The sequence below is a fragment of the Nocardioides secundeburneus genome (genome assembly GCF_039939255.1).
GTDB lineage: Bacteria > Actinomycetota > Actinomycetes > Propionibacteriales > Nocardioidaceae > Nocardioides.
This window is the reverse complement of the sequence record NZ_JBDUUE010000007.1, coordinates 1-56,965: the sequence shown is the minus strand read 5'-3', so window position 1 is coordinate 56,965 and position 56,965 is coordinate 1. Positions and strand designations below refer to the sequence as shown.

At 73.4% G+C, this 56,965-nt stretch carries 49 protein-coding genes, 2 tRNA genes and 1 pseudogene (1 of these 52 cut by a window edge); 19 read left to right on the top strand and 33 right to left on the bottom strand.

Going from position 1 to position 56,965, the window contains the following annotated elements; translation table 11 throughout:
- From ABFT23_RS19065 to folC, 16 genes are all read right to left on the bottom strand, one after another.
- Positions 1–1,021, bottom strand: the 5' portion of a protein-coding gene (locus ABFT23_RS19065) for a class I SAM-dependent methyltransferase (protein ID WP_347898070.1). The gene continues 233 nt to the left of window position 1, outside the view; the window shows 1,021 of its 1,254 coding nt (coding positions 1–1,021); the start codon lies at positions 1,019–1,021; its stop codon lies off the left edge, out of view.
- Positions 1,018–2,043, bottom strand: coding sequence for an NAD-dependent epimerase/dehydratase family protein (locus ABFT23_RS19060; protein WP_347898068.1), 1,026 nt, complete (start codon positions 2,041–2,043; stop codon positions 1,018–1,020). Before ABFT23_RS19060 ends, ABFT23_RS19065 begins: the two co-directional genes overlap by 4 nt.
- 87 nt (positions 2,044–2,130) lie before the next feature.
- Positions 2,131–2,991, bottom strand: a complete 861-nt coding sequence (locus ABFT23_RS19055) for a hypothetical protein (protein ID WP_347898066.1) — start codon at positions 2,989–2,991, stop codon at positions 2,131–2,133.
- A gap of 11 nt (positions 2,992–3,002) precedes the next feature.
- Entirely contained in the window at positions 3,003–4,712 is a 1,710-nt protein-coding gene (locus tag ABFT23_RS19050) for a copper resistance protein CopC (RefSeq protein ID WP_347898065.1), read from the bottom strand.
- Positions 4,709–5,509 (bottom strand): YcnI family protein, encoded by an 801-nt coding sequence (locus ABFT23_RS19045; protein ID WP_347898063.1) that lies wholly within the window; start codon positions 5,507–5,509, stop codon positions 4,709–4,711. Before ABFT23_RS19045 ends, ABFT23_RS19050 begins: the two co-directional genes overlap by 4 nt.
- Positions 5,510–5,574: 65 nt before the next feature.
- Complete coding sequence (locus ABFT23_RS19040) at positions 5,575–6,147, bottom strand: hypothetical protein (RefSeq protein ID WP_347898061.1); 573 nt, start codon at positions 6,145–6,147, stop codon at positions 5,575–5,577.
- A 64-nt stretch (positions 6,148–6,211) separates the two neighbouring features.
- Positions 6,212–7,411, bottom strand: a complete 1,200-nt coding sequence (gene rodA / locus ABFT23_RS19035) for a rod shape-determining protein RodA (RefSeq protein ID WP_347898059.1) — start codon at positions 7,409–7,411, stop codon at positions 6,212–6,214.
- Between the two features lie 4 nt (positions 7,412–7,415).
- The gene (gene mrdA / locus ABFT23_RS19030) at positions 7,416–9,563 is read right to left on the bottom strand and encodes a penicillin-binding protein 2 (protein ID WP_347898057.1); all 2,148 of its coding nucleotides are present in this window, start codon (positions 9,561–9,563) and stop codon (positions 7,416–7,418) included.
- Positions 9,560–10,078 (bottom strand): rod shape-determining protein MreD, encoded by a 519-nt coding sequence (gene mreD, locus ABFT23_RS19025; RefSeq protein WP_347898055.1) that lies wholly within the window; start codon positions 10,076–10,078, stop codon positions 9,560–9,562. Before mreD ends, mrdA begins: the two co-directional genes overlap by 4 nt.
- Entirely contained in the window at positions 10,075–10,986 is a 912-nt protein-coding gene (gene mreC / locus ABFT23_RS19020; protein WP_347898053.1) for a rod shape-determining protein MreC, read from the bottom strand. Before mreC ends, mreD begins: the two co-directional genes overlap by 4 nt.
- Positions 10,983–12,011 (bottom strand): rod shape-determining protein, encoded by a 1,029-nt coding sequence (locus tag ABFT23_RS19015; RefSeq protein WP_347898051.1) that lies wholly within the window; start codon positions 12,009–12,011, stop codon positions 10,983–10,985. Before ABFT23_RS19015 ends, mreC begins: the two co-directional genes overlap by 4 nt.
- A 188-nt stretch (positions 12,012–12,199) precedes the next feature.
- Positions 12,200–12,610: a nucleoside-diphosphate kinase gene (gene ndk, locus ABFT23_RS19010; protein WP_347898049.1), complete on the bottom strand. Its 411-nt coding sequence runs from the start codon at positions 12,608–12,610 to the stop codon at positions 12,200–12,202.
- Between the two features lie 22 nt (positions 12,611–12,632).
- On the bottom strand, positions 12,633–12,824 hold the full coding sequence (locus ABFT23_RS19005) for a hypothetical protein (protein ID WP_347898047.1): 192 nt from the start codon (positions 12,822–12,824) through the stop codon (positions 12,633–12,635).
- Positions 12,825–12,841: 17 nt separating this feature from the next.
- Positions 12,842–13,522 carry a pyridoxamine 5'-phosphate oxidase family protein gene (locus tag ABFT23_RS19000; RefSeq protein ID WP_347898044.1) on the bottom strand — a complete coding sequence of 227 codons (681 nt, stop codon included), beginning with the start codon at positions 13,520–13,522 and terminating at the stop codon, positions 12,842–12,844.
- A gap of 30 nt (positions 13,523–13,552) precedes the next feature.
- Complete coding sequence (locus ABFT23_RS18995) at positions 13,553–13,945, bottom strand: DUF4233 domain-containing protein (protein WP_347898041.1); 393 nt, start codon at positions 13,943–13,945, stop codon at positions 13,553–13,555.
- Complete coding sequence (gene folC, locus ABFT23_RS18990; protein ID WP_347898039.1) at positions 13,942–15,357, bottom strand: bifunctional tetrahydrofolate synthase/dihydrofolate synthase; 1,416 nt, start codon at positions 15,355–15,357, stop codon at positions 13,942–13,944. Before folC ends, ABFT23_RS18995 begins: the two co-directional genes overlap by 4 nt.
- Before the next feature lie 68 nt (positions 15,358–15,425).
- Here folC and ABFT23_RS18985 point away from each other — a divergent pair, with 68 nt between their 5' ends.
- The 8 genes from ABFT23_RS18985 to ABFT23_RS18950 all read left to right on the top strand — a co-directional run bounded on the left by ABFT23_RS18985 (position 15,426) and on the right by ABFT23_RS18950 (position 23,880).
- Positions 15,426–16,541 (top strand): NAD(P)-dependent alcohol dehydrogenase, encoded by a 1,116-nt coding sequence (locus ABFT23_RS18985; RefSeq protein ID WP_347898037.1) that lies wholly within the window; start codon positions 15,426–15,428, stop codon positions 16,539–16,541.
- 72 nt (positions 16,542–16,613) lie between these two features.
- Positions 16,614–17,153 carry a SigE family RNA polymerase sigma factor gene (locus ABFT23_RS18980; protein WP_347898035.1) on the top strand — a complete coding sequence of 180 codons (540 nt, stop codon included), beginning with the start codon at positions 16,614–16,616 and terminating at the stop codon, positions 17,151–17,153.
- A complete protein-coding gene (locus ABFT23_RS18975; RefSeq protein WP_347898033.1) occupies positions 17,150–18,232 on the top strand; it encodes a hypothetical protein in 1,083 nt (360 codons plus the stop codon). Before ABFT23_RS18980 ends, ABFT23_RS18975 begins: the two co-directional genes overlap by 4 nt.
- A 94-nt stretch (positions 18,233–18,326) precedes the next feature.
- Positions 18,327–20,936 carry a valine--tRNA ligase gene (gene valS, locus ABFT23_RS18970; protein ID WP_347898031.1) on the top strand — a complete coding sequence of 870 codons (2,610 nt, stop codon included), beginning with the start codon at positions 18,327–18,329 and terminating at the stop codon, positions 20,934–20,936.
- Positions 20,937–21,054: 118 nt separating this feature from the next.
- Complete coding sequence (locus tag ABFT23_RS18965) at positions 21,055–21,420, top strand: hypothetical protein (protein WP_347898029.1); 366 nt, start codon at positions 21,055–21,057, stop codon at positions 21,418–21,420.
- Positions 21,420–22,445, top strand: a complete 1,026-nt coding sequence (locus ABFT23_RS18960) for a hypothetical protein (protein WP_347898027.1) — start codon at positions 21,420–21,422, stop codon at positions 22,443–22,445. The genes ABFT23_RS18965 and ABFT23_RS18960 overlap by 1 nt, the downstream gene beginning before the upstream one ends.
- Entirely contained in the window at positions 22,442–22,933 is a 492-nt protein-coding gene (locus ABFT23_RS18955; RefSeq protein ID WP_347898025.1) for a hypothetical protein, read from the top strand. Before ABFT23_RS18960 ends, ABFT23_RS18955 begins: the two co-directional genes overlap by 4 nt.
- The gene (locus tag ABFT23_RS18950; RefSeq protein WP_347898023.1) at positions 22,930–23,880 is read left to right on the top strand and encodes a hypothetical protein; all 951 of its coding nucleotides are present in this window, start codon (positions 22,930–22,932) and stop codon (positions 23,878–23,880) included. The genes ABFT23_RS18955 and ABFT23_RS18950 overlap by 4 nt, the downstream gene beginning before the upstream one ends.
- Before the next feature lie 15 nt (positions 23,881–23,895).
- On the opposite strand, the gene clpX is transcribed toward ABFT23_RS18950, so the two are convergent.
- The 5 genes from clpX to ABFT23_RS18925 form a co-directional block, all read right to left on the bottom strand.
- Positions 23,896–25,191: an ATP-dependent Clp protease ATP-binding subunit ClpX gene (clpX, locus tag ABFT23_RS18945; RefSeq protein ID WP_347898021.1), complete on the bottom strand. Its 1,296-nt coding sequence runs from the start codon at positions 25,189–25,191 to the stop codon at positions 23,896–23,898.
- Positions 25,192–25,312: 121 nt separating this feature from the next.
- Positions 25,313–25,918, bottom strand: a complete 606-nt coding sequence (locus ABFT23_RS18940) for an ATP-dependent Clp protease proteolytic subunit (RefSeq protein ID WP_347898019.1) — start codon at positions 25,916–25,918, stop codon at positions 25,313–25,315.
- A 13-nt stretch (positions 25,919–25,931) separates the two neighbouring features.
- Positions 25,932–26,537 carry an ATP-dependent Clp protease proteolytic subunit gene (locus tag ABFT23_RS18935; RefSeq protein ID WP_347898638.1) on the bottom strand — a complete coding sequence of 202 codons (606 nt, stop codon included), beginning with the start codon at positions 26,535–26,537 and terminating at the stop codon, positions 25,932–25,934.
- Positions 26,538–26,638: 101 nt separating this feature from the next.
- Positions 26,639–27,136 carry an SRPBCC family protein gene (locus ABFT23_RS18930; RefSeq protein ID WP_347898017.1) on the bottom strand — a complete coding sequence of 166 codons (498 nt, stop codon included), beginning with the start codon at positions 27,134–27,136 and terminating at the stop codon, positions 26,639–26,641.
- Positions 27,133–28,305: an esterase/lipase family protein gene (locus ABFT23_RS18925; RefSeq protein WP_347898016.1), complete on the bottom strand. Its 1,173-nt coding sequence runs from the start codon at positions 28,303–28,305 to the stop codon at positions 27,133–27,135. The genes ABFT23_RS18930 and ABFT23_RS18925 overlap by 4 nt, the downstream gene beginning before the upstream one ends.
- Before the next feature lie 166 nt (positions 28,306–28,471).
- On the opposite strand from ABFT23_RS18925, the gene ABFT23_RS18920 reads away from it, so the two are divergent.
- From ABFT23_RS18920 to ABFT23_RS18880, 9 genes are all read left to right on the top strand, one after another.
- Positions 28,472–29,323, top strand: coding sequence for a hypothetical protein (locus ABFT23_RS18920; RefSeq protein ID WP_347898014.1), 852 nt, complete (start codon positions 28,472–28,474; stop codon positions 29,321–29,323).
- Positions 29,324–29,393: 70 nt separating this feature from the next.
- Positions 29,394–29,663 carry a hypothetical protein gene (locus tag ABFT23_RS18915; protein WP_347898012.1) on the top strand — a complete coding sequence of 90 codons (270 nt, stop codon included), beginning with the start codon at positions 29,394–29,396 and terminating at the stop codon, positions 29,661–29,663.
- A gap of 229 nt (positions 29,664–29,892) precedes the next feature.
- Complete coding sequence (locus ABFT23_RS18910; RefSeq protein ID WP_347898010.1) at positions 29,893–31,662, top strand: peptidoglycan-binding domain-containing protein; 1,770 nt, start codon at positions 29,893–29,895, stop codon at positions 31,660–31,662.
- Between the two features lie 59 nt (positions 31,663–31,721).
- A complete protein-coding gene (locus ABFT23_RS18905) occupies positions 31,722–31,985 on the top strand; it encodes a hypothetical protein (protein WP_347898008.1) in 264 nt (87 codons plus the stop codon).
- A gap of 147 nt (positions 31,986–32,132) precedes the next feature.
- Positions 32,133–36,398, top strand: a complete 4,266-nt coding sequence (locus ABFT23_RS18900) for an FtsK/SpoIIIE domain-containing protein (RefSeq protein WP_347898006.1) — start codon at positions 32,133–32,135, stop codon at positions 36,396–36,398.
- 48 nt (positions 36,399–36,446) lie between these two features.
- Positions 36,447–39,095, top strand: coding sequence for a hypothetical protein (locus ABFT23_RS18895; protein WP_347898004.1), 2,649 nt, complete (start codon positions 36,447–36,449; stop codon positions 39,093–39,095).
- 72 nt (positions 39,096–39,167) lie between these two features.
- Entirely contained in the window at positions 39,168–40,157 is a 990-nt protein-coding gene (locus tag ABFT23_RS18890; RefSeq protein ID WP_347898002.1) for an AAA family ATPase, read from the top strand.
- A 14-nt stretch (positions 40,158–40,171) separates the two neighbouring features.
- Positions 40,172–41,338: a DUF58 domain-containing protein gene (locus ABFT23_RS18885; protein ID WP_347898000.1), complete on the top strand. Its 1,167-nt coding sequence runs from the start codon at positions 40,172–40,174 to the stop codon at positions 41,336–41,338.
- Positions 41,335–43,500 (top strand): transglutaminase family protein, encoded by a 2,166-nt coding sequence (locus tag ABFT23_RS18880; protein WP_347897998.1) that lies wholly within the window; start codon positions 41,335–41,337, stop codon positions 43,498–43,500. Before ABFT23_RS18885 ends, ABFT23_RS18880 begins: the two co-directional genes overlap by 4 nt.
- Here ABFT23_RS18880 and ABFT23_RS18875 read toward each other — a convergent pair.
- From ABFT23_RS18875 to ABFT23_RS18840, 8 genes are all read right to left on the bottom strand, one after another.
- On the bottom strand, positions 43,478–45,229 hold the full coding sequence (locus tag ABFT23_RS18875; protein WP_347897996.1) for a serine/threonine-protein kinase: 1,752 nt from the start codon (positions 45,227–45,229) through the stop codon (positions 43,478–43,480). The genes ABFT23_RS18880 and ABFT23_RS18875 overlap by 23 nt on opposite strands.
- Positions 45,230–45,239: 10 nt before the next feature.
- Complete coding sequence (locus ABFT23_RS18870) at positions 45,240–48,101, bottom strand: ATP-binding protein (protein ID WP_347897994.1); 2,862 nt, start codon at positions 48,099–48,101, stop codon at positions 45,240–45,242.
- 3 nt (positions 48,102–48,104) lie between these two features.
- On the bottom strand, positions 48,105–49,544 hold the full coding sequence (tig, locus tag ABFT23_RS18865) for a trigger factor (RefSeq protein WP_347897992.1): 1,440 nt from the start codon (positions 49,542–49,544) through the stop codon (positions 48,105–48,107).
- A gap of 27 nt (positions 49,545–49,571) precedes the next feature.
- Positions 49,572–49,644: transfer RNA gene (locus ABFT23_RS18860), tRNA-Pro, on the bottom strand.
- A gap of 45 nt (positions 49,645–49,689) precedes the next feature.
- A tRNA-Gly gene (locus ABFT23_RS18855) sits at positions 49,690–49,763 on the bottom strand.
- Positions 49,764–49,839: 76 nt separating this feature from the next.
- Positions 49,840–50,949 (bottom strand): PP2C family protein-serine/threonine phosphatase, encoded by a 1,110-nt coding sequence (locus tag ABFT23_RS18850; RefSeq protein ID WP_347897990.1) that lies wholly within the window; start codon positions 50,947–50,949, stop codon positions 49,840–49,842.
- 51 nt (positions 50,950–51,000) lie between these two features.
- Positions 51,001–51,852, bottom strand: coding sequence for an Fpg/Nei family DNA glycosylase (locus tag ABFT23_RS18845; RefSeq protein WP_347897988.1), 852 nt, complete (start codon positions 51,850–51,852; stop codon positions 51,001–51,003).
- Positions 51,845–52,357 (bottom strand): ribose-5-phosphate isomerase, encoded by a 513-nt coding sequence (locus ABFT23_RS18840; RefSeq protein ID WP_347897986.1) that lies wholly within the window; start codon positions 52,355–52,357, stop codon positions 51,845–51,847. Before ABFT23_RS18840 ends, ABFT23_RS18845 begins: the two co-directional genes overlap by 8 nt.
- Before the next feature lie 57 nt (positions 52,358–52,414).
- Here ABFT23_RS18840 and ABFT23_RS18835 point away from each other — a divergent pair, with 57 nt between their 5' ends.
- Positions 52,415–53,707 (top strand): hypothetical protein, encoded by a 1,293-nt coding sequence (locus ABFT23_RS18835; protein ID WP_347897984.1) that lies wholly within the window; start codon positions 52,415–52,417, stop codon positions 53,705–53,707.
- A gap of 11 nt (positions 53,708–53,718) precedes the next feature.
- On the opposite strand, the gene ABFT23_RS18830 is transcribed toward ABFT23_RS18835, so the two are convergent.
- Entirely contained in the window at positions 53,719–54,582 is an 864-nt protein-coding gene (locus ABFT23_RS18830) for an alpha/beta hydrolase (protein WP_347897982.1), read from the bottom strand.
- A gap of 2 nt (positions 54,583–54,584) precedes the next feature.
- Positions 54,585–55,154, bottom strand: a complete 570-nt coding sequence (locus ABFT23_RS18825) for an LURP-one-related/scramblase family protein (protein ID WP_347897980.1) — start codon at positions 55,152–55,154, stop codon at positions 54,585–54,587.
- Between the two features lie 48 nt (positions 55,155–55,202).
- Here ABFT23_RS18825 and ABFT23_RS18820 point away from each other — a divergent pair, with 48 nt between their 5' ends.
- Positions 55,203–55,499, top strand: a complete 297-nt coding sequence (locus tag ABFT23_RS18820) for a putative quinol monooxygenase (protein WP_347897978.1) — start codon at positions 55,203–55,205, stop codon at positions 55,497–55,499.
- A gap of 35 nt (positions 55,500–55,534) precedes the next feature.
- Here ABFT23_RS18820 and ABFT23_RS18815 read toward each other — a convergent pair whose 3' ends face one another.
- Both ABFT23_RS18815 and ABFT23_RS22610 read right to left on the bottom strand, forming a co-directional pair.
- On the bottom strand, positions 55,535–56,776 hold the full coding sequence (locus ABFT23_RS18815) for an HNH endonuclease signature motif containing protein (protein ID WP_347897976.1): 1,242 nt from the start codon (positions 56,774–56,776) through the stop codon (positions 55,535–55,537).
- Between the two features lie 74 nt (positions 56,777–56,850).
- Positions 56,851–56,965: pseudogene (locus tag ABFT23_RS22610) on the bottom strand (IS30 family transposase); the annotation flags it as partial.

Genomic DNA, 56,965 nt, shown 5'->3' with positions numbered 1-56,965 from the left:
GCAGGTCGGGCCGGATGCCGCAGTAGTTGAGCAGCGTGTTGCCCTTGCCCGGGGCGCCGTAGCCCACGACCGACCGGCCGTCGCGGGCGGCGTCGAGGAGGAAGCGGACGAGGTCGTCGCGCACCTTCGAGACCCGCTGCGCGAAGCCGGCGTAGCCGGCGACGGTGTCGAGGCCGGCGGCGGCCTCCTGGGCCAGCACCTCCGCGACCCGCGCCGACGGCGTCGCCCCGACCGACGACGGCCGCGCCCACACCCGCAGCGAGCCGCCGTGCGTGGGCACGAGCTCGACGTCGACGACGTCGAGACCGGCGGTGGCCAGCGCCGTCTGCGCGGTCTGGAGCGTGTAGTACTGGAAGTGCTCGTGGTAGATGGTGTCGAACTGGCAGTGCTCGACCAGCGTGAGCAGGTGCTGCACCTCGATCACCACCCAGCCGGTGTCGGAGACGAGCGTGCGCAGCGCCTCGGTGAAGCCGAGCAGGTCGGGGATGTGGGCGTAGACGTTGTTGGCCACGACGACGTCGGCCGGCCCGTGCTCGGCGCGGACGGCGGTCGCGGTGCCCGGGTCGAGGAACGCCGTCAGGGTGTCGATGCCCTTCTCGCGCGCGACCTCACCGACGTTGGCCGACGGCTCGATGCCCAGCGCCCGGACGCCCCGGGCGACCACGTGCTGCAGCAGGTAGCCGTCGTTGCTGGCGACCTCGACGACGAACGACGGCGCGGCCCGCTCGACGACGGCGTCGACGTAGCGCCGGGCGTGCTCGACCCACGAGGAGGAGAAGGAGGAGAAGTAGGCGTACTCGGTGAACGTCTCGTCGGGGTCGATGAGCGGAGGCAGCTGCACCAGCAGGCACGCCTCGCACACCCGCGCGTGCAGCGGGTAGGTCGTCTCGGGCAGGTCGAGCGCCTCGGCGGTGAGGAACAGCTCGCACGGCGGCGAGGCGCCGAGGTCGACGAACGTCGTCAGGCTCTGCGCGCCGCACAGCCGGCACGTGGTGGCCGAGCCCAGCCGGGGTCGGCTCATGCCCGCACCCGCATCTGCTGGTCGAGCTCGCCGCGGTCCTGGCGGTCGCGCAGCCACGCGAGGCGGGTGAAGGTGCGCTCGAACGCCTCGGAGGTCAGGCCGAGACGCCGGTAGGCCCCGACCAGCTCGGCGGCCCCGTCGGCGATCGACCAGGCCGCCCGCCAGTCGGGGAGCGCCGCGGTGACCTTGGCGAAGTCGACGCGGTACGAGCGCGGGTCGCCGCCGGCCTCACCGGTGATCTCGACGGTGGCCGACGGCACGGCCTCGGCGACGGCCTCGGCGACCTGCGAGACGCGCACGTTGTTGGCGTCGGAGCCGATGTTGAACGCCTGCGCGTGGACGGCGTCGCGCGGCGCCTCGAGCGCGGCGAGGAACGCCGTGGCGATGTCGGCGGCGTGCACCAGCGGGCGCCACGGGGTGCCGTCGGACATCACCAGGATGCGGTCGCTGAGCACGGCGTGGGCCGTGAGGTTGTTGAGCACGATGTCGCTGCGCAGGCGCGGGGAGAAGCCGAACGCCGTCGCGTTGCGCAGCATCACCGGGGTGAAGTCGTCGTCGGCCAGGTCGACCAGGTCGTCCTCGACCCGCACCTTCGACTCGGCGTACGGCGTCACCGGGCGCATCGGGGCGTCCTCGCCGAGCACGTCGTCGGTGCCGGAGGCGCCGTAGACCGAGCACGTCGAGGCGTACAGGAACCGGCGCACGCCGGCCTCGCGGGCCAGGCGGGCCAGGCGTGACGCGGCGTGGTGGTTGATGTCGTAGGTCAGCTCGGGCGCGAGCGAGCCGAGCGGGTCGTTCGACAGGGCCGCGAGGTGCACCACGGCGTCGAAGCCGGCGAGGTCGGCCTCGGTGACGTCGCGCAGGTCGACCGCGAGGGTCGGCGGGTCGTCGGGTCGCGGGCCGAGCACGGCGTCGGAGAACAGGCCGGAGTCGAGGCCCGTGACCTCGTGACCCGCGCCGGTGAGCACCGGGGTCATGACGGTGCCCAGGTAGCCCTGGTGGCCGGTGAGCAGGACGCGCACGTGGGGAACTCCTGTCGCGGAGGGGAGGCGGCCATCACCCTAGTGGGACCGGCGGCTCCCCCGGGCGGTCTTCCGGCGATCTGTGCGTCAGGCCACGGTGGTCTGCAGCGGCACCGTGTGCACGAACCCGTCGACGCGCACCTGCACGAAGAACCGGTAGGTGCCGGGGGTGCCGAGCGCGGTGTGGAAGGTGAGCTCGCTGCCGGCGTCGGTGACCGTCGGCGCACCGAGCGGGTGGGCGTGCACGAAGGCGCCGGTCGCGGTGTCGAAGCCGGTGACGTGGGCGTAGGAGCCGAGGTAGGTGCCGAGGTTGAGCACGCCGCCCGCACCGTCGGAGACGGTGAAGTCGAACTGGGTGTCCTCCCCCGCCGGCAGGGTCTCGGGCGCCTCGATGGTCACGAGACCGTCGGTCGCGACGCGGCTCGGGGCCTCGGGCACCGCCGGCGCCTCGCCGGCCAGCAGCGCGCGCTGACCGAGGATGACGTGGTCGCCGTCGGGGTTGCGCTCCTCGTCGACCGGCAGGAACTCCGCGATCACCCGGTACTGGCCCGGGTCGGTGAGGTCGACGCGCGCCGTCCACGTGCCGTCGGGGCCGAGCGTGGGGTGCAGGTGGCGGAAGTCGGCGAGGTCGTCGCGCACGACGTAGAGGTGCAGCAGCTTGGTCTGCTCCTCGGCGTAGTCGACGACCGGTTCGCCGCTGGAGTCGACGATGCGGAAGCTCAGGTCGGCCGGGGCGCGCGCGACCGTCGGGAACCGCAGGTCGGTGAGGCGGTAGCCGCCGGCGTCGGCCGTGGTGCCGTCGCCGACGAACGTCGTGTGCGAGTGCGGCGTGCCGTCGCCGGGGGCGAGCACGGTGCGGCCGTCGTCGACCGGCGGCGGGTCGTCGCTGCAGGCCGCGAGCGACGTCGTCAGGACGGCGGCGACGACGAGCATGGTCAGGCGCTTCACGGGACCTCGCCTCATGGGATCTGGAACGTCATCGTGGTGACGGGGTTGTCGAACTCGGAGGCGCGCAGGCTGACCTGCACCTCCCAGGTGCCGCTGGCCGGGATGACGGTCTCGACCCGGAACGTGCCGGCGCCCGCGGGGACGACGGGTTGCTCGCCGAGGTCGACGGAGTCGTCGGCGGCCGCGATCGAGACCACCGGCTCGGCGAAGGCGTCGAGCGGCTCGCCGGCCTGGTCCTGCACCTGCACGAGCACCGTGTTGGGGCCCGTCGTCTGCGGCGACAGCGTCGCCAGCACCTTGGCCGGCTCGCCGGCGGGCCCGGCGTCGTCGACGAGCACGCCGACCTCGACGCGCGACGCCTCGGGCGCCCGGTCGACGGCCGCCTCGCGCGGCGACTGGTTGGTCAGGAAGCCGGTCACGCCGAGCAGGAAGACGAGCAGCGCGCCCTCGGCCCGGACGGCGCCCCGCACGCCGAGCACGGCGCGGCGCTGCTCGTCGTGGCCGGTCTCGGCGTCGGTGGCGCTCGGCAGCAGCCGGAACCGGTTGTAGCCGGCCACGAGCACGACGACGCCGGCGATCGCGACCTTGACCAGCAGCAGCCGGCCGTAGGTGGTCTCGAACAGCGGGGCCCACCCGCCGAGGATGCGCCAGCCCATGAGCGTGCCGGTGACCGCGAGCAGGCCCACCGTCGCGGCCGCGACGGCGCTGAACCGGGTGAGCACGAGCGCGGCGTCGCGCGAGCGGCCGCTGAGGGAGCCCAGCACGAGCACGAGCCCGACCAGGCCGCCGAGCCACGTGGCGCCGGCGGCGAGGTGCACGACGTCGGTGACGACCATCAGCCAGACGGGGTCGATCGCGCGGCTGTGACCGACCGAGGCCGGGGCGAGGGCGGCCAGGGCCGCGGCCCCGACCGGCACCCACCAGGCCAGGCCGGACCGCCGGAGCGCGACGAGCGCGACGAGGAGCCCGACGGCCTGGAGGGCGAGCACCACGAGGTCGTCGGCGACGATGGCGGGGTCGACCGCCGCCGACTCGCCGAGCTGGGTGACCGAGAGCCCCTGCTGGTAGGCGCCGCTGAGCGGCACGAGGGCGACCGCGGTGACGAGGGCGACGCCGGACGACGCCCACGCGACGCGCAGCAGCCGGCCGCGGACGGCGTCGTCGACGCGCACGCCGCGCGTCGTCCAGGCGAGGAAGAGCACGAGCCCGGCCGCGACCAGCAGGCCGACGTAGTTGAGGGCCATGGCGATGCTGAGCGCGCGGCGGACGTCGGTGGGGTCGGTGTCGGGCACCTGGGGTGCGGCAACCTCGGCGCTCGGGGCGCCGATGGCGAACGTGAGGGAGCCGGCGATCGGGTGGCCGTCGGCGGAGATGGCGCGCCACACGACGACGTAGCTGCCGTCGTCGAGGCTGTCGGGCAGGTCGGTGGTGATCACCTTGTCGCGCGAGGTCGACCCGGCCTCGACCGGCTCGCCGGCGGCGTCGAAGACCTGCACGGCGTCGGGTGGCAGCGAGACGCCCTCGTCGAAGGTGAACGTGACGACGTCGGGCGTCTCGGGCAGCACCGACCCCTCGGCGGGGTCCGTGCTCACCAAGGTGGCGTGGGCCGAGGCCGGCGCGGCCGCGCCCGTCACCGTGAGGACGGCGACGAGCGCGGCCAGCAGCAGGCCGGCGGCCCAGCGGACGGTGCCGCGGGTGGTGCTGCGGGTGGTTCGGGTCACGCGGTCTTGCGGCTGCGCGCGAGCGCTGCGGCGCCGACCAGGATGCCGATCACGCCGGCGGCGAGGCCGGCGATGGCGAGGCCGTTCGAGCTGTCGTCGCCGTCGGAGGCAGCGGCCTCCTGCTCGGCGTCGGCCGGCGCCTCCTCGGCGCTCTCGCCGTCGCCCGAGACCGGCGCCGCCTCGGCGTCGTCGTCGGTGGCCGCGTCGGAGCCGCCGTGGCCGTCGCCCTCGGCGCTGGTGACCACGAACGAGGGGGCCGGGCTCTCGAGGTCGTCGGCCGACTGGCCCTCCTGCGGGATCTCGGTCCAGGCGGTCTCGCCCTGCTCGCAGGTCTGGACGGTCGGGAAGTTCATGGTCTCGCCCTCGACGTCCTCGGGGATCTGGACCTGGACCTCGAAGGCGTCGCGGTAGCCGTCGGGCAGCGCGGTCTTGGCCGTGTAGGTCACGGTGCCGACGCGCTCGGTGAGCTCGTTGCCGTGGCTGTCGGTGACGGGCGGGTTCAGCTGCTCCATCTGCTTGGTCACGTCGTAGAAGGGCTGCCGCGTCGGGGTGGCGGCGTTGATGCCCTCGGGGATCTGGATGGTGACCTTGGTGGTGGGCGAGCCCTCGCAGCCGTGGCCGTTGCTGAAGGTCAGCACCGTGTAGGAGCCGGCGGCGGTGGTGGAGGGCGTGACGGTGACGTGCGCGCTGGCCGGGCCGGCGATCGAGAGGACGACGAGGCCGGCGGCGCCGGCGGTGGCGGCCAGACGGGTGGCCAGACGGTTGGCGGGGCGCGCGAGGGTGGGTCGGGTGGACATGCGTGGGTTCCGTTCGTGAAGGGTGTGGTCGGGCAGGAGCGCCCGACGGGTCCGTGAACGGAGGGTCAGGCGAGGACGAGCGCGGCCGGTGGCCCGCGCCGGGGGGCGACCGTGACGACCGGCGTCGCCGACGGGTGCGACGTGGTGACGGGTGCGGGAGCGATCCGCCGCGACGGCAACGGCGGCAGCGGCGTGCGCGACCACGAGACGAGCACCTCGGCCGCCCGGGCCCGCAGCTCCCACAGGAGCGCGGTGACGAGCCCGCCGGCCAGGTGGACGGCGAGCATGCGGGCGTCGAGCACGCCGTGGGCGAGGGTCTCGTGGCCGGCCATCGAGGCGGCATCCATCGTGTGGCCGGGAGCGCCGTCGGTGCTCATGGTGAGCGCGGTGAGCCAGGCGTGCAGCAGCACCTGCGTCGCCATGAGGGCCGGGACGGCGAGCACGGGTCGCACGCGTCCGTGGAGGACGAGCAGCCCGGCGCCGAAGACGGCGGCGGCCATGACGACGAGCCAGGCCGGCGCCGGCAGCGCGCCGCCGGCCCACAGGTGGCCGAGCGCGAGCACCGCGGTGACCTCGACGGTGGCGACCGCCGCGCGCAGGGCGACGCCCCGGCGAGGAAGGACCCGGACCGTCAGCACCCCGACATCGTGCCAGCAACCCCCTCGGGTGGACCAACTCGTTCGGGATCCGGGCGGGTCGGGGTCAGGCTCGTACGAGCACCCGACGCGACGGCTGCAGGCGCGCGGACGGCGCCTCGGCGGAGCGTCGGGAGATGTTGAGCAGCAGCCCGACGGCGAGCATGGAGGCGAACATCGAGCTGCCGCCGTACGACACGAACGGCAGCGGGACGCCGGTCACGGGCATGATGCCCAGGCACATCCCGATGTTCTGGAAGGCCTGGAAACCGAACCAGCAGGCGATGCCGGCCGCGGCGACGCGGCCGAACACGTCGTCGGCGCGGACGGCGATCGCCAGCGCACGCCACAGCACGACCCCGAGCAGCGCGATGAGGACGCTGGCCCCGACGAGGCCGAGCTCCTCACCGGCGACGGTGAACACGAAGTCGGTGTGCTGCTCCGGCACGAAGCCGGAGCGGGTCTGCGAGCCGTCGAAGAGACCCTGGCCGAACAGGCCGCCGTTGCCGACGGCGATGCGGGCCTGCTCGACGTTGTAGCCGGCACCGCGCGGGTCGAGGGTCGGGTCGGTGAATGCGAGGAACCGGTCGACCTGGTAGTCCTCGAGCAGCCCGGCGGCGACGGCCGCGACGGCCCCCGTCACGCCGGCGAGGCCGAGCAGCACCAGCCAGCGCCGGGCGGCGCCGGTGGCGGCGAGCACGCCCATCACGGTGGCCGTGAGCACGAGCATCGTGCCGAGGTCGGGCTGGGCGAGGATGAGCACGGCCGGCACGCCGGCGATGAGCAGCATCAGGGCGACGTCCGCCCCGGTGGCGCCGCGGGCGCCGCGCAGCCGGCGCGACTCGGAACGCTCGGCGACCACGAGCGCCATGCCGATGACGACGGCAAGCTTGGCGAACTCCGACGGCTGGATCGACAGCGAGCCGAGCATCAGCCACGACCGCGACCCGTTGACGACGGTGCCCATGGTGAGCACCAGCACGAGCCCGCCGATCGAGGCGAGGTAGACCAGCGGCGCGACGATGCGCACCCACCGGTGGTCGGTGACCACGACCACCGCCAGGAGCGCCAGGCCGATGGCGATGTTGACGACCTGCTTCTGCAGGAACGCCCGCGGGTCGCCGCCGGTGAGGTCGTCGCGGGTCGACGTCGCCGACCAGACGAGCAGGGTGCCGATCACGCTGAGCGCGACGACAGCGCCCACGAGCAGGCGGTCGACGCCGGGCAGGCGCACGAGCGTGGACGACGAGGGGCCGGTGGGTGCCATGGGCTCAGTCCTCGCGCTCGGCCGGGGGCAGGATCGAGCCGTCGTCGCGGAACGACGGCAGCCGGTCGGGCAGCTGCGTGCCGGGGATGGCGGCGGTGTCGGGCACCACCTGCTCCCCCTGGACGCCGTACAGCGCCTCCCAGATCTTGCGGATGCCCGGGCCGGAGGCGCCGGAGCCGGTGCCGGCCTGGCTGACCATCATCACGACCACGTAGTCGTCGGAGTAGGAGGCGACCCACGACGTCGACTGCTTGCCGTAGACCTCGGCCGAGCCGGTCTTCGAGCGGATCGGCACCTCGTCCTGCGGGAAGCCGCCCATGCGCCAGGCCATCGTGCCGGTGCGGGTGACGCCCTGGAGGGCCTCGTCGATGTAGCCGTAGACGGCGTCGGGCAGCTTGACCCGGCCGACCTCCTCCGGCGGGATGCGGCGCACCACGGTGCCGTCGGCCGCGACGACGGCGCGGGCCACGCGCGGGGCGTAGAGCGTGCCGCCGTTGGCGATGGCGGCGTAGCCGCGGGCCAGCTGCAGGGGCGTGACGATGGTGTCGCCCTGGCCGATGGAGAAGTTCACCGCGTCGGTGACCTTGTACTTCCAGCCCTCGACGCAGAACTCGCTGGCGAACTTGTAGACGAAGTCGGAGATGCCCTCGTTGGCCGGGTCGTCCTGCGGCTTGTCGGCGATGCCGCAGTAGTAGTCCTTCATCGAGTCGTAGTAGGCCTTCTTCCAGCGGCGGTCGGCGATGCGGCCGGGCGACTCGCCGGGGATGTCGATGCCGGTCTCCTGGCCGAAGCCGAACCTCTTCGCCTCCTCGACGAGCGGGTCCTTGGCCCGCACGTCGTCGGCGTCGGAGCCGTACTGCTGCCAGTAGTCGAAGCCGATGCGGTAGAAGAACGTGTTGCACGAGACCTCGAGGGCCTGGGCGAAGCTGAGCGAGCCGTAGGCGGCCGACTCGTGGTTGCCGAAGGCGCGGTTGCCGACCTGGAAGGACGACGAGCAGGGCAGCCGGGTGTCCTCGGAGTAGCCGTTGGTGAGCGCGGCCGCGGTCATGAACGGCTTCCACGTCGAGCCGGGGGCGAACTGGCCCTGCGTGGCGCGGCCGAGCAGCGGCGTCCCGGCGTCCTCGCTGTAGAGCGCCGAGAGCTGCTTCTTGCTGATGCCGCCCACCCACACCGACGGGTCGTAGGTCGGCTGGCTGGCCATGGCGACGACGCGGCCGGTGTCGGCCTCGAGGACGACGGCGGCGCCCGAGTCGGCCTCGAAGTTGCGGTTGGTGACGGGGTCGCGGGTGGCCCGGGCGGTCGTGATCGCCTCGTGCAGCTGCTGCTCGACGACGCTCTGGACCTTGGCGTCGATCGAGGTGACGAGCGTGTCGCCCGGCTGGGCGAGCACCTCGTCCTCGTCGTCGATCGGCTGGCCCATCGAGTCGACCCGCACCTGCTGGTAGCCGGGCATGCCGCGCAGCCACTGGTCGTACTCCTGCTCGATGCCGGCGCGGCCGACGGTCGAGGCACCGTTGACCGACCGGTCGCCGCCCTTCTCGGCGGCGTCGAGCTCGCCCTCGGTGATCGGGCTGAGGTAGCCGAGCAGGTGGGCGGCGTTGATGCCGAACGGCTGCGGGTAGGCACGCACGCTCTGCTGGTCGACGACGACGCCCGGGAAGTCCTCGGGCTGCTCCTGCAGGCGCTGGGCCTGGGCCTGGGTGAGGTCCTGGGCGACCGGCACGGGCTGGTAGGGCGAGCCGTTCCAGCACACGCCGGGCTCGGAGCCCTCGTCGCCGCAGGTGAGCAGCTTCTTCTCGATGCGACGTGGCTTGAGGTCGATGACCTTGCCGACCCGCCTGAGCAGCGTGGTGCGGTCGGCCGGGTCGAGCTTGGCGAGCGTGGTGCGGTCGAGCGAGACCACCCACGACAGACGGTTGGCGACGAGCGGGCGGCCCTGGTCGTCGACGATCAGCCCGCGCGTCGGCTGGACGACGATCTCGCGCACCGACTGCGCGGCGGCCCGGTTCTGGTAGGTGTCGCCGGTGACCACCTGCAGGTAGTACAGGCGCACGAACAGCGTGGCGAACAGCGAGAACACCAGGGCCTGGATGACGATCAGCCGCAGCCGGCTGCGCGCGGGTGCCGGGCCGAGCCGGTCGAGCAGCGTCATCGGACGGCCGCCCCCTCGGGCTCGAGGCGGGCGAGCACCCGGGTGACCACGGGGATCACGAACGGGGCGAGCACGAGGTCCCACACGACCCCGGCGAGCACGACCTCGAGAAGCTCGGGCACGCTCGCCGCGCGGTCGGCGAGCAGGAGGCCGCTGAGGGCGAAGACGGAGGAGCCGAGGAACGAGCAGGCGGCAACGGCGGCGAGCCCCCCGGGCACGCCCACCGGGCCGTCCTGGCGCACCCGGCCGGCCACGTAGCCGACCGCCATCAGGGCCAGCGCCCAGCGCCCGGCCACGTGGTCGGACGGCGGTGCGAGGTCGACCAGCAGGCCGGCACCGAAGCCCAGCACGAGCCCGAAGTGCGCCCCGCGGGCGAGCCCGCCCGCGACGACGACGAGCAGCACGACGCCCGGGCCGACCCCGCGCCAGGCGAGGTGCGGGAAGACCGTGGTCTGCAGCACGAGGGCGAGCCCGACGGCCAGGGCGCAGAAGAGGATGCGAGCCGGGTTGTTCATCGGAAGGTCCCGTCTGCCTCGACGACGGCGCGGTCGCTGCGCGTGCCCGAGGGCACGACGACGCCGACGGTGTCGAGCGAGGCGAAGTCGACGTAGGGGTCGATGACGGCGCGCTGCGAGGTGTCGCGCAGGCTCGAGAACACCGAGACGACCTCGCCGACGGGCACGCCGGCGACGTAGGGGCTGGTGCCCTGCCGGCTGCCCCAGGTGAGCACCGTGGCGCCCTTGCGCGGCACGACCGTCTGGTCGACGAGCTCGAGGTCGAGGCGGCCGGCGTCGCCGAGCACGCCGTTGCCCCGGAGGAAGCCGAGCTCCATGCCCTGCGCCATGCGGGCGCCGACGGTGGAGTCGGGGTCGATGACGAGCAGCACGGTGGCGGTGGTCTCGGTGACGCGGAGCACGCGCCCGACCAGGCCGTCGTTGTTGAGCACCGTCAGGTCGGCGGCGATGCCGGCGTCGGACCCCGCGTCGATGGTGACCGTGCTGGAGAACGACTGGGAGCCGCCGATGCCGATCACCCGGGCCGGCACGATCGCCTGGCCGAGGTCCTCCGCCGCCGAGGTCAGGCCCTCGAGCTGGGCGAGGCGCTGGGCGTCGTACGGCGCCGTGCGCACCTGCGTGCGGAGCTCGGCGTTCTCGGCCTCGAGCGCCGCGAGGTCGCCGCGCAGCCGGTCGTTGTCCTCGAACCGCTCGCCGAGGCGGACGACGGGCCGCACCGCCGCGTCGGCGGCCGACTGCGCCGGTCCGACGACCTCGCCGACGGCGCGGCGGGCGGGATCGAGGGCGCCCCCGCTGTCGAGCACCATGAGCGAGGCGCAGGCCAGCACGAGGGCGACGACGAGCGAGCGCGGCGGACGGCCCGGGTCGGTGTCGCCGGGCGCCTGGCCGTAGCGGCGGGTGAGCCTCACCGGCGTCCCCGCTCGGCGACGAGCACGGCCTGGAGGGCCTCGAACTCCTCGACGCACCGGCCGGCCCCGAGGGCCACCGAGACGAGGGGGTTGTCGGCGACGTGCACCGGCATGCCGGTCTCGTGGCGGATGCGCTCGTCGAGACCGCGCAGGAGCGCGCCGCCGCCCGTGAGCACGATGCCGCGGTCCATGATGTCGCCGGCCAGCTCGGGCGGCGTCTGGTCGAGGGTGACGCGGACGGCGTCGACGATCGCGTGCAGCGGCTCCTCGAGGGCCTGGCGGATCTGGGCCGCGCTCACCTCGACGGTGCGGGGCAGGCCGCTGACGAGGTCGCGGCCGCGCACCTCGGCGACGGGCTCGTCGGTGGAGGGGAAGGCCGAGCCGAGGGTCATCTTGACCTCCTCGGCGGTGCGCTCGCCCAGCATCAGGGAGTGCTCCTTCTTCATCCAGCTCACGATGGCGGCGTCGAGCTCGTCGCCGGCGGTGCGGATGGACAGGCTGGTGACGATGCCGCCGAGCGAGATGACCGCGACCTCGGTGGTGCCGCCGCCGACGTCGACGACCATGTTGCCGGTGGCCTGGTGCACGGGCAGGCCGGCGCCGATGGCGGCGGCCATCGGCTCCTCGACGATGTAGACCCGTCGGGCGCCGGCCTGGTAGCCGGCCTCCTTGACCGCGCGCTGCTCGACGGCGGTGATGCCGCTCGGCACGCAGATCACCATGCGCGGCTTGGCCATGTAGCGGCGCCGGTGCGCCTGCTGGATGAACCACCGCAGCATCTGCTCGGTCGCCTCGAAGTCGGCGATGACGCCGTCCTTGAGCGGGCGCAGCGTCGTGATGTTGTCGGGCGTGCGCCCGACCATGTTCTTGGCGTCGTGGCCGACCGCGAGCACCTCGCCGGTCGTCTCGTTGATCGCGACGACGCTGGGCTCGTCGAGCACCACGCCCTTGCGCCGGACGTAGACCAGCGTGTTGGCGGTGCCGAGATCCACGGCCATGTCGCGGCCGATGATGCTGTTCGCCATGCGCGCGCGCCTCATCGCTCCGTGCGCGAGCTCGGGGAAGCTTCGGGGAAGACGGGGAAGGTGGGCACGCCGCGCGCACGGTGACGACCTACCCGGTAGCGAGCGTAAGCAGTGGGACTCGTGTGACGGTGGAGGTGCGTGGGGCGTGTCGTGGTCCGGCCGGCCGGGTCAGCGGCGGCCGGACGGGCTCAGGCGAGCCCGGGGAACCAGAGCGCGATCTCGCGGGCGGCCGACTCGGGCGAGTCGGAGGCGTGCACGAGGTTCTCGCGGTTCGACAGCGACAGGTCGCCGCGGATGGTGCCGGGGGCGGCCTTGCGACCGTCGGTGGCGCCGTTGATCGCCCGGACGACGTCGATCGCCTCGTCGCCCTCGAGGACGAGCGCCACGAGCGGGCCGCTGGTCGCGAACGCCCGCAGGGGCGGGTAGAAGTCGCGCTCGACGTGCTCGGCGTAGTGCCGGTCGGCCATCTCGCCGTCGATGAGACGGTGCTCGAGCGCCACGATCGTCAGGCCCTTGGCCTCGAACCGGGAGAGCACCTGGCCCACCAGGCCGCGGCGGACGGTGTCGGGCTTGAGGAGGACGAGGGTGCGCTGCGTCATGCCGCGCACGATATCCGGGCCACTAGGACCGCCCGACGGGGGCGTGCCGCCCGCGCCACCAGACCATCGCCGGACCGAGCACCGGCACCAGCAGCAGGATCGCGACCCAGATCCCTCCCTGGGGCACCCGCACGCGGTCGAGCGCCACCAGCGCGATGAGCGCGACGATCAGCAGCACGTGCAGCGCCGCGACGCCGACCAGGACGATCTCCACCCGCCCGACCGTAGCGGTCAGGCGAGGTCGGCGGCGCGGGCCCGCACGTCGTCGGGGACGGCGTTGTGGGAGTCGGCGTTGGTGACCGGGGCGTCGGCGGTGCGGCGGATCGGGATGACACCGGCCCAGACGCCGGCCTCGACGTCGGAGGGCTCGTCGATCGCACCCTCGGCCCGGACCTTCATCGACGCCTCGATCAGTGGGACGGCGAGCACCGACGTGGCCGCGAGCTCCTTGCGCGTGGGGTCGCGCAGCGTCGCCGAGCGACCGGGGACCATGTGGTCGACGGTGAGGCTGAGCGCGCGGGCCCTCTCGTCGTCGTCCGTGACGAGGCGGGCGGCGCCGATGACGACGACCGAGCGGTAGTTCATCGAGTGGTGGAAGCCCGACCGCGCCGCCACCAGGCCGTCGACCTCGGTCACCGCGACGCACACGGTCGACGTGCTCGCCCCGACGAGCCAGCGGGCGGCCACCGAGCCGTGGATGTAGAGCGACCCACCGTCGTCCGGCCCGTCGAGGTCGACGGCGAAGGCCACCGGCAGCACGACCGGGTGGTCGCCGACGATCACGCCGACGTGGGCGACCAGGGCGTCGTCGAGCAGGGCGTGCATGGCGCCGCGGTCGGTGATCGCGCGGTCGCGACCGCGGCGGACGGTCGTGCGGTCGGACGGGCTCAGCGGGGTGCTCACGCCCGTCATCCTCCCGGCCCCGGCCCGGAGCGGCGGGGGTTATCCGTCGTGCGGTCCGCCGGCGGCCTGCTCGGCGTCGAAGCGCGCGAAGGCCTCGGCCCGCTCGCGCTCGATCTTGCGGCCCAGGAGGTCGGCGGTGCCCCACAGCAGCGCGAAGACAGCGCCCAGGAAGAACATCACGGGCACCAGGAAGCCGAGCGAGATCGCGAGTCCCTGGATGATCCACCCGAGTGCGTAGCCGCGCTCGGTGCGCAGCATGCCCGCCGCCAGCACGCAGGCGATCGCGAGGCCGAGCCCCACCGGCAGGGCGACGGCGGGGTCGACGTCGGCGATCGAGATCATCACCGGCGTGGTGAGGCCGAGGACGATCGCCTCGAGGGTGATGGTCGCGGCGCACATGCCCCGCCGCGGCGACCGGTCGCGCTCGCTCATCCGGCCGCGCCGTCGGAGCGGACCAGCAGGGCCCGGGCCTCGCCGACCGTGACGACCGAGCCGGTGACGAGCACGGCGCCCGCGCCCATCGAGCTGCTCACGGCCTCCCCCGCCTCGGCGAGGGTGGCGGCGACGTCGAGCGCGTCGGCCAGCCGGGGCTCGACGGTCACCCGGTGCTCGCCGAACACCTCGACGGCGAGCCGGGCCAGCTCGGCGGCCGGCATCGCCCGGTCGGTGGAGTTCTGCGTGACGACGAGGTGCTCCAGCTGCGGCTCGAACACCGAGAGCAGGCCCTCGGCGTCCTTGTCGCCCATGACGCCGATGACCCCGACGAGCGGCGAGAACTGGAAGGAGTCCTCCAGCGCCGCGGCGACGGCCTCGGCGCCGTGCGGGTTGTGGGCGGCGTCGAGCACGATCGTGGGGCTGCGACGCACCACCTCGAGCCGGCCGGGCGAGGTGACCTGCTCGAACGCGGCGCGGACGACGTCGTCGCCGAGCGGCTGGTCGCCGCCGAGGAACGCCTCGACGGCGGCGAGCGCCAGCACGGCGTTCTGCGCCTGGTGGGCGCCGTAGAGCGGCAGGAACACGTCGTCGTAGCGGGCCCGGAGCCCCTGCAGCGTGACGACCTGGCCGCCGACGGCGGGCTGACGGGCCACGACGCCGAACTCGAGGCCCTCGCGGGCGACGGTCGCGCCGACCTCGGCGGCGCGCTCGGCGACCACCGCCGCGACGTCGGGCTCCTGCACGGCGACGACGGCGACCGCGCCGGGCTTGATGATGCCGACCTTCTCGCGGGCGATGACCTCGGGCGTGTCACCCAGGTAGCGCGCGTGGTCGACAGCGATCGGGGTGAGCACGGCGACGTCGGCGTGGACGACGTTGGTGGCGTCCCACGAGCCGCCCATGCCGACCTCGACGACGGCGACGTCGACCGGGGCGTCGGCGAACGCCGCGTAGGCCATGCCCACCACGGTCTCGAAGAAGCTGAGCGGGTGCGGCTGGTCGTCGTCGACGAGGTGCGTGTAGGGGGCGACGTCGTTGAAGGCACGCACGAAGGCGTCGTCGTCGAGCGGCTCGCCGTCGATGCTGATCCGCTCGGTCATGCGCTGCACGTGCGGCGACGTGAACCGCCCGGTGCGCAGCTCGAGGGCGCGCAGGAGGGTGTCGATCATCCGCGAGGTCGAGGTCTTGCCGTTGGTGCCCGTGAGGTGGATCGCGCGGAACGAGTTCTGCGGGTCGCCGAGCAGCTCGGTGAACGCCCGGATGCGGTCGAGCGAGGGCTCGAGCCTCGTCTCGGGCCAGCGCGACAGCAGGGCGTCCTCGACCTCCTCGAAGGTCTCGGCCAGGCGGGGCCCGTCGAGGTGCCCGTCGAGGTCGCCGTCGTTCACTGCGTCGTTCGCTGCGTCGTCCATGTCCCCCACAGTCTTCCACCGCTCGCCACCGACTCCTAGGTTGGGCGGATGGTGACCAGGGAGCCGCGATGAGGACGACGGCCGCGGTCGTGCCCGCGCAGGGCCACGACTTCGTGCTCCGAGAGGTCGAGCTCGACGAGCCGCGCGCCGACGAGGTGCTGGTTCGCATCGTCGCGACCGGTCTGTGCCACCTCGACATCTCCTCGCGCGAGACCCTGCCGGCCGAGATGTTCCCGCGCGTCTTCGGCCACGAGGGCGCCGGCGTCGTCGAGCAGGTCGGCGCCGACGTCGCGGGCATCGAGGTCGGCGACCACGTGCTGCTCGGCTTCCGCTCGTGCCGCGCCTGCGGGCCGTGCCGCGAGGGCGCCGTGGCGTACTGCGACCACGCGCTGGCGCTCAACCACACCGGCGTCCGCCCCGACGGCTCGACCACCCACCGCCTGCTCGACGACGACGTCGACGGCACGACACCGCTGTTCGGCTCGTTCCTCGGCCAGTCCAGCCTGGCCCAGCACGCCCTCGCCCACGCCGACAACTGCGTGGTCGTCGATTGGTCGCTCGACCTCACGCTCGTCGCGCCCTACGGCTGCGCGTTCCAGACCGGCGCCGGCACGGTGCTCGACGTCCTCGGCCCCGCGCCCGACGAGCCGATGGTCGTGGTCGGCGTCGGTGCCGTCGGGCTGGCGGCCGTCGTCGCGGCCCGTGCGACCGGCGTCCGGACCGTCGTCGCCGTCGACCTCGACGACCGCCGCCTCGCGGCCGCTGAGCGGTTCGGCGCCGTCCGGGTCAACCCGGCCTACCTCGGCGAGCAGTCCGTGCCCGACCGCGTGCGCGAGCTCACCGGCGGCGGCGCCGCCCACGCCGTCGACACCACGGCGGTGCCCGCCGCGGTGCGCGACGCCCAGCTCGCGCTGCGCCCGCGCGGAACGCTGGTCGCGCTCGGGCTCGGCACCGACGACTACGCGATCGACGCGGTCGACCTGCGCCAGCACGGCAAGGTCGTGCGCTCATCCGTCCACGGTGACGCCGACCCGCTCGAGATCCTCCCGCGGCTGCTGCGGCTGCGCGCCGAGGGTCGCTTCGAGGTCGACCACCTCCTCACCCGCTATCCGATCGCGCAGGTCAACGCCGCCGTCTCCGACGTGCTGGCCGGCGAGGTGATCCAGCCCGTCCTCGTCTGGTGATCGCTCGCTGACAACCATCCGCCGCGCCCGGCTCGTCGTGACCGGGTGAAGGGGTGAGGCATGGAGACCACCATGAGTGAACCGACGACCGGTCCGGCCGGCGCGGCGTTCGACGACTTCGTCGCGGCCCGGTCGACGGCACTGTGGCGCAGCGCGTTCCTGCTGACGGGCGACCGGCACAAGGCCGAGGACCTTCTCCAGGCGGCGCTGGTGAAGACCTGGCGCCGCTGGGACCGCATCGGTCACGGGTCGTCGCGCTCGCACGAGACGGCCGAGGCCTACGTGCGCCGGGCCCTGGCGACGACCTACACCGACTGGTGGCGCCGCCGGTGGCGGGGCGAGCTGCCGACCGGCGAGCTGCCCGAACGGGCCGGCGACGTCGACGAGGCCGCCCGCGCCGAGGTCCGCCACGACGTGCTGACGGCGCTCGCCGCGCTCCCCCGGGGCCAGCGGGCGGTGCTGGTGCTGCGCTACTTCGACGACCTCACCGAGCAGCAGACCGCCGACGCGCTGGGCGTGAGCGTCGGCACCGTCAAGAGCCAGGCCTCGCGAGCGATGACGGCCCTGCGCTCCTCCCCCGCCCTCACCGACCGATTCGGAGATGCCGCATGACCGAGCACGACGACAGCCGGGACGAGCGACTCAAGGAGCTGCTCGACCAGACCGCCCCCGACCGCCCCGACGTCGCCCCCGACGCCCGCGTCACCGCGGTCGCCGACAGGGCGCGCGCCGTCCGACGGCGCCAGGGCATCGCGGTCGCGGCCGCCGTGCTCGCCGTCGTCGGCGCAGGCGTCGCCGTCCCGCTCGCGCTCTCGGGCGGTGACGACTCCTCGCAGCAGGACGTCGCCGACGACCCCGCACCCGAGGTCGCCGAGCCGCCCGCCTGCCCCGCCGAGCCGATCGACGTCACGAACGGCCTGGCGGTGAAGGACCTGCCCGACGGCGCCGTGTCGGCGCGGCTGTGCCCGGCTGCCTTCCGGACGATGCAGGGTGACGTCGACTTCACGCTGCCCACCGAGCCGGTCACCGACGGCGTCGACGAGCTGCTCGCCCGGATCCGCGACACCCGCGAGATGCCGCTGCCGGCCGAGTGCGCCTCCATCATGGTCGCGCCGATGCCGTGGGCGCTGGTGGTCTCCTACCCCGACGGCGCGAGCCGCACCGTGGGCAGCACCATGACGACGTGCGCGACGGTCGACGTCGGGGGCCGGCAGGTCTCCGTGGAGGACGTGATCGCCTCCGTCGAGGACGCCGTCGGCGAGTCGCCCACGACCACCCCCGTGGCGGAGTGCCCTCGCCCGGGCGCCGAGAGCGGCACGCTCGTCGCCGAGCCGGACACCTTCACCGGCGACCTCGCCGACCTCGACGTCACCTCGGGCGCCGTCTGCTACGGCGTCGACCCGCAGGGGACGGCGGAGTACGCCGAGACGCGCGGGTTCTTGGAGGGCGTCGACCTCGGCGCCGTCGTCGACGACGTCGTCGCCGGCACGACCGCCGCGCGCTCGCGGGCCTTCGACTGCATCGACACCGGGCCCACCCGGTTGCTGGTGCTGGTCGGCGACCGGGGCCGGCTGACGCTGACCGACGACGCCTGCAGCGGAGAGTTCGCCTACGCCGGGGGCTTCTGGGTGCCGGGCCCGGCCGCCCAGGCTGCGCTCGTCGGGGCCCTCGGCGGTCGCGTGGGCGGCTGACCGGGGTTGGCGAGACGACCCGTCCGGCCGTCCGGCCGGGTCGGTATCCGTAACCGGTGCGTCACATCCGGTGTCACCGCCCTACGATTTACCCATGACCGAGAGCATCGAGCAGGCCGAGGACACGACCAGCGCGCAGCCGAGCGCGCCCGTCGTACCCGAGAAGCCGGCCCTCGAGGGGCTCGAGGCGAAGTGGTCGCAGCAGTGGAAGGCCGACGACACCTACGCCTTCGACCGTACCCAGCCGCGCGAGAACGTCTACTCGATCGACACCCCGCCGCCCACGGTGAGCGGCAGCCTGCACGTCGGTCACGTGTTCTCCTACACCCACACCGACCTCGTCGCGCGCTACCAGCGCATGCGCGGCAAGTCCGTCTTCTACCCCATGGGCTGGGACGACAACGGCCTGCCGACCGAGCGTCGCGTGCAGAACTACTACGGCGTCCGCTGCGACCCGTCGGTCGCCTACGACCCCGACTTCACGCCGCCGGCCAAGCCCGACCCGAAGAAGCAGGTGCCGATCAGCCGGCCCAACTTCATCGCCCTGTGCGAGGAGCTCGTCGAGCAGGACGAGCAGGTCTTCGAGGGCCTGTGGCGCACGCTCGGCCTCTCGGTCGACTGGAAGCAGCACTACACGACCATCGGGGCCAAGGCCCAGAAGGTCAGCCAGGTCGCGTTCCTGCGCAACTTCGCCCGCGGTGAGGCCTACCTGCAGGAGGCGCCGACCCTGTGGGACATCACGTTCCAGACAGCGGTCGCGCAGGCCGAGCTCAAGGCCCAGGAGTACGACGGCGCCTACCACCGCGTCTCCTTCCACGCCCCCGACGGCTCGCCCCTCTACATCGAGACCACCCGTCCCGAGCTGATCCCGAGCGTCGTCGCGCTCATCGCGCACCCCGACGACGAGCGCTACCAGCCGCTGTTCGGCACCACCGCCACGAGCCCGGTCTTCGGCGTCGAGATCCCGATCGTCGCCCACCCGGCCGCGGAGATGGACAAGGGCTCCGGCCTGGTCATGTGCTGCACCTTCGGCGACCTCACCGACGTCACCTGGTGGCGCGAGCTCGCCCTGCCGGTCCGCACCGTCATCGGCCGCGACGGCCGCCTCACCCGCGAGACACCCGAGTGGCTCTCGTCCGAGAAGGCGGCGGCGGCCTACGCCGAGCTCGCCGGCAAGACCGCGTTCTCGGCCCGGGCCGCGATGGTCACGCTGCTCACCGAGAGTGGCGACCTCGACGGCGAGCCCAAGCCGACCAAGCGGATGACCAACTTCTACGAGAACGGCGACAAGCCGCTCGAGATCGTCGCGACCCGCCAGTGGTACGTCCGCAACGGCGGGCGCGACGTCCCGCTGCGCCGCGAGCTCGTCGACGCCGCCGGCCAGGTCAACTGGATCCCGGCACACATGCGCAGCCGCTACGAGAACTGGGTCGGCGGCCTCAACGGCGACTGGCTGATCTCGCGCCAGCGCTACTTCGGCATCCCCTTCCCGGTCTGGTACCCGCTCGACGCCGAGGGCGAGCCCGACTACGCCCACCCCCTGACGCCGACCGAGGCCGAGCTGCCCGTCGACCCCTCGACCGATGCCCCGCGCGGCTACACCGACGACCAGCGCGGCAAGCCGGGCGGCTTCATCGGCGACCCCGACGTCATGGACACCTGGGCCACGTCGTCCCTCACGCCGCAGATCGCGGGCGGGTGGGAGACCGACCCCGACCTGTTCGAGCGGGTCTTCCCGATGGACCTGTGCACCCAGGGCCACGACATCATCCGCACCTGGCTGTTCTCGCGCGTCGTCCGCGCGCACTTCGAGCAGGGCCAGGTGCCGTGGGGCAACGCCATGCTGTCGGGCTGGATCCTCGACCCCGACCGCAAGAAGATGTCGAAGTCGAAGGGCAACGTCGTCGTGCCCAACGAGATCCTCGAGAAGTTCGGCACCGACGCCGTCCGCTGGCGCGCCGCGATGGCCCGACCGGGCATGGACTCGCCGTTCGACGAGACCCAGATGAAGGTCGGACGCCGGCTGGCGATGAAGGTGCTCAACGCCTCGAAGTTCGTGCTGGGCAACGTCGGCGCGGCCGGCACCGACCCGGTCCGGGTCACCGAGGCCGTCGACTGTGCCCTGCTCGGCCGGCTCGCCGGCGTGATCACCCGGGCCACCGACGCGTTCGACGCCTACGACTACACGACCGCGCTCGAGGTCACCGAGAAGTTCTTCTGGGAGTTCTGCGACGACTACCTCGAGCTGGTCAAGGAGCGCGCCTACGCCGACGAGCCGTCGACGGCACGCGACTCGGCCCGCGAGACCCTCGCGCTCGCGCTCCAGGTCCAGCTGCGGCTGCTCGCGCCGTTCCTGCCCTACGTGACCGAGGAGGTCTGGTCGTGGTGGCAGGAGGGCTCGATCCACCGGGCCGCCTGGCCCACGGCGGCCGAGCTCGGCTCGGCCGCGGCGGCCGACGGGGCCCTGCTCGACCACGTGGCGGCCGCCCTCGCCGGCGTCCGGGGCGTGAAGTCGAAGGCGAAGGTCGGCATGAAGACCGAGCTGACCCGGGTCGAGCTGTCCGGGCCGCAGACGGTCCTCGACGGCGTCCGCCTGGCCGAGGCCGACCTGCGGGCCGCGGGCCGCATCACCGGCGACCTCGTCTACACCTCGACCGAGGCCGCCGAGCTGTCGATCGACGCCGACCTCGCCGCCACCGACTGACCCGACCGTCCAGCCCTGCCCGTCACCCCTGGACCTCCCGGTCGCCGGTGGCCGGCGTTTCGTCGCGCCCTGCGGCGGGAACCAGTCCCCCGTTCACATCTCGGACGGAAGGACCATGATGACCTCCCACGGATACGAGCTGGGCGTCGACCTGGCGAACCTGTGGAACGCCGGCAAGAACCTGATCGGGGTGCAGCTCGTCGGCGAGCTCCAGGCCGGAGCAGACGCGCTCCCGGCCACCATCGACAACTTCTACCGGGGTGGCTCGTGGAGTCAGCCCGACGCGTCGGTGGGCCCGCAAGCGTCGGTCAACGCCTACGTCGCGGCGCTCAAGGAGATCCTGACGACCACGGCGAGCAACTACGCCGAGGTCGGCGAGGCGCTGGTCTACATCGCGAACAACTACGAGTTCACCGACGGCGAGGCGCAGACCGAGTTCGACAACCGCCGACGCGACATCGTCAACGGCGAGGGGACGAGCTGATGGCCTGGGACTATTCCGCCCTCCGCGCGAAGGCGGAGCACCTCTACGAGACGGCGGTCGAGGTCGAGACGGAGAAGAACGTCCGCGACGGCGCCAACGCCTCGCAGATGCCGGCGACCGACAGCGACTACGAGAGCGCCGCCGCTGGCGTCCGCGAGAAGTACGCCGACGTGCCCTCGATGTTCAGCGACTACTTCCTCATCCCCGAGGGCGACGGGTGGGACGACGCCATCCGGGGGTGCGAGCTGGCCATGTTCGCCGTGTCGGCCGACGCCTTCTCCGACCCGGCGGGACAGTACGACCCCGCGACCAACCCCAACCTGGCGGCGCTCAACAGCTCGGCGCGCTACATCAACGAGTGGGACGGTCTGGCCGCCAACGCCTTCCTGGACAACCACGTCCTGCCGTTCCGGCTCAGGATGAAGAACATCCACACCGCCATCGCGGTGCTGAAGGGGTCTCTCGAGGCCCTGCGCGACGTGTGGAGCGAGGTCCCGCAGAATCTCGACAACATCGTCACCCAGGCCCAGCACGCCATGGAGAACTGCTACGAGTGCAACGCCGACGACTGGAACATGGCGATCAAGGTGCTCAGCCTCGCCGCGACGGTCGCCGTGCCGTTCGTCGGGGTCGCCGGCACGCTCACGGCGGCGGGCATCACCACGGCCGAGGCCTTCGAGAAGGGAACCGAGGTCGCCGACAAGGCAGTCGGCACGGTCGACGCCATCGCCAGCGCCGGCAGCGGCATCGGCGAGGCGATGGGCAGCGACCCCGACTCGCAGGGAGACGAGGCCGACACCCCCGAGGACGTCATCCGCGAGGCCAAGCAGGCCGTCACGACCATGCAGGAGCGGATCGTGCAGGTGGAGAAGGGTGTCGAGACCGCGATGACCAACGCTCTGGCGATGCTGCAGGACTTCCGCACCGACTTCATCCCGGAGCCGCCCTCCCTGGCCGACGCCGACGAGAACCCTCGCTTCATCGGCCGGCCCGACGACAACGACTCGCAGGTGAGCTGGGTGTGACCGCGACCTCGATCCACTACCTGCACGCAGTGGCGCACAGCCCCGAGGGCCACGTGCACGGCGAGGTGAGCGGGCGCACCGACGTCCGGTTCTGGTGCGAGCCGGACCACTTCGCCCGCACTCCGATCGACGCCGTCGTCGCCGAGCTCGAGTCGCTCCTGCCCCAGCTCTACCGGGCCCGCATGCGCGCCTTCTACGAGCTCCGCAGCCGCCAGGAGGGGCGGGTCGTGCGGCCTCCCCACGAACGGCTGCGACGTCGGAGCGAGGACTACGAGGCGCGCATCGCCGGCATCCACGCCTGGGGCGAGAGCGCAGGGGTGTCGATGTCGGCGTTGGGGATGCGCACCTTCGAGGTGCGGGCCGACGACGCCGCCCGACAGCTCGACGAGCACTCGTTCTGCCTGGCGGCCGGGCGTGCCGCGACCGCCTTGATCGTCGACCAGTTCGCCCAGGTGCTCGACCTCAAGTACGAGATGGCCGGCCGGTGAACCGCCTGGCCGTCGTCGTCCTGACCGTGCTCGCGTGCGCCGCCTCCCTGGTGGCCTGCAGCGAGGACGACGCCGAGCAGGTGACCGGGCGCCCCCAGCCGGGCCTCGAGGGCTCGGTCACCACGGTCGTGGTGCCGGCCGGGGCGATCGAGGTGACCGTGGCCGAGGCCGTCGACGAGGTCTCGGCCGGTGACGCCGACGACGGCGAGGAGCACCGGCCCCCCCGTGGCTGGCGGTACCTGCCGGTCCAGGTGGCGTTCGGGCGCGCCGACCCGACGGTCGTCAACACCTCCGGCAAGGTCGACGCCCCGGTCGCGGTGTCGATCGACGTGGGCGACGAGTCCTACGACCTTCCCGCGCCCTACACGGTCGACGCCGAGGGCCGGGCCGAGGCGGCGGCGCCCGTGACGACCTACGTGCCGACCCGCTCCGAGGGCGACGTCGTCGTCTCGGTCGACTACGACGGGCTCGAGCAGCGGCTCGGGACCGACGGCTCGCGCGATGCCGGCGTGGCCGAGGCCTACTACGACGGCACGGCCGTCACCGGTGGCGAGCTCGACTGCACCGAGGGGTGGACGGCGGCCCCGGACGTCGACGTCGACATCGGCTGCCGGCTCCGGCCGACCATCACGCCCTACCTTCCCGGTCTGGGCTGGGCCGACGAGGGCCGTACCTACGTCGAGGTCGACACCGAGCTGCTCCTCACCGACCTCACGATCGACGGTCGGACACCGCCGAGGGCCCAGCCTCGGCTGACCCCGAGCATCGAGGACGGCAGCGAGGTCACGCCGGCCGAGGGCACCGGCATCGCGGACCCGGTCGAGACCCCGGACATGATCGTGAAGACCCTGTTCTTAGAGGCTCCCCGCGACGGCCAGCACCTCGTCGAGCTCGGGCTCGAGGCATGGGGCGTCGCGGTCTCGGCCTCGGTGGCCCTGACGCCGTAGGGATCGCCGGCAGGCTCAGGCCGACTTCTTCTTCTTCGGCTCGGCCTCGCGGGGCACCAGGGTGGGGGCCGCCTCGCCCTCGACGACCTCGCCGGTGACGACGACCTTGGCGATGTCGCCGCGCGACGGCACGTCGAACATCACGTGGAGGAGGACCTCCTCGATGATGGCGCGCAGGCCGCGGGCGCCCGTGCCGCGCTCGAGCGCCTTGTCGGCGATGGCCTTGATGGCGTCGTCGCTGAACTCGAGGTCGACGCCGTCGAGTTCGAACAGCTTGCGGTACTGCTTGGTGAGCGCGTTGCGGGGCTCGGTGAGGATCTGGACCAGCGCTTCCTGGTCGAGCTTGTTGACGCTGGCGATCAGCGGGAGGCGGCCGATGAACTCGGGGATGAGACCGAACTTGGTGAGGTCTTCGGGACGGACGAGCGCGAGCAGGTCGTCCTGCGCCTTCTCCTCGGCGCCACGGACCTCGGCGGTGAAGCCGAGCGTCTTCTTGCCGACCCGCTGCTCGATGATGTGCTCGAGCCCGGCGAAAGCGCCACCCACCACGAACAGGATGTTGGTGGTGTCGATCTGGATGAACTCCTGGTGCGGGTGCTTGCGCCCGCCCTGGGGCGGCACCGAGGCGGTGGTGCCCTCGATGATCTTCAGCAGCGCCTGCTGCACACCCTCGCCGGAGACGTCGCGCGTGATCGAGGGGTTCTCGGCCTTGCGGGCCACCTTGTCTATCTCGTCGATGTAGATGATGCCCGTCTCGGCCTTCTTGACGTCGTAGTCGGCGGCCTGGATGAGCTTGAGCAGGATGTTCTCGACGTCTTCACCGACGTAGCCGGCCTCGGTGAGCGCGGTGGCGTCGGCGATGGCGAACGGCACGTTGAGCATCCGGGCCAGCGTCTGCGCCAGGTAGGTCTTGCCGCAGCCCGTGGGCCCGATGACGAGGATGTTGGACTTGGCGACCTCGACCACCTCGTCCTTGGCGTGCTTGCCGTTGCCGGAGCCGCCGCCGGGCTGGAGGCCGGCCTGCACCCGCTTGTAGTGGTTGTAGACCGCGACCGCGAGGGACTTCTTCGCCTGCTCCTGACCGATGACGTAGGAGTTGAGGAAGTCGAAGATCTCCTTCGGCTTGGGCAGCTCGTCGAGGCTGACCTCGGTGCCCTCGCTGAGCTCCTCCTCGATGATCTCGTTGCACAGGTCGATGCACTCGTCGCAGATGTAGACGCCGGGACCGGCGATGAGCTTCTTCACCTGCTTCTGGGACTTGCCGCAGAAGGAGCACTTCAGCAGGTCGCCTCCGTCACCGATGCGTGCCACGGGGGGTCCTCCTGGGGTCAAGACGATGGTCTGGATGTCGTGCGGGGTGCAGCCCCCCGACGGTACCCCGTGCCACCCCCGGCAGGGGACGGACACGGCGAACCGTCGGCGAGGTGTGCGCTCAGGCGAGCGCGGGGGTCTTCAACGACTCGAGCACGTTGTCGATGAGGCCGTACTCGACGGCCTGCTCGGCGGTGAGGATCTTGTCGCGCTCGATGTCGCGGCTGACCTCCTCGATGGACTTCCCGGAGTGGTCGCTGATCATCTTCTCGAGCAGCTCGCGCATGCGCAGGATCTCGTTGGCCTGGATCTCGATGTCGGAGGTCTGGCCGAACGTGCCCTCGGTGTAGGGCTGGTGGATCAGGATGCGGCTGTTGGGCAGTGCGAGGCGCTTGCCCTTGGCGCCGGCGGCGAGCAGGATCGCCGCGGCCGAGGCGGCCTGGCCCAGGCACACCGTCTGCACGTCGGGCTTGATGAACCGGATGGTGTCGTAGATCGCGGTCAGCGCGGTGAACGAGCCGCCGGGGCTGTTGATGTAGATGCTGATGTCCTGGTCGGGGTTCATCGACTGCAGGCACAGCAGCTGGGCGATGACGGCGTTGGCGATGTCGTCGCTGATCGGCGTGCCGAGGTAGATGATGCGCTCCTCGAACAGCTTGGTGTAGGGGTCGATGCGGCGGAACCCGTAGGAGGTCCGCTCTTCCCACTGGGGGATGTGATAGGTCATCTCGGGTTGCCTCTCAGTCCTTCTGGCGCGCGGGGCGCCCGTCGTCGGCGGCCTCGCGGGCGCTCTTGATGACCTGGTCGACCAGGCCGTACTCCTGCGCCTGCTGGGCGGTGAACCAGCGGTCGCGGTCGGCGTCGGCGATGACCTGCTCGACGGGCTGGCCGGTGTGCTCGGAGATCAGGTCGAGCAGCACCTTCTTGATGTGCAGCGACTGCTGCGCCTGGATCTTGATGTCGGAGGCCGAGCCGCCCATGCCGGACGACGGCTGGTGCATCATGATGCGCGCGTGCGGCAGGGCGTAGCGCTTGCCCTTGGTGCCGGCGCACAGCAGGAACTGGCCCATCGACGCCGCCAGCCCCATGCCGACCGTGGCGACGTCGTTGGGGATGTAGTTCATGGTGTCGTAGATCGCCATGCCGGCGTCGACCGAGCCACCGGGCGAGTTGATGTGCAGAAAGATGTCGGCCTCGGGGTCCTCGGCCGAGAGCAGCAGGAGCTGGGCGCAGATCGCGTTGGCGTTCTGGTCGCGTACCTCGGAGCCGAGGAACACGATGCGCTCGCGGAGCAGCCGCTGGTAGATGTGGTCGTCGAGCACGTTGAGCCCGGCGCCGCCACCCATGGAGTGGTCTGAGTACTGGTTCACGTCGCCGACCCTAGCCCGCGCCACGGACAGTTCCACGGGACGACGGCCCCTGTTCGCCACGAGCCGAATCGGCGTGCTCAGGCGCCGTTCTCGACCTCGCGGGTGAGGCGGGCGAGGGTCGTCGCCATGCCGGCCTCGAGCTCGTCGGCGTGCGCGACCGCGCCGCCGAGCAGGACGCCGGCGAACAGGCCGCTGGCCCGGGTCAGACGGCGCGGCACGGGCCGGCGGTGGACGACGCGGGTGCCGCCGTCGGCCGTGGGCTCGAGCTCCCAGATCCAGCGGGCCCCGCTCGAGCGGGTGTCCCACGCCAGGCGCCGCCCGGGCTCGAGCTCGGCGACGACGGACCGGGTCGGCCAGACCACGACCTTGCGCCGGTTGACGCCGACGTACTGCTGCCCGACGCGCAGGCCGCCGCGCAGCAGCGGCCACATCGCGAGCAGCTCCGGACTCCACGCCGGCATGCGCGACAGGTCGGCGAGCGCCGCCCAGACCGCGGCGGGCGCCGCGGTGGTCGTCGTCTCGACCCGCAGCTCGCGGTCGGCGGCCCCCGACGCCCCGCTCGGGGCCGTGCTCATGCCAGCCACGCGCGCAGGTGGCGCAGGACGACGGGGTGGTTGAGCAGGCCGAAGTGGTCGGTGCGCCCGACGTGCACGGTGTCGGCGCCGGGGAACAGCTCCCGCCCCCGCCGATCGCGCCCGTAGGCCGAGCGCGGTCGCACGAGCAGGTCGCCGACGACGTCGCCGACCGGGTGCCGCTCGCTCTCGGTGAGCGTCGCGCCGACCAGGTGGTAGCGGGCGTGCGGCAGCGGCGGGACGTCGTCGGCGAGGCCCGCGACGAGGTCGTGGACGCCGACCGAGCGCCAGTCGAGGAACCGGCCGAACGCCGCGGTCTCGGGCAGGCGCTGCAGGCCCCGGCTGCCGTGGCCCACGCCCCAGGCGATCGGGGCGCCGAGGTGCGGGGTGCCGAGCGTGACGACGTCGGAGACGAGGGTGTTCCAGTCGGGGTGGTCGGGGGCGGACGCCGCGACCGCACCGGCGGCCCGCACGACGAGCCCGCCGAGGGAGTGCCCGACGAGCGCGACCCGGGTGACCGGCACCGGCCACGCCTCGACCAGCCGTTGGACGAGCGCGGTCAGGGCGACGCCGTTGGACCGCAGCGACAGGCCGGTGTTGATGCGCAGGAAGACCGGCGTCCAGCCGTCGGCGGCGAGGGCCTCGCCGTAGGTGGTCCCGGTGCGGTCGCGGTGCAGGTCCCAGGACGACTCGTTCTCGCACAAGCCGTGCACGAACAGCACCACGCGGCCGGTGGCGGCCGGGAAGGCCCGGGCGAGCTCGTCGGGCTCGGGCTCGACGTCGGCGCCGTCGAGGCGCACGGCGGTCGGGATGGCCAGCTGCGGGCGCTCCTCGAGCAGGCGGTCGCCGATGAGGCCGTTGACCACCGAGGAGAGGAGGCGGCCGCGCGGTCCGGCCTCCAGGCGTGGGCCGAGGCCGGCCTCGGCGGCCTTGTCGAGCCCCTTGGACGCCGTCCGGAGCCCGAGGCCGAGGCCCTCGTAGACGGCGGCCGCGATGCCGCGGTGCACGACCTCAGGCACCGTGCCGGCCCCCCGGGTGGCGCGGTTGGTGAGGCCGTGGGCGCGGTCGGCCCAGGCCAGGTGGGTGTCGCGCGCGCTCTTGACGACGAGCTCGTCGGCGACCTCGGCGAGCAGCGACAGGGCGTCGAGGACGCCGGGGCCGGGCTGGGTCATGCGCCTCATGCTACGCGTGAGTGAACACCCGTGCACTCAGTGCACGCCGCCGCGTGGTGGTCGCCTCGTGGATCCCCCGGGTCTGCCCGAACGTCACTGGGGTGTGGAGCGGCTGTGGTTGGATTCGACACGTGATGACAGGGCGACACCGGCAGGCGGTGGTGCGGTGCTGCGCGTGACCCTGCGCGGTTCGGGACTCCCCACGGTCACCCTCGGTACCGGCGAGACCCTGCTCTTCGGCCGCTCCCCCCACCACGCCGTGCCCGACGACGACCCCGGCGACGCCCTGCGCGTCACCGCGATCGCGCTCCCCCGGTGCGCGCCGCACGTCAGCCGGCTGCTCGGCGAGCTCGTCGTCGGCGACGAGATCGCCCGGCTGCGCTGGCACGGCTCGGGCGAGACCCAGGTCTCCAGCCTCTTCGACGCCCCCGGTGGGGCGCGTCGCGTCACCATCACCGAGGGCATGTCGCTGCTGCTCGACGAGGGCGAGAACCAGCTCGTCGTCATGCGTGGGCGCCAGACCGGGCCCACCACCTACGACGACCTCGCCATCGTGGTCGACGTCGCCACCTCCGTGCCCGAGCCGGCCGCCCGTCCCAAGCCCGACGACGACCCCTACGCCGACCTCGACGCCACCGCCACGGCCCCCGCGCCGAAGCTGCCGCCGCTCTCGCGCGAGTGGTACGTCGCCCTCGCCCTCGCCGAGCCCTGGCTCACCGGCACCGACGACTACCCGCGCCCGCCGTCCAACCGCGAGATCTACGAGCGCGTGCTCGGCTGGCACGGCTACGCCTGGAACCTCGAGCGCGCCCAGCGGGTCGACGACGCCATCCGCACCATCTCCTCGTTGGCCTTCGGCCCGAAGGACGACCCGTTCAACGCCGGCCGCGGCCGTGCGCAGAACGTCCGCTTCGCCATCGGACGGCGCACCGCCGAGGTCCGCATCGTGACCGTCGACGACCTCGAGCAGGTCGAACGGGCCGCCGCAGCCCGGAAACTTCCACCGGTCGTCTCCTAGCCCGCGCCTCCGCGACGCGCCTAGCGTCCAGTCGTCACCGACGAACCGGACCACATCTCGAGGAGGCCCCATGGGCAGCAACATGAAGGGCATGGACACCGACGAGGCCCGCAACACCGCCAACCAGATGGGCGAGCACGCCGGCATGGTCGGCGGCGTGTGCCAGAAGCTCCTCGCCCGCGTCCAGGCGACCAGCTGGGTCGGCGCCGACAAGGACAAGATCGCCGACGACATCGGCAACAGCTTCATCCCCAACGCCAACGCGGCCTGCCGGGAGATCGAGACGCAGGCCGGCTACCTGATCGCGAAGGCCGACGAGCAGGACGCCGCCAGCGCCTGATTCCGCACGACACCGCGTAGCACCACTTCCTCGAGCCACCGACGCCACCCGGCGTCGGTGGCTCGAGCCGTTCGGGCGCCCCGACGAGCGCGCATCGGCCCCGACAGCACGGAAGTTTCCACCCGGCCTGCTCTCGACCCGGGGCGACCGCGCTGCCTAACTTCCTCACCAGCGGGCCACCCGCTCCCACCTCTTCCAGACCGCAGGCCTCAGACCAAGGAGCAGCACCATGGCGTTTCTCGGAGCCGACACCGACGAGCTGCGTGAGGTCGGGCAGGAGTTCGAGCAGGGCAAGGAGATCACCGACCAGGTGATCACCTACCTCAAGGCCCTCATCGCCCTGCTCAAGGCCGCCTCGTTCTTCTCCGGCGGCGCGAGCCTGGCCTACGCCACCTACCTCGAGACCACCGTCGTGCCGTGGCTCGAGAAGATCTCGATGGCGCTCGGGCTGTTCGCCAAGGTCCTCGGCTCCCAGGCCGACGCCCAGGACGAGGCCAGCAACGGCGGCACCGTCGACTTCGGCTCGCTGCCCAGCTACGAGACGCCGTCGCTGCCGGCCCCGATCACCCCCTACACCGGCGACCCGATCACCGGCGCCCCCGGCGCCAGCACGCCGACGTCGCCCGGCACCGGCAGCGAGACCGGCGGCGGCGCGCCGCTCGGCAACGGCACCGCCACCAGCGAGGGCCCCCGGCTCACGATCGGCGACAACGGCCACCTGATGATCGACACCGGCATCGACCTCGACGGCCCCGACGGCGCCAAGCCCGCCGACCCCGCCGTGCCGCTCGGCGGCGGCTCGCTCTCGCCCGGCATCAGCACCATGGCGATCGGCGGGAACCAACCCCCGCTCGTGGGCCACGACCTCACCGCCGCCCCCGACGCCTTCAAGCCGATCGGCAGCTCCGGTGGCATCGGCGGCGGCGTCCCGCTCGAGACCGGCTCGTCGGGCGGCTCGTCGGGCGGCTCGTCGGGCGGCTCGTCGGGCGGCTCCGTCGGCGCCCCCTCCGGCGGCGGCGTGCCCGCCGGCGGCACCCCGAGCGACTTCGGCGGAACCTCCAGCGGCGCCAGCATCGGCGGCCCGCTCTCCGACGGCGGCCTGGGCGGCGCGGCTCCCGGTGCCGACTCACTCGGCAGCGCCGGCGGCATGGAACACGCCAAGCCCGCCGGTGAGGCCAGCAGCGAGGGCACCTCCTACGGCGCGGCGGCCGGCATCGCCGGTGGCGCGGCCGCGCTCGGCCTCGGCGGCGCCGCCCTCGCCAGTCGCGGCGCCGGGGGCTCGGACACCAAGATCGACCAGCTGGCCAGCACCAACGGCCGCGGCTCGCGCGGCGAGGGCGTCCGCGAGCTCCAGGAGCGCCTGACCGCCGCCGGATACGACACCAAGGGGGCTGACGGCGCCTGGGGTCCGAACACCCAGGCCGCCTACGACGCCTACCGCGCCGAGCACCCGCTGCCCGTCCAGTCCGGCCAGGGCTACACCTCGCCCACCGGCTACGACTACCACGAGATCACCGGCGTGCGCGGCAACCCCAACGTCACTCCCGAGTTCCTGCGCCAGGTCGAGGGCATGAGCCAGCGCCTCGGCGCCCGGCCCGAGCACATCATGGCCGCGATGAGCTTCGAGACCGGTGGCTCGTTCGCCTCCGACGTCCGCAACCCGCGCTCGTCGGCCACCGGGCTCATCCAGTTCATGGACTCCACCGCCCGCGGCCTCGGGACGACGACCGGCGAGCTGGCCCGGATGTCGCCGACCGAGCAGCTGCAGTACGTCGAGCGCTACTTCGAGCCCTACCGCGGCCGCCTCGGCGACCTCGAGTCCGTCTACACCTCGATCCTCGCCGGCAGCCCGCACTCGGGCGACGAGGCCCTGTTCTCCCGCGGCGAGCGGGCCTACGGCCCCAACCGCGAGCTCGACGTCGACCGCAACGGCGTCATCACGGCCGCCGAGGCCACCGCACACGTCCGGTCCCGCATGGGCGCCGGCGGCAGCAACTAGCACCCACCACCCACCGCAGAACTCATCGAGATCAGCAACCACAGAGAAGGAGCAGTTCCATGGCCATGAAGGGTATGGATGTCGAGGCCGGCCGCCAGGCTTCCACGCAGATCAACCAGGGCTCGCAGGAGCTCGAGGCACTCACCGGTCGCATGACCCAGGTGATCCAGGGCTTCGAGTGGATCGGCCCCGACGCCGACCGCACCCGCGACTCGTGGAGCAGCGACTACGTCACCATGCTGCAGCGCGTCACCCAGTCGCTGCAGGAGTTCTCGACCCTGATCAACAACCAGGCCCAGGAGCAGGAGAGCGTCTCGGCCTGACGGCCCCGGCGCCTGCGGCGCCGTCAGAGGCGTGGAGCGCTTCGCGCGCTCATCGTCTGTTCCGTGCTTGCGTTGGACGGCCGCTGGGTATCCCAGCGGCCGTCTCTCATTTCGACCCGAAATGTCTAGACCACCCAGGAGCACCTGATGCAGAGCTGGACCCTCTCGCTGCGCACCGCGGCCGAGACCGGCCTCCCGTCGGTGGACGTCGCCGTCCAGGCGCGCGGCGAGGCGACGGTCGCCGACCTCGCGCGGGCGATCGGCAGCCACGTCGCGCCCGACCAGCCCCACCTGCTCCTCGTGCCCGTCGACGGCGGCCACCCGTGGCCGGCCGACCGGCTCGTCTCCGAGTGCGGGCTGCGCACCGGCGACCTGCTCGACGTCGTCACCGCTCCCCCGGCCTGGCTCACCCGGGTCTCCAGCTCGGCCCGGCCGCGCGCCGTCCTGCGGGTCACCGACGGGCCCGACCGCGGCCAGCGCCTCCACGTGCGCGGCAGCAGCCTCACCCTCGGCCGCGGCGCCTCGTGCACCCTGCGGCTCACCGACCCGCTGGTGAGCCAGCGGCACGCGCGCATCGTGCTCGGCACCCGGCCCGTGGTCTACGACGAGGGCTCGGCCAACGGCACCCTGGTCGGCGGCGAGCGCGTCGTCACCGGCCGCGAGATCGACTGGGGCACCCCGATCAAGCTGGGCCGCAGCACGCTCGTCGTCGACGCCGGCGAGCTGCCGACCGAGGCCCCGGTCGTCTCGGTCTTCCGCCCGCCGCGCTTCGGCGACCCGCTCGTCGAGACCGTCCTCGAGGTGCCGTCGCCGCCGACGAAGAACAAGCCCACCCCGATGCCATGGGCCATGCTGATGCTGCCGATGGTCATGGGCGTCGCGCTGTTCGCCCGCGCCCGCAGCCTCTACGCGATCATCTACATGACCGCCTGGCCGATCCTCGGCTTCCTCGGCTGGCGCCAGCAGAAGCGCGCGGCCGAGAAGCAGTTTCAAGAGGACCTGCGCGACTGGCGCCAGGACGTCGACGACTTCCTCACCCGCATCGACGAGCAGGCCGTGCGCCAGCGCGCCCAGTTCCACGACGACTACCCCGACGCCGAGACGCTGCGCACGCGGGCCGCCGCCCGCGACCCGTACCTGTGGGCCCGCTCCGAGAACCGCCAGGCCTTCCTGGTCACCCGCCTCGGCATCGGCACCGTCCCGGCGCTGCTGACCGGTGCGATCAGCGACGGCGGCGACCGCGCGACCCGCCGCGAGGTGCAGCAGGAGTTCGCCGAGCGCGAGCGGCTCGACGACATGCCCGTGCTCGCCGACCTCACCCAGCACCCGCTCGTCGCGATCACCGGCGAGCCGCACGCCGTCGACGCCCTCGTGCGCTCGATGATGCTGCGCCTGGCCTTCGACCACTCGCCCACCGACGTCAGCGTCGCGGGCTGCTTCGGCCGTGCCCGCGCCGGCCACGAGGCCTGGCTGCGCTGGCTGCCCCACGCGACGGCCCGCCTCGGCGGCGAGCCACCCGTCGCCGTCGGCGCCCGGGCGGCCACCGCCCTGCTCGACCACCTGGTCACCGAGGACGGCGGCCGCGGCCACACGATCGTCTTCGTCGACGAGGACGCCGGCATCGCCCGGCGCACCGTCGAGGCGGTCGCCGCCGTCGCCGCCGAGCGCCGCATCCACCTCGTCTGGCTCGGCCGCCTCGCCACCGAGGTGCCGGCCGCGACGTCGCTGCGCATCGACCTCGCCACCGGTGAGGTCGGCGTCGCCGACCGCCAGGGGATCGCCCACATCGAGACCCCCGACGCCGTCTCCCTCGACCAGGCCTGGCGGGCCGCCCGCCTGATGACCGCCTACGTCGACGAGGCCGCCGTCCTGCCGCCGTCGACGGCGATCCCCGCCGTCGTCCGCCTGCCCGAGCTCAGCGCCGACTTCGAGGACCTCGACGACGTCACCGCCGTCACCCGGCGCTGGCAGGCCTCCACCGGCCTGCGCGCCCAGATCGGCTCGGGCATCGACGGCGTCACCACGATCGACCTGCGCGAGGACGGCCCGCACGGCCTGGTCGCCGGCACCACCGGCTCCGGCAAGTCCGAGCTGCTGCAGTCACTGCTGTGCTCGCTCGCGCTCAACAACCCGCCGTCGCGGATGAACTTCCTGCTCGTCGACTACAAGGGCGGCGCGGCCTTCCGCGAGTGCGCCGACCTGCCGCACACGGTCGGCTACATCACCGACCTCACGCCCGCGCTCGTGCAGCGCGCGCTCACCTCGATCGGCGCCGAGATCAACTACCGCGAGCACCTGCTGGGCGAGTACGGCGTCAAGGACCTCGTCCAGCTCGAGCGCGAGCGACCCGACGTGGCCCCGCCGAGCCTGCTCATCTGCGTCGACGAGTTCGCCGCCCTCACTGCCGAGGTGCCCGAGTTCGTCGACGGCATGGTCAACATCGCCCAGCGCGGACGCTCGCTCGGCATGCACGTGCTGCTCGCGACCCAGCGCCCGCAGGGCGTGGTCACCGGCAACATCAAGGCCAACGCCGACCTGCGGATCTCTCTGCGCGTCTCCTCCCCCGACGACTCCCGCGACGTCATCGACAGCCCCGAGGCCGCCCGCATCTCCCGCCGGACGCCGGGCCGGGCCTGGATCCGCCGCACGGGCCACGGCACCGCCGAGCTCGTGCAGTCGGCCTGGACCGGCGCCCGCGAGCCCATGGCCGGCTCGGAGGTGCCGGTGCTCGTGCACCCGTTCAGCGCGGCGACCTCCTACGACGGCGCGGCCGGGCCGGAGCAGCGGCTGAACCCGCGCACCGACCTCGAGCGCTGCGTGCACACGATCAACGAGTCGTTCATCGTCTCGGGCGCGACCCCGCCCAAGCGTCCGTGGCTGCCGGCCCTGCCGTCGGAGCTGCCCCTCGACGTCGAGGCCCTGCGCGCCGGTGCCGAGGACCGCACGAGCGGCAACGTCGTCATCGGCCGCATCGACGAGCCAGAGGCCCAGCGCCAGCCCGAGCTCGCGCTCGACTTCGCCACCATCGGCCACCTGCTGGTGCACGGCGCGTCGGGCTCGGGCAAGACCGAGCTGCTGCGCACCGCGGCCCTGAGCGCCTCGATCGCCGACACCTTCGGCCGCTACGGCGCCGCGCCCTACATCTACGGCATCGACTTCGCCGGTGGCGGGCTCGCCGCCATCTCCGGCGTCCCGACCGTCGAGGCGATCGTCACCGAGAGCCAGCTCGGCCGGGTCATGCGGCTGATCCGGCTGCTGCGCCGCACCATGGACGAGCGGGCCCAGGCCCTGGCCGCGCGCGGGTGCGCCGACCTCGACGACCTGGCCCGGCAGGGGGCCGCGCTGCCCCGCGTCTACGTGCTCATCGACAACCTCCCGGCCCTCGTCGAGAACCTGGAGACCGGAGGAGGTGTAGCCCCGGCGCACGTGGAGAGACTGCAGACCGTGCTCCAGAACGGACGACGTGTCGGCATCCACGTGATCGCCACCGCACCCGGTCGCACCGGCGTGCCCACGTCACTCGGCTCCTCGTTCGGACGCCGCCTGATCCTGCGGATGACGACCGGCGACGACTACCTGATGCTCGGCGTCCCGGGCAACGTCCTCGACTCCGACTCGGCGCCCGGCGCCGGCCTCCTGGGCAAGCGCAGCGTGCAGGTCGCGACCACCGGCGGCGCCGGCACCCCGGTGCAGGCCGAGCGCATCGAGGTCGTCAACCGGCTGCTGGCCCCGCGCACCCAGGGCCGGGTCGCGGCCCCCGTGCCGCCGATGCCGGCCCGGCTCGACCAGGCCGCCCTGCCCGCCCCGCGGCGCTCGGTGGCCGCGGTCGCCGTCGACGCCGACGCGGTCGCCGTCCTCGAGGTCGACCTGCTCGCCGGCCCCGTGCTGATCGCCGGTCGCGCCCGCTCCGGACGCACCGGCGCGCTCGACGGCATCCAGGCCCTGGTCTCGCGCAGCGACCAGCCGCCGACCGTCATCCGCGAGGCCGACTACGGGGCCACGGCCGACGCCGTCACCCGGTGGTTGGCGGAATCTTCCGAGACTGGTTGGGCTCTCGTCATGGTCGACAACGCCCATCTCTGGGATGCTGGAGTCGGAGTCGACGAAGCACGCCGTGCCGCGCGGGACCGTCTCCTGGGCGATCTCGGCGCCCACAGCCAGCGCATCGGACTGGTCGTGACCGCCGACACCGCCCAGGCGAAGGCCCGGGGTGGTCCGGAGGGCCTGGTCGAGACCGCGCGCCGCACGCGTCGTGGGTTCCTCCTCACTCCGGAGTGGGCCGACGGCGACGCGCTGGGCGTGTCGATCCCGACCAAGACCACCGAGCCGCTCACCGGTCCCGGGCGCGGGGTGTGGTGCGACGGGGGAACCGCATGGGTGGCCCAGCTCGTCCATGCACAGGCCGGGCAGTGACCGACCGACCGTGGTGACACGACAGCAGCAGGCGACGAAGGAGCAGTGATGGCGGAGCAGGACTCGGGACGCACCGGCTGGAAGGCGCGCCTCGGCGCGCTCGTGCCCGCCCTGCGACGGCGCAGTCCCGACCAGCAGGGCCGCTCGCGTGGTGCCGCCGAGCTCTCCGTGCTCGTCGTCAGCGGCTCGCTCGTCGCCGGCGTCTTCTTCGGCCAGGGCATCAGCAGCACCGCGGTCGAGGTGGCCGACGGGCTCACCTGGCTCAGCGACGAGCCCAACGGACAGATCCTCCAGGTCAACCCCTCCACCGGACAGCTCGAGGTCAAGCAGCTCGTCGGCAACCCCGGAGACGCGATCCAGATCACCGCCGAGCACGACGGCCAGCTCTACGTCGCCGACCACACCTCGGGCCGGCTGCTCGCCTTCGACCTCACCAGCATCCTCGTCTCGGGCCAACGCCGCATCACCGCCGGCGGCGGCGTCGACACCATCTACAACGACGACGGCGTCTTCCTCGTCGACCCCGAGCAGTCCACGATCGCCGCGATGGACCCCGTCACCACCGACGCCATCGGCACCATCTGGGTGGCCCGCTCCGGCCTAGCCGACGCCGTCACCGACAAGGACGGCACCATCTGGGCCCTCGAGGACGACGGCACCCTGCACCGCCTCGCCTGGTCGAACGAGCAGCTCGCCTTCGACGACGACGACGAGGAGCAGGTCGAGGGCAGCGGCGAGGGCTCGGTGCTCGTGGCCCACGACCGCGGGGTCACCGTCTTCGGTCCCGACACCGGCATGGTCGCCCAGGTGGGCACCGACGACGAGCGCCGCGCCGACGCCCCCAAGGTGATCGGCGACCTCCTCGCCCCCGAGAAGGCCCCGGCCGACCTCGTGCCGGTCGTCTCGCAGGGCAGCGGCTACCTCACGATGCTGATGCCCGACCAGATCGTCGAGGTCGAGATGGCCGCCCTCGACTGCGACGACCCCGGCACCCCCGAGGTCTTCCGCGGCCAGGTGCACGTGCCGTGCCGTGGCGAGGGCCGCGTCGTCCGGCTCGGCACCGACGGCGAGCGCGCCGACGAGGACATCACGACCCCCGGCAGCGACGACCCCGAGCTCGTGCTCGACGACGACCAGCTGATCATCAACACCCCTGGCTCCGGCCAGGGCCTCGTCGTCCACGAGGACGGCACCCGCTCCACCATCGTGCGCCAGGACGACGAGCTGCCGACCAACGGCCTCGGCAACGAGCCGTCCGGCTCGTCGGGCGGCCCGGTCGGCGGTCTGCTCGACGACCTGCTGAACCCCGGAGACGACGACGAGCCGCCGAGCACCCCGCCGAGCACGCCCCCGAGCACCAGCCCCCCGGCCACCACGAGCCCGGGCAGCACCCCGCCCAACCCCGGTAGCGGCAACGGCAACGGCAACGGCCCCAACCCCGGCAGTGGCAACGGCAACGGCAGCAGCCCCGACGACGGCGGCCCCCGCTGCGGGTCCGACGGCTCGGGCGACAACGCCGGCTCGCCGACCTCGCCGCCGCCGTCCGGAGGCGCCACCCCGCCCCCGACCGAGAAGGGCAAGGGCAAGAAGAAGGGCAAGAAGGGCTGCCAGGGCACCGGCACCAACGCCAACCCCGACCCCGCCCCCAGCTCCGGCGTCGGCCAGCCCGTCTCCGCCCCGAGCGACGTCTACGCGGTCGCGCAGAGCGAGGGCCAGGTGCTGCTCACCTGGCGCCACTCCGGGCTCCCGCAGGCCGACGGCTTCGTCGTCCGGGCCAGCAACGGCAAGGCCTTCCCCGAGCTGCCCGGCAGCGCCCGCCAGGCGCTGCTCCAGATCACCCCTGGTGAGTCGACCACCTTCACCGTCACCGCGGTGCTCGGCGACAAGCAGGCGGTCTCGGCCACCAGCAACCCGGTCACCACCACGGCGCGCCCCGGCGCGCCCGTGGTGAAGGGCACCGCGACCTACCTCGGCGACAAGGACGAGGAGGTCTTCGAGGTCACCATCACGTGGTCCGGCGCCGCGGCCAACGGCGAGACGATCACCGGCTACGACGTCTCCGTCACCACACCCGACGGGGTCAAGCGCGGCCGGGTCACGGGCACCACGACCGAGCTCGACTTCACCTGGACCTGCCTGCGCACCACCGACCCGAACTGCAAGGTCGGCGGCGACTACGAGGCCACCGTCGTCGCCAGCAGCCTGCTCGGCAACGGCACCCCGGGGATCTTCCGCGGCGTCGCCCCGCCGCAGCCGCCGCCCTACCTGCCGGTCGCCAACAGCCAGGTCGTCGACCCCGCCAGCCCGAAGCAGGTCGGCGCCGCCGACGACGGCACCGGCGCCATCGACCTGCGGCTGCGCCCGCCCCGCGACTGGGCCGCCTTCGCCGGCGACTGCAGCTGGACCGTCGACGGCGGCGAGAAGCAGAAGGTCGCCTGCAACGCCACCAGCGTCACCGTTGGCTTCGCCAACGGGCCCGCGATCGCGCCCGACGACGGCATCTTCCAGCACGAGGTGCGCTTCCAGGCCGCCAACCCGCGCGGCGAGGTCGTCAGCCGGGCCTTCACGTTCACCACCACCCAGACCGTGTACCAGCCGGGCCCCGACCCGAGCGACCCCGGCGACGGCACCGGTCCGGTGGGCCCCTACCCGGAGCAGCCGCCGAACTGCTATCCCTACACGTGTCACATCCCCTGATCCGACACGACCCGCTCCCCCGCGGAGCGCGACCACGACGACGACCGCCCCGTCGTCCCGAGGAGCCGCCCCATGACCGCTCTCGTCGAACCCGCCGTGCCGGGTGAGCAGGAGATCGCCGACTTCGGTCGGCTCCACCAGCGCATCGGCGACGCCGTCGAGGCCGCCGTCCACGGCAAGCGTGCCGTGGTCGACCTCGCCCTCGTGGCGGTCTTCGCCGGCGGGCACGTGCTCCTCGAGGACGTGCCCGGCACCGGCAAGACGACGCTCGCGCGAGCCATCGCCCAGGCGATGGGCGGGCGCGTCGGGCGCATCCAGTTCACCCCCGACCTGCTCCCCAGCGACGTCACCGGCACGACCGTGTTCGACCCCCGCGACGGCCAGATCCGGTTTCGGCAGGGTCCGGTCTTCGCCCACGTGGTGCTCGCCGACGAGATCAACCGGGCCGCGGCCAAGACCCAGTCGGCGCTGCTCGAGGTGATGCAGGAACGCACCGTGACCGTCGACGGCATCGGGCACCCGGTGCCCCGGCCGTTCGTCGTGATCGCCACCCAGAACCCGATCGACCTCGAGGGCACCTACCGCCTCCCCGAGGCCCAGCTCGACCGGTTCCTGCTGCGCACCTCGCTCGGCTACCCCGACGCCGAGCACGAGATCGAGGTGCTCCGCCCAGGCAGCAACGCCGGCCGGGTCGACGACGTCCCCACCGCCACCACGCCCGACGAGGTCGCCGCGGTCGCCGCCCAGCTCGGCCGGCTCCACGTCGCCGACCCGATCCTGCGCTACGTGCGCGAGATCGGGACGACGATCCGCCGCGACCCCCGGGTCCGCGTCGGCGTCAGCACCCGCGGCCTCAAGGCGCTCGTGGGGTGCCTGCAGGTCTACGCCGCCGCCCGCGGCCGCCACTACGTCGTCCCGAGCGACGTGCAGCGGCTCGCCGAGCCCGTGCTGGCCCACCGCACCGTGCTGGCCCGCGACGCCGTGCTCGCCGGCCACACCAGCGAGGCCGTCGTCCACGAGGTGCTCGAGTCGGTCCAGCCGCCGCAGCCCGACGCCGGCTGAGCCGGACGGTCGAGATGGTCGTCTGGACGACGCTCACCGGGCGGGGCCGCGCCGTGGCCGTGCTCGGTGCGGCGCTGCTCGTCTCCGGCGCCCTGTGGGGCTACCTGCTGGTGGCCGCACTCGGCGCCTGCCTGGTGCTGCTCGTCGTCGTCGAGACCGCCGCCGTGCTGCTGGCGCGCTCGATCACCGTCGAGCGCGAGGTCGAGCCGCGCGTCGTCGTCCGGCAGTCAGCGTGCCTGGGCCGGCTCACGGTGCGCGGACGCCGGCGACGCGGCCTGGTGCGTCTCGACGTCGCCGACCGCGTGCACGACGCGCTCGTGCCGGTCGCGCTGCCCGACCGCATCGACCCCGACGACCCCGAGGCCTCGGTCACCTACCCGATCCCCACGCCCCGCCGCGGTCTCGTCGACGTCGGCCCGGTGCAGGTCCGCCTCGCCGGGCTCACCGGCATGGCCGCCCGCTCGGTCGAGACCGGCACGATCGACCAGGTGCGCGTGCTGCCGAGGCGGGTGCCGCTGGCCGGCATGATGCCCGGTCACCGACGTGCGGTCACCGGCACCGACGAGACCGACGTGCTCGGCGGCACCGACCTCGTGGGCCTGCACGAGTACCAGATGGGCGACGACCTCCGGCGCCTGCACTGGGCGACCAGCGCCCGCACCGGCACCCTCATGGTGCGCGAGGACGCCGAGCCCTCGCAGGCCCACGTCTGCGTGCTCCTCGACGACCGGGCGTCGTCCTACCTCGGCGACGACGACCTGTTCGAGGAGGCGGTCGAGCTGGCCGCCGCGCTGTGCCGCAGCGGCCTCGACGACGGCAGCCCCGTGCGGCTGCACGTCGTCAGCGACCGGCGCGAGGTGATCGTGCCGTCGTCGGTGTCGCGGCGTCCGATGCGCGAGCACGAGGAGCTCGACTGGCTGCTCGCCGAGATCGACCTCACCGGCTCGCTGGGCCAGGTCGCGCTGCGCACCCGCGACCTCGACGTCGCGGCCGCCGTCACCGGGCCGGGCGCCGACCTGCGGCATCTCGCACTCGTGCTCGGCGAGGCACCCACGCGGGTGCTCGCCGTCGTCGACCCGGCACCGCTGGTCGGCGCGCACCAGGAGGCCGACACGCTGGTGCTGCGGGGCGCGACGTCGTCGTCGCTGGCCTCGGCGTGGGACGCCGCGGTGCTCGGATGAGCGGCGGCTCGCCGTCGACCGCCGGCAAGGCGCTGCGCCTGGCCTGGCCGATCGGCATGGTGCTGCTCGGCGCGCTCGTGCTCGCCACCGCCTGGAACCGCTGGACGATCTCGCTGCTGTTCGCCGTGGTCGCCGCCGTACCGCTCCTGCTGCTGCGGGCGCTGGTGCGCGCCGGCCTGTCGGCGTGGTTCTCCGCGGCGATGATCGCCCTGCTGTCGGTCATGGCGGCCTACCTCGCCACCACCGGCGCCGAGCTGACGCTCGAGCAGACGATCCGCGACGTCGTCCCGCGCCTGCTCACCGCGCCCCAGCCCTACGACGCCGCACCCGACCTGCTGGTGGGGCCGCTGCTGCTCACCGCCCTCGTGTCGCTGCTGGTCGGCCTGCGGGTCGACAGCCGACTGCGGGTCGAGCCGGTCGCCGGCGGCGCGGCCCTCTACGTCGCCGGCATGCTGCTGACCGCCGGCCGGGCCGACCCGGCCGGCCTGGTCGCCGTGCTGGTGCTCGTGGTCGCGCTGCTCGGCTGGGTCTTCCTCGACGAGCACGGCGAGCCCGTGCGTCAGCGTCTCGCGATGGCCGGACCGGTCTCGGTCGTCGGCGTCGGGGTGCTCGCCGCCGTCGCCACCTTGCCCGTCGGCTCCGCGTTCGAGCCGCGAGACCTCGTCGAGGCACCGACCGACGACGCCGTCGCCGTCAACCCGCTCGCCCAGCTCGGCGCGTGGGCCAACAACCCCGACGTCGAGCTGTTGCGGGTGCGTGGCGACGAGGTGCCGCTGCGACTCGTCGTCCTCGACCGCTACGACGGCCGGCAGTGGACCGCCACGACCCGGTTCGAGGACATCCGCAGCGACGGCCGCACCGGTCTCGAGACCGGGCCCTACGGCGTCCCGGCCACCGTGCAGGTGGAGTTCGCCGGGCTCGGCGGCAGCTGGCTGCCCTCCCCCGGCACGCCGACGGTGGTCGCGCTGCCCGAGGCGCGGGTCGACGGGGGCACCACGACCCTCTACACCGACGACGACACCGACGGCCTCGGCTACCAGGTCACCGGCTCCTACGACCGGCCGCCCGACGAGCTCCTCGAGACCGCCCGGCTGCCCGAGGACGGCCTCGAGCGCTACACCGAGCTCCCGACGCTGCCGCCGCCGCTCGCCGACCTCGCCAGCCGCCTCGGCGCGGACGCCACCGGGCCCTACCAGCTCGCCGTGAGCATCGAGAACGTGCTGCGCACCGAGCTCGAGCAGGCACCCAACGCCCGCTCCGGCTCGGCGCTGTGGCGGCTGAGCGACTTCCTGCTCGCCGGCCCCGAGGTGCCCGGCGGCGGCGTCGGCACCTCGGAGCAGTTCGCGGCCGCCTTCGCCGTGCTCGCGCGCTCCAACGGCCTGCCGACCCGGGTCGTCGTCGGGTTCCGCCCCGGCGAGGAGCCCGACGACGAGGCCGACTTCCGCATCGTCCGCGGGCGCGACGCCTTCGCGTGGGCCGAGATCTACTTCGACGACCTGGGCTGGGTGCCGTTCTCGCCGACGCCCGACGACCAGACGTTCGCGCGCGCCACCCCGGTCGAGGCCACGCAGCCGCTGCTGCCCGAGGAGGCCGAGACCGGTGCGGTGCCGAGCGCGTCGGCGAGCGGCACGCCCGACGAGACCCCCGACCCCGACGCCGCCGGTGCCGGTGACGCCGAGGCCGTGCCGACCAGCGGCGACCGGTCGTCGGGGCCCTCGCTCCCGCTCGTCGTCGGCGGCGGCCTCGCCGCCGCCCTCGCGCTCCTCGTGCTGCTGCGTCTCGGGCGCCGGGTGCGCCACGCTCGTCGCGGTGCCGCCGGGGCCTGGGCCGAGGTCGTCGACGCCCTGCGCCTCTCGGGCCTGCGCCCCGCGCCGCACGAGCCCGCCGACGTCGTCGCGGCGGGCGTCGACGCCCGCTTCGGCACCCGGTCGGCGGCCATCGCCACGCTGGCCGAGCGCAGCGCGTTCGGCCCGCCCGACACCGTCTCCGGCAGCAGCGCCGACGGCGCACCCCGGGGCCGCGCGTCGCTGCGTCGTCAGGTGCGCGACGTCCGGCGCCGGGTGCGCAGGGCGACACCCCTGTGGCGGCGCTGGTGGTGGTGGCTCGACCCGCGGGTGCTGCTGCCGGCCCCGCGCGGGGCTACTCGAACCCGAACGCGGTGATCTCGCCGCAGCGAGCGTTCCTCGGGCTCACGCCGTAGGCGCCACCGGGCTGGAAGTAGACCATGTAGAAGCAGCCCCGGCCGAGGGGCAGCGGCTGCTTCACCTCGACCGTGCGGGGCGTGCCGCCCTGGGTGCCGATCGGCCAGGTGGCGACCGGGATCCCGGCCGGCACGGTGTCGTTGACGAACAGCAGCCGGAACTCGCCCTCGCCGTCGTCGACGTTGGTCCACAGGGCCGTGACGTTGACGCCGTCGTACTTGACCGACTGCAGCACGGGCGCCAGGTCGGGCTCGGGACGGTCGGTGAGCTCGCCGCCGTCGGGCGGCGGCTGCTGCGCCTGCTGGGGCGGCTGCGCGGCCTGGGTCACGGTCGTGCGCTGCGGCTCGTCGTCGCCGTCGCGGCTGCGCAGGACGGCGCCGAGCAGTCCGAGCACGAGCCCGATCGCGAGCGCGCCCACGCCGAGCAGCACCGGCAGGCGCCGTCGCGGCGGCCGCTCGTCGTCGGCCGCCGGGGGCGCCTCGGGCCGGCCGCCGCCGACCGCGCCCGTGTCGTCGGGCAGGCCGCGGCCGGTCGGCTCGGCGTCGGTGGCGCGGACGACGTGGGTGACCGCCGAGATAGCCACGGGTGCCGGCTCGGCCTGCGCCGGGGCCGGGCTGTGACCCACCGGGCTGGGACTGATCGGCGTCGCCGGGGCGTACCTCGAGGTCGGCGTGTGCGTGGGCGTCGGTGTCGGCGTCGGCGTCGGGGCGGGGGCGGGGTCGACGTCGGGCTCGGGCGCCTTGGCGAGGGTCGGGCGCGGGCGGGTGGGTGGCGAGAGCACGGAGGCACCGCCCGGCTCCCAGGCCGAGGCCCGCAGGCCGTGGAGGGCGTCGCGCAGGTCGGCCGCGCTCGGCCAGCGACCGGCGACGTCCTTGCTCAGGCAGCGCGCCACGATGGGGGCGATGCGCTCGGCGCCGGGGACGTCGAGCGGGCGGTGCGGCTCGGTGCGGGCCCGGCGCAGGTAGGCCAGCGCGGAGTCCTCGTCGGGGTCGTCGCTGGCGAACGGGGGCCGCCCGTCGAGGAGCGTGAAGAGCGTCGAGCCGAGCGACCAGACGTCGTCGGCCGGCGTGGGCGGGTGCCCGTCGAGGATCTGCGGGGCGGCGTGGCGGTAGGTGAACGTCTCGGCCGACGACGTGTGCTCGGCGTCGACGAGCCGGGCGATGCCGAAGTCGGCGAGCACCCACGAGGTGGGCAGCACCAGCACGTTCTGCGGTTTGACGTCGCGGTGCAGGACGCCGCGCTCGTGGGCGAACGAGAGCGCGTCGGCGAGCACCTCGCCGATGCGCCCGACCTCCTCGGGGGGCAGCGGCCCGTGCGCCTTGAGGCGGTCGTGGAGGGTGCCGCCGTCGAAGAAGTCCATGACGACGGCCGGTCGGCCCGACGCCGTGGTGCCGGTGGCGAGCACGGTGACGATGTTGGGGTGCTGGCGCCCGAGCTGGACGGTGATCTCGATCTCGCGGGCGAAGCGGGCGGCGCGCTGGGGGTCGCCGCCGGTGTCGAGGCTGAGCACCTTGATCGCGACCTCGCGCCCGAGGGCGATCTCGCGGGCCCGGTAGACGACGGAGTCGCCCCCGCGGCCCACCTCGACCAGGTCCGTGTAGCCGTCGAGGTGCTCGGCCGGCGCCGCAGGCGCGGCCGGAGGGCGCCAGGCGGCGTCGCCCGATCCTCCCGAGCCTCCGTCGGTCACCATGGTCCTCAGCCTAGTGTCGCCGCCCGCTGCTCCGGTCATCATCACCCGGGTCGGACGCGTCGGTCCGCTCCCCCGTTCCGCCGGACGGCGCGAGGGCCGCGCCGAGCTGGTCGCGACGGGTGATGCCGAGCTTGCGGTAGGCGCGCGAGAGATGGATCTCGACGGTCTTGGTGGAGATGAACAGTCGCTGGGCGACGTCGCGGTTGCGCAGGCCGGACGCCGCGAGCGCGCACACGCGGCGCTCGCTCGCGGTCAGGGCGCCGGCCCCGGACAGCTGGACGCGGCGCGGGCGCGCGCCGGCGGCGGCCAGCTCGTCGTCGGCCCGGGCCCGTAGCGCGTCGGCGCCGCTGTGGGCGGCCTGGACGCGCGCGGCGAGCAGCAGGTCGCGGGCCTCGGCGCGGCGTCCGGACCGGCGCAGCGCGGCGCCGAGCGCGACCTGCGAGCGGGCGTGCTCGAGCCGGGCCTGGGTGCCGGCGAGCACGTCGACCGAGCGGGTGAGCAGCGGGAGGGACTCGACGGAGACCTCGCCGGCCACCCGCAGGGCGATGCCGAGCGCGACGTCGGCCTCCTTGCGCGTGGCGTGGACGACGTCGTCGGCGCTCACGGCGCGCGCGGTGGCGACGTCGCCGAGCGCCCAGTGGCTGGCCACCGCGGCCGGGCGCCAGGAGCACCACGTGGGCGAGTCGACCTGGAGGGCGGCGAGGCGGCGCCCGCACTCGTCGAGCTCGCGCAGCGCGCCGGCGTGGTCGCCGGTGGCGGCGGCGACCAGGCCACGCGCCCGCAGCACGTGGATGCCGCCGTTGAACGAGCTGTCGGTGGCGACGCCGTCGAGCAGCAGCGAGCGGGCCTGCTCGACCTCGCCACGCTCGAGCAGCACCTCGGCCAGGAACGCGCTGGCCAGCGGACCGACGAGCGTGCCGCCGGGGATGAGGTCGGCGTGGGTGAGGACGGCGCGCAGGTCGAGCTCGGCCCCGGCCAGGTCGCCGGCCCACAGCAGCGCGATGCCGCGCACGAGCGAGCCGGCGACGAAGCCGACCACCGAGCCTGCGGCGGCGGAGAACTCCAGGCCTTGCTCGCACAGGTCGACCACCTCGGCGTACTCCCCCGTGGCGGCCAGCTGCAGGCGCGTCACGGCCCACTCGTGCGACTCGGGGTGCTGCTCGGAGGTGAGCCCGTGGCCGATCGCGAGGCGGACCAGCTCGAGCACGCGGGCCAGCGGCTCGTCGGTGCTGTTGGCGTAGGAGGCCTGCTGGGCGAGGAACATCCGCTCGCCGGGGGTGGCGCCGGTGAGTCCGCGGCGCGCGTCGAGGCGCCGGCGGGCGTCGTCGACGAGCTCGGGCACCTGGAGCGCGGCCGAGACGAGTCCGGCCTCGACGACGAGCGCCAGGTCGCCGTGCTCGGGCCCGAGCCCGTCGAGCACGCGGGCGAGCAGCTCGGCCGAGCGCGGGTAGAAGCCGGCGAAGTTGTAGGCGATGGTGAGCGCGAGCGCGCAGTGGGCGCGCTGGGCCGGGTCGGTCACGGCCCGCTCGGCGCGCTCGAGGGTGACGACGCAGGCGGCGTCGCCGGCCCGCAGCTGCGCCAGGCCGAGCTGGAGCAGCACCACCGGGGCCTCGGCCGCCGGGGCCGGCTCGGCGACGGCCCGCTCGAGCAGCCGGACGGCGGCCTCCGGCGCACCGCTGTCGGTGGTCGCGGCGGCCGCGGTGACCAGCAGGTCGACGACCCACGGGTCGCCCTCCCCGTCGGCCCGCAGCAGCTGGCCGGCGGCCTGGTGCAGGCCGTCGGGCTCGGCGGCCACCGCGCGCGCGGCCCGCCGGTGGAGGTCGCTGCGCGCACCCGGCGGGATCGAGGAGTAGACCGCCGCGCGCAGCAGTGCGTGCCGGAACTCGAGCCGCTCGCCGTCGGCGAGCAGCCCGGCGTCGCGCAGCCGGTCGCTCGCGGCGAGCGTGTCGCCCCGCTCGGACCCGGTCAGCGCGGTGACGAGCCGCGCGGGCGCCGAGTCGAGCACGGCGACCCAGCGCCCGACGTCGCGGTCGAGCGGCGGGAGCGCGCTGAGGCGCTGCATCACGGAGTCGACCACCGAGCCGGGCACCGCCTCGCGGATCGCCTCGACCCCGGCGCCGCCGACGAGGTCGGCGAGGGTCGAGACCAGGAACGGGTTGCCGCCGGTGACCTCCGCACAGGCCGCGGTCACCTCGGCGCTGACCCCCGGGCCCCACACCGACTCGAGCAGGGCGTGCACGCCGTCGTCGGAGAGGGGCCGGAGCCGGGCCACGGTGCCGTCGCGTCGGGCCACGAGCGCGGCGAGCGCCGGGCTGCGCCGGTCGGGGTGGACGTCGCGCGCGGCGACGACGACCAGCACCGGGCGGTCGTCGAGCCGGGCCAGGAGGTGGCGCAGGAACAGCAGCGAGGCCTCGTCGGCCCACTGGGCGTCGTCGACCACGAGCACGAGGGGGCACCGCGAGACGGTGACCAGACCGTCGACGAGCCAGAACAGGCTGGCGAACAGCGCCGACTGCTCCACCGGCCGGTCGGGCGCCGCGAGCGTGAGCAGGTCGGCCGCGAGACGGGCGGGACCGCCGGTGACCTGTTCGCGCTCGTCGTCGTCGAGCGTCGCGACGGCGGAGTCGAGCAGCTGGCGGACGACGCCGAAGGGCGCCTGGGTCTCGAGCTCGTGGGCCGTGGCGACGAGCGACAGCGCGCCACGAGCCGCGGCGTCGCTGGCGATGCGGCGCACGAGGGCGGTCTTGCCGACGCCCGCGGCACCGAGGATGCAGAAAGCACCACCCTGCCCGCCGATCGCCCGGTCGAGCAGGGTGGTGCTCTGGTGCAGCTCGGTCTCGCGCTCGACGAGCGGACGCGGACCGTCAGGCATCGCTCACGCCTTGTCGTCGGCCTCCGACTCGTCGGTGGAGCCGTCGGTCGACACGGTGTAGGTCGAGGTCGAGGCCGGCTCGACGACCTCCAGCTGCTCCTCCGGCTCGTCGTCGCCGATCGTGCCGTCGGGGCGCAGGTTCTTCAGCTCGACGGTGTTGCCCGAGGCGTCGGTGACGACCGCGCCCTCGACGATCAGCGCGAGCGCCTTGCCGCGCATGATCTCCTGCACGAGGTCGGGGATGTGGTTGTGCTCGAACATGTGGTTGGCGAACTCCTGCGGGTCCTGACCGGACTGCTGGGCGCGCCGAACCAGGTGCTGCGAGAGCTCCTGCTGGTCGAGGCCGAACTCCTCGCGCTGGGCGATCTCGTCGAGGATGAACTGGGCGGCGATCGCGTCGCGCACGCGGCGGTCGAGGTCGGCCTCGAACTCCTCGACCGTCTGCGACTCGTCCTCGAGGTACTTCTCCATCGAGATGCCGGCGTAGGCCAGCTGCTGCTCGATGTTCTGGCGCCGCGAGTTGAGCTCCTCGGTGACGAGGGAGTCGGGCAGCGGGATCTCGACCTTCTCCAGCAGCGCCTCGAGGACGGCGTCGCGGGCCTCGGCGGCCTGCTCGAGGCGCTTGCCCCTACCGAGGCGCTCGCGGACGTCGGCGACGAGCTCGTCGACCGTGTCGAACTCGGAGGCCATCTGGGCGAACTCGTCGTCGAGCTCGGGCAGCTCCTGCTCCTGGACCTGCTTGACGACGACGGTGACCTCGACCTGCTGGCCGACGAGGTCGCCGCCCACCAGCTCGGTCTCGAAGGTCTTCTCCTCGCCGGCGGAGAGGCCGACGAGGGCCTCGTCGAGGCCGTCGATCATGCCGCCGCGGCCGACCTTGTAGGACATGTCGGAGACCTCGGCGCCGTCGACGACCTGGCCGTCCTGCACGGCCTTGAGGTCGAGGACGACGAAGTCGCCGTCGGCGGCGGCGCGCTCGACGTCGCTCAGGGTGGCGAAGCGCTCACGCAGCGCGTCGACCTGCTCGTCGACGTCGGCGTCGGTGACCTCGACGTCGTCGACCGAGGCGGTGATGCCGGCGTAGTCGGGCACCTCGAAGTCGGGCTTGACGTCGACCTCGGCGGTGAAGCTGAAGCCGTCGTCGTCGGTGCGCTCGACGCCGTCGATCTCGGGCTGGGCCAGCGGGGTGAGCTCGTTCGCCTGGAGCGCCTCGGTGTAGACGCGCGGCAGGGTGTCGTTGATGGCCTGGTCGACGACGACCTCGCGGCCGACCTGGCGGTCGATCACCATCGGCGGGACCTTGCCGCGGCGGAAGCCGGGCACGTTGATCTGCTTGGCGATCGAGCTGTAGGCCGCGTCGAGGCTGGGCTTCAGGTCCTCGAAAGGCACCTCGACGGTGAGCTTGACCCGGGTGGGGCTCAAGGTCTCGACGGCGCTCTTCACAGGTGTTCTCCTCGGTTTGATGGACTGTCGGGGCGACAGGACTCGAACCTGCGATCTCCTGCTCCCAAAGCAGGCGCGCTAGCCACTACGCTACGCCCCGCCAAGCCGGGTGTTGCTGCTCGCCGGAGGGCGTGCAGGTCCCGCTTGGAGCGGATGACGGGAATCGAACCCGCGTAGTCAGTTTGGAAGACTGAAGCTCTACCATTGAGCTACATCCGCGCAGCCTGCAGCCTCCGGCCGCAGACCAGCCCCGATCCTCCCACACCGCCCCAGCCCGTCACCAAACGGTGGCTCGTCACCCGCGGCGGTGGACGGCGAGCACGGCCCGGTCGTCGTCGCGCGAGCCGATCCGCTCGGCCAACCGCTCGGCGAGGCCGCGCGAGCGGTCGAGGAGCAGCACGTCGACGGTCGCCATGAGCCGGTCGATGCCGTCGTCGATGTCCCGGCTCGGCTCCTCGACCATGCCGTCGGTGTAGAGCAGGACGTCGTCGCCCGGCTCGAGGCGGCCGCGCTCGACGCCGAACTCGGCGTCGGCGACGAGCCCGAGGACCGGCCCCTCGGTGCGCAGCACGCTCCAGCGCGCCGTCGCCCCCTGCCGGTGGACGGCGGGCGGGTGCCCGGCCGTGCGGACCTCGAAGTCGCCGGTGGTCAGGTCGAGCCACAGGTGGATCGCGGTGGCGAACCCCTCGTCCCAGTCCTGGCGCAGCAGGTAGTCGTTGGCCGCGGGCAGGAAGCCCGCGGCGGGCAGCGCCCCGAGGAGGCCGCCGAACGCGCCGGACAGCAGCAGCGCCCGGGTGCCGGCGTCCTCGCCCTTGCCCGAGACGTCGACGACGACGACCTGGACGGTGCGACCGTCGGCGCTGCGGGCCGCGACGACGAAGTCGCCCGCGAACGCGGTGCCGCCCGCCGAGTGCAGCGCCGACTCGACGACCCAGCCCTCGGGCAGGCGCGGGATGGTGCCTTGGTCGAGGATGCGGTCACGCAGGTCGACGAACATCGTCTCGCCCCGCAGGCCGGCGACGCCGAGACGGGCGCGGTGGAAGCTGGTGAGGAGCACGATGAGCGCGACGAGGAACTGCACGGCGGCGGCACCGACGGTGCGGGCACTGAGGTCCTGCTGCTGCGCGACGCAGTAGGTGAGCAGGCCCATGTCGAAGATGACGAACCACGGCAGCGTGCGGGGGCCGAGCAGGATGCTGCCGAGCACGATCGGCAGCACGAGGCTGGTGAACGGCGTCTGCTCCGGGAAGTAGCTGACCAGGACCGCGACGGTGATCGAGAACAGCACGAGCGCGAGCGCCAGCCGGTTCTCGGCCGTCGTGGTGCGCCGCCGCAGCCGGGTGAGCGCGCGTCGCGCGGGCGAGGGGCGGGCACGCCGCTGCGCCGTGGGCGAGGCGGTGGTCATGGCGAGCCCTTGCGGTCGTGGTCGGCGGCGGCCCCCCGAAGGGGTGAGTGGTCAGCCTACGGCCCGCGAGCGGAAGACGGGCTGGCACCGCGAGCACCAGAACAAGTTGCGCCCCTCGAGGGTGGTGGCCGAGACCTTGCGCCCGCAGACCAGGCACGGCTGGCCGGTGCGCCGGTAGACGTAGACCTCGCCGCCGTGGTCGTCCTTGCGGGGCTCGCGGCCCATCGCCTCGGGCGTGTGCTCAGGGCGCACGGTGTCGATGCGTCCGGTGACCACGCCCTCGGCCATGAGCTCGACGAGGTCGTCCCAGACGGCCTGCCACTGCCCCACCCGCAGCGTGTTGCCCGGCCGTTGGGGGTGGAGCCGGTGTCGGAACAGCACCTCGGCGCGGTAGACGTTGCCGACGCCGGCGAGCACGGACTGGTCCATGAGCAGCGCGCCGATGGGCTTCTTGCTGCGCTGGATGCGGGCCCAGGCGCGCATCGGGTCGGCGTCGGGGCGCAGCGGGTCGGGGCCGGCCTTGGCGACGACGGCGTCGCGCTGCTCGGCGGTGACCAGCGCACAGGTGATGGCGCCGCGCAGGTCGGCGTAGGCGGCCCGCGGTCGGGCCGTGACGAGCCGCAGGCGCACCTGCCCGACCGGCAGCGGGACCTCGTCGTCGTCGAGGTCGGCGTGCACGTCGAAGGTGCCGATGAGACCGAGGTGCACGTGCACGAAGCGGTCGTCGTCGAAGCGGACGAACAGCTGCTTGCCCCAGGCCTCGGCGCCCTCGAGCACGGCGCCGTCGAGCAGCGCCGCCTCGGCCGCGAACCGGCCCTGCGGGCTGCTAACGCCGACGACGCGGCCACCGAAGGCCGAGGTCAGGTCGCGGGCCAGCCGGTGGAGGGTGTGGCCCTCAGGCATCGGGGTTCTGCGGCACCCGGGCCGACTCGGGCAGCGGCGGCAGCCCGCCGCCGGTCTCGTAGGTCGACAGCTGGCCGATGCGGCGCACGTGCCGCTCGTCGCCGCTGAACGGCGTGGTCAGGAAGATCTCCACGAAGCGGGTCATGTCGTCGAGCGAGTGCATGCGCCCGCCTACCGAGACGACGTTGGCGTCGTTGTGCTCGCGCGCCAGGCTCGCCGTCTGCTCCGACCAGGCGAGGGCCGAGCGGACGCCGTCGACCTTGTTGGCCGCGATCTGCTCGCCGTTGCCCGAGCCGCCGATGACGACCCCGAGGCTGTCGAGCCCCTCGGCCTGCTCGCGGGCGACGGCCTCGGCCGCGCGCAGGCAGAAGACCGGGTAGTCGTCGAGGGCGTCGTGCACGAACGGCCCGTGGTCGACGGGCTCGTAGCCGTGGTCGGTGAGCCAGGCGGCGAGGTGGTCCTTGAGCTCGAGGCCGGCATGGTCGCTGCCGAGGTGCACGCGCATGGCGCCGAGTCTTCCAGAACGGCGCGACGACCCCGGACCCGCACTTACCCTGCTGGCGTGCCCCCGTTCGTGAGCCGACTCGCGGTCGTGGCTCTCGTGGGTTCGCTGACGTCGTGCTCGCTCCTGCCTGGCGACGACGACCCCGACGTCGAGCGCGACCGCACCGGCGCCGGACCGGTTGGCGACTCCCGGGCGATCACCGACGAGGACCTCGACGCCGTCGAGGACCTGCTCGAGGTGCGCGCCGCGGCCCTGGTGAGTGGTCAGCGCCGGCGGTTCATGGCCACGCTCGACCCGGGCAATCCCGCGCTGCGACGCAAGCAGCGCGTGCTCTTCGACAACCTGCAGAAGCTCCCGATCGACAAGCTCTACTACGGCCTCGACGTGAGCCGGAGCCGCACCCGGGTCGGGACCGACGTCGACGCTCGGTTCAGCCCCCGCGTCTACGAGCACCTCGAGCTCGGCACGGTGTTCACCCGGCCGGTCTCGAACCGGGTCTCGATGCGGTTCGTGCAGCGCGACGGCCGCTGGCTCGTCGCCGGCGAGCGCTTCGACGAGGACGACGCCCCGCAGGAGCGGCCGTGGTTCGGCGGTCCGATCGAGGCCGCGCTCGGCGACGACGTCCTCGTGGTCACCGACGAGGGCGCCGACGTCGGGGCCGAGGAGCTGCTCGACTCGACGCTCGACGCGCTCGCCGAGACGGCCGCGGTGCTCGACGAGCCCGACGACCAGGCCCTGCTCGTCGACGCGACGACGAACGGGCGTCCGGTGCGGCTGAGCAGGGCCTCGGGCCAGGACGCCGGCGCGGTCACCTTCACCGTGCTGGCCACCGACCGCGAGGGCGACGACGTCGAGGGCCCGGCCGGCACCGTCGTCAAGGCGAACCCCGAGTACGTCACCCAGCTCGTCGACGACGACCGCACGCTGCGCCACGAGCTGGTGCACGTGCTGCTCGCCGAGTACGGCGAGACCAACCCGCTGTGGGTGACCGAGGGCATCGCCGAGTACGTCGCCTACCAACCGCTGCTGCTCGCGCGCTCCGTCGCGACCGACGACCGGCTCGTCGAGGCGATCGACGACCGCCGCGTCGCACTCACCTCCGCCGACGACTGGGGCAAGGACCCCGAGCTCGACTACCTCAGCGCGCAGGCCTTCGCCGAGTACCTCATCTCCCGATCGGGGCTGGTCACCTACCGCGAGATGATGGACCTGTTCGACGAGCGCGGACGCCGGCGCGACGTGTCCCGCGGCCGCGGCCTGGTGCCCGGCGTGCTGCGCGAGGTCTACGGCCTCACGCCGGCCGAGGTGGCCGAGGGCGGGTTCGAGCTGCTGCGGGGCCTCGACCGCTGATCGGCTGGTCTTCAGTGCGCGCGCAGGAAGCCGGCGACCTGCTGCATGAGCGGCTCGGCGGCCGAGAAGACGGTCTCGTGGCGCCAGAAGCCGTGCGGCTGGCCGAGCCACCGGGTCGCGACCACGGGCGCGCCGGCCGCGGCGGCCCGGGCGGCGAGCAGCTCACCCTCGTCGCGGCACGGGTCGTGCTCGGCGGTGGCGACGAACGTCGGCGGGAGGGTGCCCAGTCGGTCGGAGGCGAGCGGGGCGAGGTCGGGATCGCCGAGGTCGGGGGCGTCGCCGGCGTACTGGCGCCAGTACCAGGCGACCTCCTCGGCCCCGAAGCCCTGCGTCTCGGTGCGGTGCGACGCGCTCGCCGCCGCCGGGTCGAGGAACGGGTAGACCAGGGCGAGGGCGGCGAAGCGGCCCGGGTGCCGCAGCGCCGCGCCGAGCACGAGGTTCGCGCCCGCGCTGTCGCCGTGCAGCGAGACCGGACCGTCGCCGTCGTCGAGCGCTGCGACAACGGCGTCGACGTCGTGCACCGCGGCCGGGTAGGGGTGCTCGGGCGCGAGGCGGTAGTCGACCGACAGCACCGTGCGGCCGACGCGGTTGGCGAGGCGCCGGGCGGCGGCGTCGTGCACCTCGACGTCGTTCATGACGAAGCCGCCGCCGTGCACGTGCACGACGGCGCCGGGCGCGGCGTCGACCGGCACGTAGCGCCGGCAGGGCACGCCCCCGACGTCGAGGTCGCGTGTCTCGGCGACGTCCTCGCGCGGCTGCAGCGCGGCGGCCTCGCGCGCCGCGGCGCGGGCGGCCGGGACGTCGTAGCCGTCAGCGTGGATCGGCGGCTCGTCGGCAGCGGCGTCGACGGCGGCACGGGCGTCGGGGTAGAGCATGCCTACCGCTGCATCAGGGCGTCGAGGCCGACGGCGACGGCGGCCGCGACGCGGAAGTCGATCGCCTGCTCCGGCACGGTCACGGTGTAGCGGTCGCGGAGCTTGAACTGGCGCTCGACCTGCATGAGGGTCCGTCCGTCGGGCGCGGTGAAGTCGAAGTGGATCGACAGGAACGGCAGGTCGGCGATCCGCCGCACGATGGCCACCGCCTGGCTGCGCTCGCGCCCGGTGCCCTCGTAGCCGGGTCCTTCGAGGTGGAAGGTCGAGCGGAGCAGGCTCTTGCCGAAGTCCTTGCGGAAGAAGCCGAGCTGGGTGCCGTGCTCGTCGCGGACGTCGTAGCCGGCGTTGAGGTCGACGCGCTGGCGGGCCTTGAAGCTGAACACCGCACGCGACTTCGACTCGTCGGCGTAGAAGGTGACCTCCTCCTTGAACGCCATGCGCTTCTGCTGCGCGACGGCCATCACGCGCCCCTCGACGCCGTCGGGCTGAGCCTCGCGGATCTCGTAGCGGTTGGTCGTCATCGCGAACTTCTGCTTCACGAAGAACGCCGGCAGGTGGATCGAGTCCGTCATGGCCGCGACCGTACCCACGGGCTCCGGCGATGAATCCCGCCCGCCGGGGTGGTCGGCACCGTCATGATCATCGTCGCCGGACACGTCCAGGTCGCCCCCGAGGGACGCGAGGCCTACCTGCGCGACTGCATCGCCGTCGTCAACGCGGGCCGGGCCGCTGACGGCTGCCTCGACTTCGCCATCTCCCCCGACCTCGTCGACCCCGGCCGGATCAACATCCACGAGCGTTGGACGGCGCGTCCCGAGCTCGAGGCCTTCCGCGGCTCGGGCCCGCCGCCGACCCAGCAGGACGCGATGCTGGCGATCGCCGTCGAGGAGTTCGAGGTCGCCGAGGCGCGCCAGTAGCCCCGGTCCGCTCGGAGTCGGGGCTGGTGGGGCGGTCAGGGATGTCGTCGGGCTCGGGTGCCGGGTGGTGGGCGTCGGTCGACGGTCTTCTCGACGCCGGTGGGGCTGGTCCAGGTGTAGAGGCCGGGTTCGACCATCCGGTAGGACCATCGGCCGTGGGTCTTGGCGCGGTGGTGGCGTCGGCAGAGCAGGGCGAGGTTCCAGGTCGCGGTGATGCCACCGGACTCCCAGGCGTGGATGTGGTCGAGGTCGACCCGACGGCGGGTGCAGTCGGGGAAGACGCAGCACCGGTCGCGGAGGGTGACGCGTTCGCGGATCGCATCGCTGGGTCGGTAGGCGGGGGTCGCGGCGGGTTCGGCGAGGTCGATGACGGGCTTGACGGTGACCTTGGTGCCGGCGGTCTCGCACCAGGAGCGGACCTGCTCGATGAGCAGCGGGGTCTGGGTGTTCTCGAGCAGACCGGGCAGGTCGGGGTGGGTGGCGTCGAGGTGGGCGTAGATCGTGACCCCACGCCCACCGCCGCTGGTGTCCAAGTCAAGGGACAACTGGGTGCGGGCCATCTCCCCGAGCGCCTGGGACCGTCGGACGTCGAGAGTGTCGGTGGAGCCGAGGTCAGCCAACTGTTGTGCGCCTTCACGCAGGGCGTGCTCGAGATCGACCGCATCAGCGGTGTCCAACGTGGCGACGACATCGACGGTGCCGGCGGTGGTCGCACCAGCCAGGTACACGGTGACCCGCCGGTCCTCGAGCGCCGCGAGGCGTCGGGCCTCAGCGTCGGCGGGGTCGTGCTCGGCCCGGGCGGCGTCGACGGTCCGGTCGAGCTGGGCGAACGAGCACCGCTCCGCCACGGGTGTGATGGCCTTGTCGACGTGCCACGCCGCGGTCTCGGACAGCGACATGGTCGCATCCGCGATCTTGAACGCCCGCCACAGCGCGACCTCGTGCTTGACCACCCGCAAGTACAAGCGCGGGAGCCGGTGACACAGCTCGAGTGCCCGACCGAGGTAGGTCAGGCCGCCGTCAGTGCTCATCCCGAGCGACAACGCGAGGTCGAGGGCTGCGTACTCCGGCACCGCCGGCGCACCCGGACCGGCCAGGTGCAACGGCCGCTCCGCCGACTGCAACAGCACGACGACCTCGTCCGACGTGGCCTCGTTCCGCTCAGCCCACGCCAGCACCGACTTCAGCGTCTCGACCTGTGCGTCAGCCTCGGCGACCCGACGGCCACGCACCGCGACGAGCAGCGGATCGCTGCTGGTGCGGGTCGAGGTGGCCATGGGCCATGATACCACGGATTCGAACATATGTTCGATTCAATCTCGACCACGAACCCACCCGAATCCTGGCGGGCTCAAACGGCTGCTGCAACGAGCCTCTGGTTGAGGACCCTGGCCGGAGTCTGCCAGTCGAGGGTCTTGCGTGGCCTGGTGTTCAGTCTGAGGGCGATGTCGTCGCAGTCGGTCTGG

Excerpts from the sequence above, each read along its gene's own strand:
- ABFT23_RS19045 (WP_347898063.1), bottom strand. The coding sequence starts at position 5,509 with ATGTCCACCCGACCCACCCTCGCGCGCCCCGCCAACCGTCTGGCCACC.
- rodA (WP_347898059.1), bottom strand. The coding sequence starts at position 7,411 with ATGGCACCCACCGGCCCCTCGTCGTCCACGCTCGTGCGCCTGCCCGGC.
- mrdA (WP_347898057.1), bottom strand. The coding sequence starts at position 9,563 with ATGACGCTGCTCGACCGGCTCGGCCCGGCACCCGCGCGCAGCCGGCTG.
- mreD (WP_347898055.1), bottom strand. The coding sequence starts at position 10,078 with ATGAACAACCCGGCTCGCATCCTCTTCTGCGCCCTGGCCGTCGGGCTC.
- ABFT23_RS19015 (WP_347898051.1), bottom strand. The coding sequence starts at position 12,011 with ATGGCGAACAGCATCATCGGCCGCGACATGGCCGTGGATCTCGGCACC.
- ndk (WP_347898049.1), bottom strand. The coding sequence starts at position 12,610 with ATGACGCAGCGCACCCTCGTCCTCCTCAAGCCCGACACCGTCCGCCGC.
- ABFT23_RS19000 (WP_347898044.1), bottom strand. The coding sequence starts at position 13,522 with ATGACGGGCGTGAGCACCCCGCTGAGCCCGTCCGACCGCACGACCGTC.
- ABFT23_RS18995 (WP_347898041.1), bottom strand. The coding sequence starts at position 13,945 with ATGAGCGAGCGCGACCGGTCGCCGCGGCGGGGCATGTGCGCCGCGACC.
- folC (WP_347898039.1), bottom strand. The coding sequence starts at position 15,357 with ATGGACGACGCAGCGAACGACGCAGTGAACGACGGCGACCTCGACGGG.
- ABFT23_RS18985 (WP_347898037.1), top strand. The coding sequence starts at position 15,426 with ATGAGGACGACGGCCGCGGTCGTGCCCGCGCAGGGCCACGACTTCGTG.
- ABFT23_RS18980 (WP_347898035.1), top strand. The coding sequence starts at position 16,614 with ATGAGTGAACCGACGACCGGTCCGGCCGGCGCGGCGTTCGACGACTTC.
- ABFT23_RS18975 (WP_347898033.1), top strand. The coding sequence starts at position 17,150 with ATGACCGAGCACGACGACAGCCGGGACGAGCGACTCAAGGAGCTGCTC.
- valS (WP_347898031.1), top strand. The coding sequence starts at position 18,327 with ATGACCGAGAGCATCGAGCAGGCCGAGGACACGACCAGCGCGCAGCCG.
- ABFT23_RS18965 (WP_347898029.1), top strand. The coding sequence starts at position 21,055 with ATGACCTCCCACGGATACGAGCTGGGCGTCGACCTGGCGAACCTGTGG.
- ABFT23_RS18960 (WP_347898027.1), top strand. The coding sequence starts at position 21,420 with ATGGCCTGGGACTATTCCGCCCTCCGCGCGAAGGCGGAGCACCTCTAC.
- ABFT23_RS18940 (WP_347898019.1), bottom strand. The coding sequence starts at position 25,918 with ATGACCTATCACATCCCCCAGTGGGAAGAGCGGACCTCCTACGGGTTC.
- ABFT23_RS18935 (WP_347898638.1), bottom strand. The coding sequence starts at position 26,537 with ATGGGTGGCGGCGCCGGGCTCAACGTGCTCGACGACCACATCTACCAG.
- ABFT23_RS18930 (WP_347898017.1), bottom strand. The coding sequence starts at position 27,136 with ATGAGCACGGCCCCGAGCGGGGCGTCGGGGGCCGCCGACCGCGAGCTG.
- ABFT23_RS18925 (WP_347898016.1), bottom strand. The coding sequence starts at position 28,305 with ATGACCCAGCCCGGCCCCGGCGTCCTCGACGCCCTGTCGCTGCTCGCC.
- ABFT23_RS18915 (WP_347898012.1), top strand. The coding sequence starts at position 29,394 with ATGGGCAGCAACATGAAGGGCATGGACACCGACGAGGCCCGCAACACC.
- ABFT23_RS18910 (WP_347898010.1), top strand. The coding sequence starts at position 29,893 with ATGGCGTTTCTCGGAGCCGACACCGACGAGCTGCGTGAGGTCGGGCAG.
- ABFT23_RS18905 (WP_347898008.1), top strand. The coding sequence starts at position 31,722 with ATGGCCATGAAGGGTATGGATGTCGAGGCCGGCCGCCAGGCTTCCACG.
- ABFT23_RS18900 (WP_347898006.1), top strand. The coding sequence starts at position 32,133 with ATGCAGAGCTGGACCCTCTCGCTGCGCACCGCGGCCGAGACCGGCCTC.
- ABFT23_RS18895 (WP_347898004.1), top strand. The coding sequence starts at position 36,447 with ATGGCGGAGCAGGACTCGGGACGCACCGGCTGGAAGGCGCGCCTCGGC.
- ABFT23_RS18890 (WP_347898002.1), top strand. The coding sequence starts at position 39,168 with ATGACCGCTCTCGTCGAACCCGCCGTGCCGGGTGAGCAGGAGATCGCC.
- ABFT23_RS18885 (WP_347898000.1), top strand. The coding sequence starts at position 40,172 with ATGGTCGTCTGGACGACGCTCACCGGGCGGGGCCGCGCCGTGGCCGTG.
- ABFT23_RS18880 (WP_347897998.1), top strand. The coding sequence starts at position 41,335 with ATGAGCGGCGGCTCGCCGTCGACCGCCGGCAAGGCGCTGCGCCTGGCC.
- ABFT23_RS18875 (WP_347897996.1), bottom strand. The coding sequence starts at position 45,229 with ATGGTGACCGACGGAGGCTCGGGAGGATCGGGCGACGCCGCCTGGCGC.
- ABFT23_RS18870 (WP_347897994.1), bottom strand. The coding sequence starts at position 48,101 with ATGCCTGACGGTCCGCGTCCGCTCGTCGAGCGCGAGACCGAGCTGCAC.
- ABFT23_RS18850 (WP_347897990.1), bottom strand. The coding sequence starts at position 50,949 with ATGACCACCGCCTCGCCCACGGCGCAGCGGCGTGCCCGCCCCTCGCCC.
- ABFT23_RS18845 (WP_347897988.1), bottom strand. The coding sequence starts at position 51,852 with ATGCCTGAGGGCCACACCCTCCACCGGCTGGCCCGCGACCTGACCTCG.
- ABFT23_RS18840 (WP_347897986.1), bottom strand. The coding sequence starts at position 52,357 with ATGCGCGTGCACCTCGGCAGCGACCATGCCGGCCTCGAGCTCAAGGAC.
- ABFT23_RS18830 (WP_347897982.1), bottom strand. The coding sequence starts at position 54,582 with ATGCTCTACCCCGACGCCCGTGCCGCCGTCGACGCCGCTGCCGACGAG.
- ABFT23_RS18825 (WP_347897980.1), bottom strand. The coding sequence starts at position 55,154 with ATGACGGACTCGATCCACCTGCCGGCGTTCTTCGTGAAGCAGAAGTTC.
- ABFT23_RS18815 (WP_347897976.1), bottom strand. The coding sequence starts at position 56,776 with ATGGCCACCTCGACCCGCACCAGCAGCGATCCGCTGCTCGTCGCGGTG.